Annotated in this window: 51 protein-coding genes and 1 tRNA gene (2 of these 52 only partly in view); 22 read left to right on the top strand and 30 right to left on the bottom strand. The window is 58.3% G+C overall.

The features are described from left to right. The 3 genes from Q1A07_RS05200 to Q1A07_RS05190 all read left to right on the top strand — a co-directional run. A protein-coding gene (locus tag Q1A07_RS05200; protein WP_299778423.1) for a LysE family translocator crosses the window boundary here: on the top strand, positions 1-505 show its 3' portion. It extends 122 nt beyond the left edge of the window; 505 of the gene's 627 nt are visible here — the last part of the coding sequence; the start codon falls outside the window, past its left edge; the stop codon is at positions 503-505. Between the two features lie 266 nt (positions 506-771). Further along, a complete protein-coding gene (locus tag Q1A07_RS05195) occupies positions 772-2,019 on the top strand; it encodes an efflux RND transporter periplasmic adaptor subunit (protein ID WP_299778422.1) in 1,248 nt (415 codons plus the stop codon). 4 nt (positions 2,020-2,023) lie between these two features. Continuing rightward, complete coding sequence (locus Q1A07_RS05190) at positions 2,024-5,086, top strand: efflux RND transporter permease subunit (RefSeq protein ID WP_299778421.1); 3,063 nt, start codon at positions 2,024-2,026, stop codon at positions 5,084-5,086. A 57-nt stretch (positions 5,087-5,143) separates the two neighbouring features. Here Q1A07_RS05190 and Q1A07_RS05185 read toward each other — a convergent pair whose 3' ends face one another. Next, positions 5,144-5,995, bottom strand: a complete 852-nt coding sequence (locus Q1A07_RS05185; protein WP_299778420.1) for a LytTR family DNA-binding domain-containing protein — start codon at positions 5,993-5,995, stop codon at positions 5,144-5,146. A 243-nt stretch (positions 5,996-6,238) separates the two neighbouring features. Between Q1A07_RS05185 and Q1A07_RS05180 the strand changes: the two genes are divergently transcribed. The 8 genes from Q1A07_RS05180 to Q1A07_RS05145 all read left to right on the top strand — a co-directional run bounded on the left by Q1A07_RS05180 (position 6,239) and on the right by Q1A07_RS05145 (position 13,164). Further along, on the top strand, positions 6,239-7,033 hold the full coding sequence (locus Q1A07_RS05180) for a MipA/OmpV family protein (RefSeq protein WP_299778419.1): 795 nt from the start codon (positions 6,239-6,241) through the stop codon (positions 7,031-7,033). 22 nt (positions 7,034-7,055) lie between these two features. After that, a complete protein-coding gene (locus Q1A07_RS05175) occupies positions 7,056-7,409 on the top strand; it encodes a hypothetical protein (protein WP_299778418.1) in 354 nt (117 codons plus the stop codon). Between the two features lie 118 nt (positions 7,410-7,527). Continuing rightward, a complete protein-coding gene (locus tag Q1A07_RS05170) occupies positions 7,528-9,198 on the top strand; it encodes a PQQ-dependent sugar dehydrogenase (protein ID WP_299778417.1) in 1,671 nt (556 codons plus the stop codon). A 256-nt stretch (positions 9,199-9,454) separates the two neighbouring features. Then, positions 9,455-10,051, top strand: a complete 597-nt coding sequence (locus Q1A07_RS05165) for a uracil-DNA glycosylase family protein (protein WP_299778416.1) — start codon at positions 9,455-9,457, stop codon at positions 10,049-10,051. 299 nt (positions 10,052-10,350) lie between these two features. After that, positions 10,351-11,145 carry an SseB family protein gene (locus Q1A07_RS05160; RefSeq protein ID WP_299778415.1) on the top strand — a complete coding sequence of 265 codons (795 nt, stop codon included), beginning with the start codon at positions 10,351-10,353 and terminating at the stop codon, positions 11,143-11,145. A gap of 159 nt (positions 11,146-11,304) precedes the next feature. Next, positions 11,305-11,829, top strand: coding sequence for a YHS domain-containing (seleno)protein (locus tag Q1A07_RS05155; protein WP_299778414.1), 525 nt, complete (start codon positions 11,305-11,307; stop codon positions 11,827-11,829). 2 nt (positions 11,830-11,831) lie between these two features. Then, a complete protein-coding gene (locus tag Q1A07_RS05150) occupies positions 11,832-12,326 on the top strand; it encodes a rhodanese-like domain-containing protein (RefSeq protein WP_299778413.1) in 495 nt (164 codons plus the stop codon). A gap of 1 nt (position 12,327) precedes the next feature. Continuing rightward, positions 12,328-13,164 carry a polyhydroxybutyrate depolymerase gene (locus tag Q1A07_RS05145; protein ID WP_299778412.1) on the top strand — a complete coding sequence of 279 codons (837 nt, stop codon included), beginning with the start codon at positions 12,328-12,330 and terminating at the stop codon, positions 13,162-13,164. A gap of 210 nt (positions 13,165-13,374) precedes the next feature. On the opposite strand, the gene mdoH is transcribed toward Q1A07_RS05145, so the two are convergent. The 8 genes from mdoH to Q1A07_RS05105 all read right to left on the bottom strand — a co-directional run bounded on the left by mdoH (position 13,375) and on the right by Q1A07_RS05105 (position 24,124). Beyond that, positions 13,375-15,237: a glucans biosynthesis glucosyltransferase MdoH gene (mdoH, locus tag Q1A07_RS05140; protein WP_299779178.1), complete on the bottom strand. Its 1,863-nt coding sequence runs from the start codon at positions 15,235-15,237 to the stop codon at positions 13,375-13,377. Between the two features lie 38 nt (positions 15,238-15,275). Beyond that, positions 15,276-16,799, bottom strand: coding sequence for a glucan biosynthesis protein (locus tag Q1A07_RS05135; protein WP_299778411.1), 1,524 nt, complete (start codon positions 16,797-16,799; stop codon positions 15,276-15,278). Further along, positions 16,799-18,040, bottom strand: coding sequence for an OpgC family protein (locus Q1A07_RS05130; protein ID WP_299778410.1), 1,242 nt, complete (start codon positions 18,038-18,040; stop codon positions 16,799-16,801). The genes Q1A07_RS05135 and Q1A07_RS05130 overlap by 1 nt, the downstream gene beginning before the upstream one ends. A 48-nt stretch (positions 18,041-18,088) precedes the next feature. Further along, positions 18,089-19,438, bottom strand: a complete 1,350-nt coding sequence (locus Q1A07_RS05125) for a tetratricopeptide repeat protein (RefSeq protein ID WP_299778409.1) — start codon at positions 19,436-19,438, stop codon at positions 18,089-18,091. Between the two features lie 174 nt (positions 19,439-19,612). After that, complete coding sequence (locus Q1A07_RS05120) at positions 19,613-20,818, bottom strand: CoA transferase (RefSeq protein ID WP_299778408.1); 1,206 nt, start codon at positions 20,816-20,818, stop codon at positions 19,613-19,615. Beyond that, positions 20,805-22,427, bottom strand: a complete 1,623-nt coding sequence (locus Q1A07_RS05115) for a thiamine pyrophosphate-binding protein (protein WP_299778407.1) — start codon at positions 22,425-22,427, stop codon at positions 20,805-20,807. Before Q1A07_RS05115 ends, Q1A07_RS05120 begins: the two co-directional genes overlap by 14 nt. Positions 22,428-22,540: 113 nt before the next feature. Next, positions 22,541-23,110 (bottom strand): GcrA family cell cycle regulator, encoded by a 570-nt coding sequence (locus tag Q1A07_RS05110; protein WP_299778405.1) that lies wholly within the window; start codon positions 23,108-23,110, stop codon positions 22,541-22,543. A gap of 126 nt (positions 23,111-23,236) precedes the next feature. After that, entirely contained in the window at positions 23,237-24,124 is an 888-nt protein-coding gene (locus Q1A07_RS05105; RefSeq protein ID WP_299778404.1) for a DMT family transporter, read from the bottom strand. 255 nt (positions 24,125-24,379) lie between these two features. On the opposite strand from Q1A07_RS05105, the gene Q1A07_RS05100 reads away from it, so the two are divergent. Both Q1A07_RS05100 and argF read left to right on the top strand, forming a co-directional pair. After that, positions 24,380-25,555, top strand: coding sequence for an aspartate aminotransferase family protein (locus tag Q1A07_RS05100; protein WP_299778403.1), 1,176 nt, complete (start codon positions 24,380-24,382; stop codon positions 25,553-25,555). Positions 25,556-25,628: 73 nt separating this feature from the next. Then, the gene (gene argF, locus Q1A07_RS05095; protein WP_299778401.1) at positions 25,629-26,555 is read left to right on the top strand and encodes an ornithine carbamoyltransferase; all 927 of its coding nucleotides are present in this window, start codon (positions 25,629-25,631) and stop codon (positions 26,553-26,555) included. Positions 26,556-26,562: 7 nt separating this feature from the next. Here the strand turns inward: argF and Q1A07_RS05090 are convergent, their stop codons facing one another. From Q1A07_RS05090 to hrpB, 3 genes are all read right to left on the bottom strand, one after another. Next, complete coding sequence (locus tag Q1A07_RS05090) at positions 26,563-27,021, bottom strand: NUDIX hydrolase (RefSeq protein WP_299778400.1); 459 nt, start codon at positions 27,019-27,021, stop codon at positions 26,563-26,565. Positions 27,022-27,191: 170 nt separating this feature from the next. Further along, entirely contained in the window at positions 27,192-27,740 is a 549-nt protein-coding gene (locus tag Q1A07_RS05085) for a sugar O-acetyltransferase (RefSeq protein WP_299778398.1), read from the bottom strand. Positions 27,741-27,744: 4 nt separating this feature from the next. Continuing rightward, entirely contained in the window at positions 27,745-30,183 is a 2,439-nt protein-coding gene (gene hrpB, locus Q1A07_RS05080; protein WP_299779176.1) for an ATP-dependent helicase HrpB, read from the bottom strand. 94 nt (positions 30,184-30,277) lie between these two features. Between hrpB and meaB the strand changes: the two genes are divergently transcribed. Both meaB and rpmB read left to right on the top strand, forming a co-directional pair. After that, positions 30,278-31,267, top strand: coding sequence for a methylmalonyl Co-A mutase-associated GTPase MeaB (meaB, locus tag Q1A07_RS05075; RefSeq protein ID WP_299778396.1), 990 nt, complete (start codon positions 30,278-30,280; stop codon positions 31,265-31,267). A 137-nt stretch (positions 31,268-31,404) separates the two neighbouring features. Further along, positions 31,405-31,704, top strand: coding sequence for a 50S ribosomal protein L28 (rpmB, locus tag Q1A07_RS05070; protein WP_195821689.1), 300 nt, complete (start codon positions 31,405-31,407; stop codon positions 31,702-31,704). A 59-nt stretch (positions 31,705-31,763) separates the two neighbouring features. Here rpmB and Q1A07_RS05065 read toward each other — a convergent pair whose 3' ends face one another. Further along, complete coding sequence (locus Q1A07_RS05065; protein WP_299778393.1) at positions 31,764-32,456, bottom strand: NAD-dependent deacylase; 693 nt, start codon at positions 32,454-32,456, stop codon at positions 31,764-31,766. 68 nt (positions 32,457-32,524) lie between these two features. After that, complete coding sequence (locus Q1A07_RS05060; protein ID WP_299778392.1) at positions 32,525-33,529, bottom strand: LysR family transcriptional regulator; 1,005 nt, start codon at positions 33,527-33,529, stop codon at positions 32,525-32,527. Between the two features lie 137 nt (positions 33,530-33,666). Between Q1A07_RS05060 and Q1A07_RS05055 the strand changes: the two genes are divergently transcribed. The 5 genes from Q1A07_RS05055 (at position 33,667) to yacG (ending at position 36,636) form a co-directional block, all read left to right on the top strand. Next, positions 33,667-34,542: a carbon-nitrogen hydrolase family protein gene (locus tag Q1A07_RS05055; RefSeq protein WP_299779174.1), complete on the top strand. Its 876-nt coding sequence runs from the start codon at positions 33,667-33,669 to the stop codon at positions 34,540-34,542. A 79-nt stretch (positions 34,543-34,621) separates the two neighbouring features. Then, positions 34,622-34,840 (top strand): translation initiation factor IF-1, encoded by a 219-nt coding sequence (gene infA / locus Q1A07_RS05050; RefSeq protein ID WP_005978431.1) that lies wholly within the window; start codon positions 34,622-34,624, stop codon positions 34,838-34,840. 4 nt (positions 34,841-34,844) lie between these two features. Continuing rightward, positions 34,845-35,420 carry a nucleoside triphosphate pyrophosphatase gene (locus Q1A07_RS05045; protein ID WP_299778390.1) on the top strand — a complete coding sequence of 192 codons (576 nt, stop codon included), beginning with the start codon at positions 34,845-34,847 and terminating at the stop codon, positions 35,418-35,420. Then, positions 35,417-36,439 carry a ribonuclease E/G gene (locus Q1A07_RS05040; RefSeq protein WP_299778389.1) on the top strand — a complete coding sequence of 341 codons (1,023 nt, stop codon included), beginning with the start codon at positions 35,417-35,419 and terminating at the stop codon, positions 36,437-36,439. Before Q1A07_RS05045 ends, Q1A07_RS05040 begins: the two co-directional genes overlap by 4 nt. Continuing rightward, a complete protein-coding gene (yacG, locus tag Q1A07_RS05035) occupies positions 36,436-36,636 on the top strand; it encodes a DNA gyrase inhibitor YacG (RefSeq protein ID WP_299778387.1) in 201 nt (66 codons plus the stop codon). Before Q1A07_RS05040 ends, yacG begins: the two co-directional genes overlap by 4 nt. A gap of 37 nt (positions 36,637-36,673) precedes the next feature. Here yacG and Q1A07_RS05030 read toward each other — a convergent pair whose 3' ends face one another. From Q1A07_RS05030 to Q1A07_RS05015, 4 genes are read right to left on the bottom strand one after another with little or no spacing between them, the layout of a single operon-like run. Then, on the bottom strand, positions 36,674-37,405 hold the full coding sequence (locus tag Q1A07_RS05030; protein ID WP_299778385.1) for a proteasome-type protease: 732 nt from the start codon (positions 37,403-37,405) through the stop codon (positions 36,674-36,676). 40 nt (positions 37,406-37,445) lie between these two features. After that, complete coding sequence (locus Q1A07_RS05025) at positions 37,446-38,243, bottom strand: transglutaminase family protein (RefSeq protein ID WP_299778383.1); 798 nt, start codon at positions 38,241-38,243, stop codon at positions 37,446-37,448. Positions 38,244-38,255: 12 nt separating this feature from the next. Further along, positions 38,256-39,197, bottom strand: a complete 942-nt coding sequence (locus tag Q1A07_RS05020) for an alpha-E domain-containing protein (RefSeq protein WP_299778382.1) — start codon at positions 39,195-39,197, stop codon at positions 38,256-38,258. 1 nt (position 39,198) lies between these two features. Further along, the gene (locus Q1A07_RS05015) at positions 39,199-40,626 is read right to left on the bottom strand and encodes a circularly permuted type 2 ATP-grasp protein (RefSeq protein ID WP_299778380.1); all 1,428 of its coding nucleotides are present in this window, start codon (positions 40,624-40,626) and stop codon (positions 39,199-39,201) included. A gap of 317 nt (positions 40,627-40,943) precedes the next feature. On the opposite strand from Q1A07_RS05015, the gene Q1A07_RS05010 reads away from it, so the two are divergent. Then, positions 40,944-41,018, top strand: a tRNA-Phe gene (locus Q1A07_RS05010). Positions 41,019-41,090: 72 nt separating this feature from the next. Here the strand turns inward: Q1A07_RS05010 and Q1A07_RS05005 are convergent. Next, the gene (locus Q1A07_RS05005; protein WP_299778378.1) at positions 41,091-46,319 is read right to left on the bottom strand and encodes an ATP-binding protein; all 5,229 of its coding nucleotides are present in this window, start codon (positions 46,317-46,319) and stop codon (positions 41,091-41,093) included. Positions 46,320-46,428: 109 nt separating this feature from the next. Further along, positions 46,429-46,629 carry a hypothetical protein gene (locus Q1A07_RS05000; RefSeq protein WP_299778376.1) on the bottom strand — a complete coding sequence of 67 codons (201 nt, stop codon included), beginning with the start codon at positions 46,627-46,629 and terminating at the stop codon, positions 46,429-46,431. A 983-nt stretch (positions 46,630-47,612) separates the two neighbouring features. On the opposite strand from Q1A07_RS05000, the gene Q1A07_RS04995 reads away from it, so the two are divergent. Beyond that, positions 47,613-47,843 carry a hypothetical protein gene (locus Q1A07_RS04995; protein ID WP_299778374.1) on the top strand — a complete coding sequence of 77 codons (231 nt, stop codon included), beginning with the start codon at positions 47,613-47,615 and terminating at the stop codon, positions 47,841-47,843. 301 nt (positions 47,844-48,144) lie between these two features. Here Q1A07_RS04995 and Q1A07_RS04990 read toward each other — a convergent pair whose 3' ends face one another. The 10 genes from Q1A07_RS04990 to Q1A07_RS04945 all read right to left on the bottom strand — a co-directional run. Beyond that, positions 48,145-48,441, bottom strand: a complete 297-nt coding sequence (locus Q1A07_RS04990) for a hypothetical protein (protein ID WP_299778372.1) — start codon at positions 48,439-48,441, stop codon at positions 48,145-48,147. 138 nt (positions 48,442-48,579) lie between these two features. Next, positions 48,580-50,352, bottom strand: coding sequence for a bifunctional DNA primase/polymerase (locus Q1A07_RS04985; protein WP_299778370.1), 1,773 nt, complete (start codon positions 50,350-50,352; stop codon positions 48,580-48,582). Between the two features lie 23 nt (positions 50,353-50,375). Further along, the gene (locus Q1A07_RS04980) at positions 50,376-50,600 is read right to left on the bottom strand and encodes an AlpA family transcriptional regulator (RefSeq protein WP_299778369.1); all 225 of its coding nucleotides are present in this window, start codon (positions 50,598-50,600) and stop codon (positions 50,376-50,378) included. 118 nt (positions 50,601-50,718) lie between these two features. Then, positions 50,719-51,309 (bottom strand): hypothetical protein, encoded by a 591-nt coding sequence (locus tag Q1A07_RS04975; RefSeq protein ID WP_299778367.1) that lies wholly within the window; start codon positions 51,307-51,309, stop codon positions 50,719-50,721. 25 nt (positions 51,310-51,334) lie between these two features. Next, positions 51,335-52,552 carry a site-specific integrase gene (locus tag Q1A07_RS04970; protein WP_299778365.1) on the bottom strand — a complete coding sequence of 406 codons (1,218 nt, stop codon included), beginning with the start codon at positions 52,550-52,552 and terminating at the stop codon, positions 51,335-51,337. 181 nt (positions 52,553-52,733) lie between these two features. Further along, positions 52,734-54,728: a chaperonin GroEL gene (locus Q1A07_RS04965; protein WP_299778363.1), complete on the bottom strand. Its 1,995-nt coding sequence runs from the start codon at positions 54,726-54,728 to the stop codon at positions 52,734-52,736. Beyond that, a complete protein-coding gene (locus Q1A07_RS04960) occupies positions 54,725-55,255 on the bottom strand; it encodes a hypothetical protein (protein ID WP_299778361.1) in 531 nt (176 codons plus the stop codon). Before Q1A07_RS04960 ends, Q1A07_RS04965 begins: the two co-directional genes overlap by 4 nt. Beyond that, on the bottom strand, positions 55,248-56,015 hold the full coding sequence (locus Q1A07_RS04955; protein ID WP_299778359.1) for a hypothetical protein: 768 nt from the start codon (positions 56,013-56,015) through the stop codon (positions 55,248-55,250). The genes Q1A07_RS04960 and Q1A07_RS04955 overlap by 8 nt, the downstream gene beginning before the upstream one ends. Positions 56,016-56,932: 917 nt before the next feature. Beyond that, a complete protein-coding gene (locus tag Q1A07_RS04950; RefSeq protein ID WP_299778357.1) occupies positions 56,933-57,082 on the bottom strand; it encodes a hypothetical protein in 150 nt (49 codons plus the stop codon). Between the two features lie 93 nt (positions 57,083-57,175). Then, on the bottom strand, positions 57,176-57,671 hold the 3' portion of the coding sequence (locus Q1A07_RS04945; RefSeq protein ID WP_299778355.1) for an alpha-ketoglutarate-dependent dioxygenase AlkB. Its footprint extends 101 nt past the window's final position; the window shows 496 of its 597 coding nt (coding positions 102-597); its start codon lies off the right edge, out of view; it ends in the stop codon at positions 57,176-57,178.

Raw genomic sequence — 57,671 nt, 5'->3', positions numbered from 1 at the left:
CGGGGTCACTGGGATCGCAGCGGCCAATGTTATTTATTTTGTGCTGTCTGCCACCGGGATCGCCGCACTCATCATCGCATCCAATCTTGTATTCTCAGTGATCAAATGGGTGGGTGTTGCTTACCTAGTTTGGCTCGGACTGATGGCATTGTTGAGCCCTTCCGGAGCCGTCAAGGTGAATCCCGATCAAAAACGCTCGGGACTAATCAGGCTGTTCACACAAGGGTTTGTTATCGAATTCGCCAATCCCAAGGCATTGCTCTATTTTGCTGCCATTCTACCCCAGTTTCTTAATACTTCTCTTCCTGTCCTGCCCCAACTTTTGGTCATGGGCATCACTACTTTAACGATGGACCTGATTTCCTACAGTACCTATGCATTCCTTGGAGATCGGCTGGCACGTGGCGGTTTGAAGGAGTGGATCGTCAGCCTCGTCAATAAGACCGCGGGCTGCGCATTGCTTTATGCCGGGTTCCGAATGGCAAGTGTCAGTTCCACGAAATAAATGCCGGTCAGGATCGTGCGGCAAGAAAGACAGTCAAACAGGTTGGGGTGAGGAAATGTATCTCGCACGCGGTGTTCCGGTCGCGTGCCATTTCGAGCGTGGTTCCCAACCCGCAATCCCGACTGCCAGACGCCGTATCTATGCTACACTTTGGATGCTGGATGAGCGGGGATTGGCGGCACTTGGCTTAAGATATTGATAGTAATTGTTTTTTGATCTAAGCCTTCTGCCATAAAATACAAAGAATATCAGACGGAGCCCAACAGATGCAGTGCAAGATATTTTTCCTATCTCTGGTCGCCGCCGGTTGCCTGCATGTCATAGATGTCAGCGCGCAAGATAGCCCGGTTCGACCCGCTAAAGTCACCACGGTGGTGGCAACGGACAGTATTATCCAGCGCTCTTATCCGGCAGTTGTGTTGCCATCACGGGAGGTCGAGTTATCCTTCAAGGTGTCCGGCCCCGTGATCGAGTTACCGGTCCGCGCGGCATCGCAAGTGCTTCAAGGGGATGTCATTGCGCGGATCGACCCGCGTGATTTCGAAAGCCAGATTGCGCAACTCGAAAGCAGAAGGGATGAGGCGATAGCCCAGCTGAGCGCTTTGCGCAGCGGTGCCCGGCCAGAAGAGGTTGCGGCTTTGGAAGCGGCGGTCGCCTCCGCCGAAGCCCAGGTCGAACAGGCACGTGACAACCTGACCCGTGTAGAAGAACTGGTGGAGCGCGGCGTATCAGCAGAAGCGCAATCAGAAACGGCCCGTGCAGACTTTCGCGTGGCCGAGGCCAACCTGCGGGCCCAACGTGAGCAACTCCGCATCGGCCAGGTCGGAGGCCGCGCAGAGGACATTTCAGCTGCCGAAGCCGCATTGCGTGGGGTCGAGGCACAGTTGCAGGCCGCGCGTGACGATCTTGCGGATGCCACGTTGATGGCCCCCTTCGACGGTATTATCGCGCGGCGTGACATCGATAACTTCACCAATGTGCAGGCAGGTCAGAGCATCGTGTTGTTGCAGGGTCTCAATGTCGTGCATCTCGCATTTGATATTCCTGCCCCTGATGTAACAGCACTGACCCTTAACGGTACCGACCAGATCAGCAACACAGCTTTTTTTGACGCGCTACCCGATCAGGAGTTTCCCACCGAGTTGGTCGAGTTTTCTGTCCAGGCGGATGCCGCCACGCAGACCTATCGCGGTCGAGTTGCGGTTGAGGTGCCCGAAGATGCCGTGATCTTGCCGGGCATGATTGCGCGCGTCATTTCTTCAACACCCGGCGCCGCAGCTGAGGTCCGTGCACCGCTGTCCGCCATTGCCGCAGGCCCTGACGGCGCCCCATTGGTTTGGTTGGTCGGCGACGACAACATGGTTGCAGCACAACCGGTCACGCTTGGCGAAGCAACCGGTGGCGAGGTGGCCATCACCGAAGGGCTTTCATCGGGTGACACCATTGTTGCCGCGGGGATCAGTCAGATCCTCGACGGCATGACGATCCGTCCGATCACGCGCGTCGGGAACTGAGACGATGGATCTTGCCCGTTTCGCGCTTGAGAAGCGTCTCATCTCGGCTGTGTCCACCGTTCTAATCTTGCTGGCGGGATATTTTGCCTACACTGCTCTGCCGCGGTTCGAAGATCCGGAATTCGTCATCCGGCAAGCTCAGATCATAACGCCCTATCCGGGTGCCTCCGCCGAAGAAGTGGCCGAGGAAGTGACCGAGGTGGTCGAGAACGCCTTGCAACAACTTCAGGGAATTGACGAGGTTCGCTCCGTGTCTTCCCCCGGTGTCAGTACGGTCACGGTTGAGTTTACCATCGCGTCGACACCTGACTATCCGGAGCTCTACCAGCGTTTTCAACAGATGCGCGCCAAGATACTGGATGCGCAGTCACTGCTGCCGCCCAACGCACTGGATAGCCAAGTCTATGACGACTTTGGCGATGTTTATGCGCTCTATTATGCGATTACAGGCGACGGGTTCGAGATCACCGAGCTCTATGAATACGCCAAGGACCTGCAACGCGAACTGGTGACCGTCGATGGGGTCTCCAAAGTCGTGCTCAACGGGGTTCGCGACGAGGTAATCTACGTCGAATACACCCCCGCGCGCCTGACGGAACTGGGCCTGGCACCACAACAAGTCCAGCAAATTCTGGAGGGCCAGAACCTTGTCACGCCCGCGGGGACAATCGTTGCAGGATCCGCCCGTTTGGCCGTGCGGCCCGAAGCGGCGTTCGACTCGATCAATGCCATTGGTGATCTGCTGATCTCCAATCCGCAAACGGGCGTTTCCTTCCGTCTTGGCGATATCGCAGAGATCCGTCGCGGGCTGACGGATCCGGCGACAACCCTGCTCTATCGTAACGGCCAGCAAGCCATTGGGATTGGGGTGTCCAATACGCTCGGTGGGAACGTGGTCAATATGGGGGCTGCGGTTCAGGAACGCATTGATGCGCTGGAGGCCGAGCGCCCCATTGGCATCAATGTCGAACCGATCTCGGACCAGGGCGTGAGCGTGCAGGCTTCGGTCAGTGATTTTGTTGTGAACGTGCTGCTGGCTTTGGCCATCGTTGTTGGCACACTGCTCGTCTTCATGGGGCTGCGCTCGGGCATCCTGATGGGAGGCATCCTGTTGGTGACGGTCGCCGGCACGCTTTTTGGCATGTATCTCTACGGGCTCGATATGCAGCGTATTTCGCTGGGGGCGCTGATCATTGCCCTGGGGATGCTGGTCGACAATGCCATCGTGGTTGTCGAGGGGACTCTCGTGCGGGTGCAGCGTGGCGAAGACGCCGCCGAGGCGTCGCGCGCTGTGGTACGGCAGACGATCTGGCCCCTGTTGGGCGGCACAATCGTGGGCATTCTGGCGTTTTCGCCGGTCGGGTTCTCGCCGGATAATACCGGTGAATACGCAGGCAGCCTGTTCTGGACAATCGCGATTGCGCTGCTCTTTTCCTGGTTGGTGGCGATCTGGCTTACGCCTTACTATTGTGCGCTGTTGCTAAAGAAAGGCGCGACTAAAGAGGACACTCAGGAGAACGGAATCCTTATCGCCTATCGCAAACTCCTGGCGCTGGCGATCCGGGTGCGCTGGTTCACGGTGGGTGGCGTGGTTCTTCTCTTTCTGTCCGCAATCGCACTTTTCAAATTTGTGCCGCCGGGGTTCTTTCCCTCCTCGACCCGCGACCAGTTTGTGATCAATTACTTTCTGCCACAGGGTACTGACATCACCGAGACACAAGCAGATGTTTTGGAGATCGCCGAGTTTGCGCGCCGCCTTGACGGGGTGACCGGCACCAACAGCATCGTTGGAGCCGGGCATCTGCGGTTCATGCTGATCTATGAAGGTGAGAACCAGAACGCGGCCTATGGGCAGATTCTGGTCGATGTCGAAGGGTACCCGGTCATCGACGATCTGCGGGTCCAACTGCAGACCCATATTGACGAGACTTACCCGGCCTCGAACGCCAAGGTCTGGAAGTTCGTTCTGGGTCCGGGAGGCGGTTCGAAGGTTGAGGCGCGGTTTACAGGACCAGATCCGGTGGTGCTCAGGGGGCTTGCAGGCGAGGCCAAAGCAATCATGGCCAAGGCGGGTGGTGTTGCGGTCAAGGATGATTGGCGCGAGCAGGTGCAGGTGGTTCAGCCCATTGTCGACACCGAGAATGCGCGAAGGCTCGGGTTGACCCAGGGCGAGATTTCCAATGCACTCTACAACCATCTGACCGGCGCGACATTGGGCCTTTACCGCGAAGGCGATGAGCTTCGCAACGTGATCATGCGACCGATGAAAGAGGCCCGAAACGATATCGGTGCACTGCGAGACATTCAGGTCTTCAGCGAGGTAATCGGTGGTTACGTCCCAATAAGCCAGGTGGTGGACCGGTTCGACATCGTCTTCGAGGCAGGAAACCTCAGAAGAATTGATCGCAAGCTGGCGATCATGGCTCAGGCTGACAACGCACCAGGTGTTCTTTCAGGTGAGCTATTCGATGCGGTGCGCGGCCCGGTCGAGGCCATCAACCTGCCACCCGGTTACACGCTGGAATGGAGAGGCGAGTACGGCAACAGTCAGGAGGCCAACGAAGGGCTGGCCTCGACGATGCCTCTTGGGTTCGGGGCGATGTTCCTCGTCGTGCTGTTCCTCTTCAACGCTTGGCGGCAAACGATTATCATCTGGCTGGCCGTGCCATTGGCTCTGATCGGCGTGATCTACGGCCTGGCAGGCTCCCAAACCCCGCTGGAATTCATGGCTATTCTCGGAGTGCTCTCGCTTACCGGTATGCTGATCAAGAACGCCATCGTGCTGATAGATGAAACGGATACGCAGATTGCCAGTGGCAAGGCCCGAATGTCCGCCGTTGTCGATGCGGCCGTCAGCCGGGTGCGCCCGGTGTCGCTTGGGGTTCTTACGACCGTGTTGGGGGTTGTGCCTCTGCTCTGGGATCCATTCTTCAAATCGCTCGCGGTGGTGATCATCTGTGGGCTCAGCTTTGCAACGATCTTGACCCTGATCGTGGTGCCAACGCTCTACGCAATCTTCTTTCGCGTGACGCAAACCGAAACCGAGGTACCGGAACGCGCCAGTTGAGCGGTGCGCTGGTGCTGCCTGGCGCCTGAAGGACGAAACTGAATGGCCTGGCGAGGCTTAGGCTCTTCGCTTCAGTTCACTGTAGCGTCGCCGACTGACAGGAATTTGCGTGTCATCCTTAAGGGTACACACGTACGCGCTTCCGGAGCGTTTGATGGTTTTCACATGTTTAAACCTCACCCAATGTGATCTGTGGCACTGCCCTCCCTGAAATCTGGCGAGGGCTGCCACGCAATCCGAAAATGCAAGCTTCAGCGTGGCAGTGCCATCGGAGGTGATCAGGCGGACATAATGATCTTGCGCCTCCACGCGAATGAGATCATCGCCCAAATTGTGCGGCGCTGCGGGAATCACACTGCGCAAAGTCGGTTCAGGGGCTTGTCTAAGGAGGCGATCTGCTTGGTGTTTTTGGACAATGTCAGCTGCCCGGTAGGCGAGCACAGCCATGAGTGCCGAGAGACCGAGGGAAGGGATTGCAATGTCACCCAGCTCCAAAATGTAGAGCTGTGTGATGTTGAGCGAGGCATCGTCATTCAGTGTTGGAACATCGAGAATGATATCAGCGACCATCGAGAAGGGCGCCAGGAGAAAAGGCAGCAAGATAACGGCTGCAACCAACGGCCACGGCATGCGCAGCCCCGCAATGACACCCAAAACCGTTGTGAGTATCAGTGCGCTAGCGGCAACAAAAAGGTGAAAAAACCAATGCAGGATCGCGACCCACACAGGGAGGGGGGCGGTGACCAATGGCTCAAAACTGGTGATGATGACGCCACCGACAACTGAAAACACCAGACAGTACCAGACCAGCTGGCGCCACGAGATGTCACGCAACCCAAAGACTGAGAGCAGGACGGATTGAAAGCGGTCGTTTCCTGTGCTGGACCTCTCGGTCGCAGTATCCGTCAAAATTTTCTCCTCCAGCACGACTCAATCAGTGGTGCTTTTACATGTGCGATCCTGTCTCGCGAATGAAAAATTCGCCAACGGTCGATATTTGACCACTGGCGAACAGACCTGTGCAATTCGCGAATTCCAGAGACGTGTTGATGAACCTTTCGTTTTCGAACCTGACCACATCGGTACCTGTCTGCGGCGTGCCGCGCTCAACAGGATTGTGCGGCAAAACAGGCAATGATCAAAGGACTTCCCATGTCGAGATATCGCGAGACCTTAACACTGGTTCCCCTTACCGTGTTTTCACTGACACTCCTCAATGCACAGATCGCAGGCGCCCAGGAGACGGGGCGTGACCTGACAGGCGCAATCGGGCTCGGCATCAGTTCCGGACCGGAATTCAATGGATCAGATGAGACCTCAGCCGGCGTTTTTCCGATCTTCGATTTGACCTGGCGCGACCGGTACTTCCTCAACCAACGGGGTTTGGGTGTTTACGCACTGCGGAACCATGGTCCGAATGATCTCTCCGTCGGCATCGCGATCGGGTATGACTTCAACGAGCGGCTGGTAGCAGATGACGCACGTCTGGCAGGGCTCAAGGATGTTGAGGCGGGTGCCCTGCTGACCGCCTTTGCCGAGTATGATGCGGGCATTGCCGATCTGGAATTCGAGGTCAGTCACGGGCTGAGCAGCGACGGGCACGAGGGAACCCGTGCCACGGCGGCTGCTGAATTTGGCATGCCGGTTGGAAAGCGGGTCTATCTGTCTGCCAAACCCTTCGTCACATGGGCGGATGGTTCTTACACAGACGCGTTTTACGGTGTATCTGCGGCAAACGCTGCAACCTCGTCGTTTTCTCGCTTTGAGGCGGGGTCAGGCTTTGAGCGTGTCGGGGTCGAGCTTCGCGCGTCGTATGATCTGACCGTTCGCACCGGTGTTTTCCTCGGGGTCGAGCATGCGCGCCTTCTCGGGGATGCTCAAGACAGCCCGATCTCATTTGATGACAGTCAAACAGAGATATCGACAGGGATCATTTTCCGCTTCTAGACGTTCAGAAATACCTTTTGGGGTGCCGGATCGTTTGTCCGCCCGGCCCCCTGCGGTTCTTGTTGCTGCACAGGAGGTAGCGAATGAAACAAAAGCTCCACATTGCGGTCTTGATGGCTCTGATATGCTGCGGATGGCCGTTGACTATTTGCGAAAATCCGAATTGGACCAAGGCCATATCGGTTGGGCGTGGCATCATGCCTCTCAAGAACTTCTAACTGCAATGGCCGCAGTGTTCCGCGACCACGATGCATGCACCGACCTTCACAAACACTTTGAACATCTGCAGAACCATTCGGCTTTGCGGCTTATAGAGATCACAACCCAATATCGTGCCGTCAGCGGTGCTGAAACACTGCCGGTTTCAAAGGGATAAACCGATTAGGACTGGATCATCGCCTCCTGGTTTCTGGTGTTTTCGTTTCAAAGAAGAAGAGTTTTTAGCTGACGTTTAGTGTTTTAGGCTTCATCAATGATTTAAGGGCATTAAAAAAATGCCGACGGTCCATTGGAGCAGTTGTAAAATGAATATTTTAGGCTTTTTCAAAAGCAGGCGCGGCTTGCGAAGCAACGCCCTGATCTTCATTGGTGTTGCCGCGACCGTCAGCGTGATCGGCATAACGGCTGCCAGATTTTGGGATCGCATCGATGTCCCGGCGATAGGAGACGATCAAAACGTCACCGACGCAACGCAGATTGAGACGATCTTCATGCCGATTGATCGCGAGATTATCCCGATTCCGTCAGAGGCCATTGGATCTGGAGGAGGGATGACCTCGTGGAGCGGCGTTCCGGTTGTCGTCACGGCGACAGGTGAATTCATCGCCGTCGAAAATGGCGAGGCGATAAAGCTTGCAATTTCTGCCCCTGAAAACGGGGTCGATGCCTATGCCGCTTATGTCAAAGAGACAAGTGACCGTGATCCCAGGGAGTATTGGTTTCGCTACAACGATGTTCTCTATTCCAGGGAGCGCGGCGAGCTTATCTTATCCTATTCTCTCTGGAACGATACGAATGCATGCGCCACCAATGCGATTGCGGTGGCCCCTGCGGAGGACCGGCCCGGTCCGATCACTGGTGACTGGGTGGTGAAATATGAAACTGCCCCATGCCTCCCGATTTCGGAGTTCGGAAGCCCGATCCACGGCCAGATGGCTGGGGGTCGCCTTGTGCAGAGGGACGACGGCAAGATCCTGTTGGCCAGCGGCGACTATGGCAAGGACGGTCTTCATGCGCCGCCCATGGCGGCGCAGGCGGATGATTACGACTATGGCAAGATCATCGAAATCGATCTCGACACCGGCGCCGCGCGCCATATCAGCAGCGGCCACTCCAATCCGCAGGGGATTGCACTGGACCGTGACGGAGAAATCTGGATTGCAGAGCATGGACGTCGTGGCGGCGACGAACTGAACCACATACAGGATGGCAAGAACTATGGCTGGCCACTGACATCTCTTGGCACGCGTTACAACAAACTCGCCATTCCGACAGTGATGGAAAACGGTCAGCATTCCGGAGCGTTTGAGGCACCGGTTTATGCATGGCTCCCCTCCGTCGCTCCTGGTGCGCTCATGTTGATCGACGGGTTCGATCCTCTTTGGGATGGCGATCTTCTTCTGGGCACTTTCAAAGATCAGGCCTTGTACCGGATCAGGGTGAGAAATGACCGCGTTTTGTTTGCAGAGAGAATTCCTGTTGGGCAGCGCGTGCGCCATCTCCAGATGTTGGAAGATGGTCGGATTGCAATTTTCACCGATGCAAAAACTGTTGAATTGCTGTCGGTTGGTGCCGCGGATCACGCGTTTGAGTATGCTTTGACCTTCGCGGATCAACTGGATGTGGATACAGCGACACGCGCGTCCTTTCTGGAGACGCTGGATGCTTGCTCTCAATGTCACTCCCTGGGGCAGGTTTCCAACAGTGCAGTTCCCGCCCTTGGCAGCGTATTCGGCAGCGCTTTCTCAGCCGAGATATCGGCACGCTACGAGGGTCCATTGAGTGCGGCCAATCAGGTCTGGAACGAAGAAACGCTGACGGCCTTCCTCGACAATCCAAATGAGTTTGCTCCCGGCACGTCCATGCCCGATCCGATGCTGGAGGAGGGCGAGGTTCTATCCAAACTGGTTCTCCTTCTCTATGCGCTGGCGCGAATTCCTCAATAGTCACTCTGGCCGTCTCAAGCTCACATAAAGAGCCGATGTGTGCAGGGAGCAGGTCACTGCTTACAAGCGCTTGCACTATACAGAGCATTTGATTTTCGACGGGTTTGAAGGTCATGGCATAACCATGTGCTCGAAATGCGCCGTGCCAAACTTGATTGCATAGACGTTTCGCTGACCTAAATTACTATTAGAGCAAAACAACAATGGGCGCCGACAAACGCCTTTCCGGTAACAATCTTCGGTCTAAAGGATGCAGATGCCCAAGGATTTACAGGCCCTCAAATCCGCAATGCTTGCGTGCACGCTTTGCAAGGATCTGCCGCTGGGGCCAAACCCTATCTTCCAATTGGACCGGCAAGCCAGAATTCTGATTGTCGGACAGGCGCCAGGCCGTATCACACATGCAAAAGGCCGACCCTTTGACGATCCCTCCGGCGACCGCCTCCGCAGTTGGCTCGCCGTCGACAAACCCACGTTCTACACCGATCCCAGGGTTGGAATTTTTCCGATGGGATTATGCTTTCCCGGCACGGGATCGGGCGGCGATCTGCCGCCGCCGAAAATCTGTGCCACGACCTGGCGGTCGTCCGTATTGCAAGCGCTGGAACAGGTTGAGTTGACACTGGTTCTGGGGGCCTACGCGATTGCATGGCACCTGCCAGACCTCGGGGGTAAATCGGTGACGGAAGCCGTCCGGCAATCTTCCAGGGGAGACGGGAACATGTTCGTGCTGCCGCACCCTAGCCCCCGAAACAATCGGTGGCTGAAACAAAATGCCTGGTTCGAAACGGAGGTGATCCCGCGCATCCAACAGAGTGTGAGGCGGATACTGGATACGCCTTCCGGGGTATAAGGAGGACGTAGGTGCATAAGATGAAGCATTGGCTTCGAGAGATCGTTTCCCAGAACGCTGTTCGGGAGCTGAGTACGTTACCGGCTGCGCATCTGACGGCCGCTGTGCAGATGGGGGTCGGGCAACCCGTGAAAATGGCGCCAGAATGCCTTCGTTGGCGGAGCGCCTGTCGGATCAGGCAAGGCGCGTTTTCGTGTTGACCGGCGTTGATTTGCGTCACATCAGCGGGATCATTGAAAATCTACCGTTCAAATGGTGTCCGCTGCGACGGCAGCGCTCACCTCTGGGGAAATACGTGCATGACTGAAGTAACTCCACTGGATCAGGCTCACGGCGCGATGGAAGCGGCCCCCGGTGACGATGCGGTCCGGCTGCGGTTCTATGAGCGTCTGGCCGAGTGCGAGCTCTTCTTGATGCTTGCCGAGGAGGCGAACGAGGGCGATCAGGTATCGCCTGAGCTCTTCGATTTGGGCGATGCCCGCTATGTGCTTGTCTTTGACCGGGAGGAGCGACTCGCCGCCTTTGCAGGCAAGCCGGTGCCTTATGTCGCGCTGTCAGGTCGGATGATCGCCGGGATGCTGGCAGGGCAGGGGATCGGGTTAGGCGTTAATCTGGAGGTGGCGCCTTCGTCGATCCTGCTACCGGATACGGCAATAGTCTGGTTGCATGACACGTTGAGCAATCAGCCCCGCGAGGTCGAAGCCGCCATTGTCCAGGTGCATGCGCCGAAAGGTCTGCCGGAGCATTTCATCACCGCGCTTGACGGCAAACTGGCGACGGCACTTGGGTTGGCACAAACGGCCTATCTCGTGGGGGTGACCAATGACACTGGCGCGCGCGGGCATCTGCTCGGATTTGTAGGAGCGGTGCCGGAAGCAGAGGGCGCATTGGCGCGTGCAGCCGGTGAGGCGCTCACGTTCTCCGGCATTGAGGCGGGTGCCATCGATATCGGATTTTTCCGTCACGCTGATCCGATGACCCCTCGGATGGACTCTGTCGGTTTGCGGTTTGATTTACCTCAGCTGCAGCACCCCGCGCCACAGCAACCCAGCATTCCGGGAGGAGACCCCGCCAAACCGCCTAAACTCCGCTAGTGTCGGTCCCTTCACGTTGTCCTCACGCGGAACACGGTGATTTTCACAAGGGCGAGAGGCGGCGCTACAGAGGGTGCAAAGCGGCGGGATCGCCGTCTAAATATCCCAAGAGCTCAAAACCCGCCCCTAATGATCCTCTTGAAGAACTGGAGTTTTCTGATGAACCGCTTCCCCCTCAAAATTGCAGGTGTCGCCATCGCGCTGACCATCGCGTCGTCGGCCTGGGCCGGTGATCAATACGTTGATCCGACCGGGTTTGCTGTGTCCGGATATGACGTCGTGGCCTATTTCGACCTCGAACAGAACCCGGTCGGCACGGCGCAGCCTGCGGCGGTGCCCGGTGACAAGGATATCACATCGACCTATAATGGCGCGACGTTCGCGTTCTCGTCCGAAGCCAACAAGGCCGCGTTCGAGGCCGATCCCGAAAAATATGTGCCGCAGTACGATGGCCATTGCGCCTATGGTGTGGCCAAGGGCGGCAAGGTGCCCGGCAACCCGAACCTATGGCGTATTCTGGATGGCAAACTCTACCTCAACATCACCCAAAATGTCGTGGGCTTCTGGGAAGAAGACATTCCCGGCAACATCCAGCTCTCTGAATCGAATTGGGTCGATATCGAAGCGGCACCAGCCTCTGACCGGGCGATCCCGCAGTTTGAAAGCGCTGCACCGGTTGAATGATCATGACTGAGAAGGACCTGCCTTCTCGTTCCCCGGAAGCCTCGCCGCGTCTGACGCGACGAGGCTTTTTGGCGCTGGGTACTGTTTCCGTGGTCACGGCGGGCGCCGTGGCGTCACGGTGGTTCAATATCTGGGCCGAGACGGGCGAGAACGCGCTGAGCGCGCCCGAAGCTCATCAAGCGGCCCTGTCCGGTGATATCCTCTTGGTTGACATCCGAAGGCCGGATGAATGGGCTCTGACAGGCGTCGGCGAAGGCGCGATAACGCTCGACATGCGGCGCGAAGATTTTACCGAAGCGCTTCTGGCCGCCGTGGGGAATGACGCCACACGCCCCGTCGCCCTGATTTGCGCACGCGGCGTGCGATCTCGTCATCAGAGCGCGAAACTGACCAAGGCCGGGTTCACACGCATTATCGACGTGCCCGAAGGCATGCTGGGCTCCGGTGCGGGGCCTGGCTGGATCAAACGCGAACTGCCCCTGCGCAAGGAGAGTTGAGATGAAACTGTTCCTCGCGCTGGCCGCCGCGGCCTGGTTGGGCGGGGCGGCACCGTCGCATGCCGCTTGTGGCGAAGACACGGGGGCCTGCTCGATTGAGATGGGGACCTATCACGCGCGCGTGCCGGAGGGCCCCGTCAAGGGCGCGATACTCTATCTGCATGGGTTCGGCGGGTCGGGGGAGGGCGCGCTGCGACCCAAGGACTGGGTGAACACGGCGCTCGACCGTGGCTATGTGCTGATCGCGCCGGATGGCTTGCCTTATGCGGAGGGGCGCGGGCGTGGCTGGTCGTTCATCCCGGGCCGCCCGAAATTGCGCGATGAGCCTGCGTTCCTGCAGGCCGTGCGGGATGATGCTGCCGCCCGTTTCGGTTTCGCGGCGGAACGCGTGATCCTGAGCGGTTTCTCCATTGGCGGCTCCATGACCTCATACATGGCCTGCGACGTGCCGGACAGCTTTTCAGCCTATGCGCCGGTGGCCGGTGGTTTCTGGCGCCCGCATCCGACCGACTGCGCGGGACCCGTGCGCCTGTTGCACACCCACGGGTGGACTGATGGCACCGTGCCGCTCGAGGGCCGTGTTCTGCGCGGTAGTGACGCGACGGACCCGGAGGCGCTGGTGCAGGGGGATATCTTCTACACGCTGCGCATGTGGCGCGAGGTAAACGCCTGCAACCAGTTGCGCGCGGACCGATATGTCACCAAGGGCGAATTTATGCGCCGGGCGTGGGATCGCTGTGCCGACGGCTCCGCATTGGAATTCGCGCTCTTTCCCGGTGGGCATGTCGTGCCGCAAGGCTGGGCAGGCATGATGTTGGACTGGTACGAGGGGCTTTGAGCACAGCGCTGCGCGGCAAGCCGCCTGGGTGTCCAGACCGATCAACCGGACACTCCGCACAGGTCGGAGGTGGGCCAGAAGGTCGCCTGTGACCGGGCCGCGATCCAGTGCCGCTCCAACTTCCGGGGGCACCGGCACCCCTTAAGAATGTGCGGATGCCTATCTATGGCGGGTACCAGACCCCCTAATTCCCAGAGTCAGGTGCCGGAGTTATTCAGCGGGAAGCTGGCCTGCGTCCAACAGATTGCGCAGCCGCGATCTCTCAAGGCGCGCGCGGCCGACAATGGCGGGTTCGCGAATGGTGTGCGGGCTTTGCATGCGCAGCCCGCCCGGCAGCGCGCGCGACAGTTGCACAGCGCTGAGCGCTGACAACGGCACGGCGAGGCAGAGACTGGCGACAATCGGAATGAGCCAGAGAGAGACAAGGCCAGAGGCCAGGCCGATCAGCAGCACAAAGCCCAGCAAGATCTCCGCCCAGTGGAACCGGATCAGGGTGCGCAGCGGGTAGGCATGGGCATGGCGCGACTGCGCGGCCCAGGCGTCGGATTGGCCAAGCATGGCGCGCAATACAGCGCGGGTCTGCTGGATCATCAGGATTGGCGCATAGGCAATCGACAAGATGATTTCGACCAGAAAGGCAGTCAGGAAAGCGCCGCGTCCCCCGTAGACCCGCGTGGCCTTGGGATGCAGGGCGATGATGCCGGCGCCCACAAGTTTGGGGGTCAGCAGCATGGCGTACATGATCACCAGGAAGACGGCGGAATCGATGTGGCTCATCTCTGGCGGCCAATCCGGGAAGAGCGGATTGGTCTCGTTGAAGTAGCGCACGACATTGGTGTCCGCGTCGACACCCAGCAGGGCCCAGATCACCAGCAAGACAAACCACGCAGGTGACAGCAAATAGCTTACTGCGCCGTGGAAGAGATGGAAGCGCGACACCGGGTGCAGACCCGCAGTGCCCAGCAGGCGCAGGTGCTGCAGGTTGCCGCGGCACCACCGCTGGTCCCGCAGCACGTAATCGATCAGCGTGCCGGGTGTCTCTTCGAAACTGCCAGAGACGCGCGGCAGAAACCGTACACGCCATCCGGCACGGCGCAGGAGCCCCGCCTCGACAAAGTCGTGGCTGAGGATCAGTTCCGCCTGGCCCTTGCGCCCCTGCAAATGGGGCAGCCCGGCAGATGCCGCAAAGGCGCGCGTGCGGATGATCGCGTTGTGGCCCCAGTAATTGCCCTCGCTACGCGCCCATTTCGCCAGCCCTTCGGCCAGCAACCAGCCATACGCAATGTTGGAGAATTGCTGCAACCGGGCGAAGATGGTTTCTGCTCCGATCAGCATCGGGAAGGTCTGAATCAGACCGGTCTCTGGGTCAACGCTAAGCTCGTCTGCAAGGCGGTCGATGGCGCGCCCGGTCATCAGGCTGTCGGCGTCCAGCACCACCATGGCTTCGTAGGCGGCGCCCCATCCGGTGATCCAGTCGACAAGGTTGCCAACCTTCTTATCCGTGTTCGCAGCCCGGCGGCGATAGTGAACAGCAAACCCTTCCGGCGCGGAGGCGGCCAGATCGGCAAAGGCGCGTTGCTCATCCTCGGCAATGGCCGGGTCGCGTGTGTCCGACAGCACGAACAGCGTATAGCTGTGCGCGCTCTGGCGTCGTGCAAGGTCGTCCAGCATCGCCGTTGCATTGCCAAAAACGTCGCTGGGCACTTCGTTATAGATGGGCACCAGCAAGGCGACATCCATCGGAACCACCTCTTTGGGGCTGCGGCCTTGGGCCGTTTCCCGGGCCAGCAGCCCGGCAATGGCCACGCCGACGGTGCTGACAGAGAGGGTGACCCAGACAAAGGTCACACCAATCAGGGCCAGCAGCGCCCATTCCAACCCTGTCATGCCGGTCTCAGATAGCCAGCCGTGCAAGGCAGACATCAGCATTGCCGTGCCGATCAGTGCTGGCAAAAACAGGGCGAGCCGCCAGCCAATCGTGCGCTCGGGCCCTTGTGTCGGCGCAATCCGAGGAGTGCCCGGAGAGGCGGACAGATCTTGGGCGCGCATTCGCAAAGGCGCACGAGGAGGCATTGTGGCTGCCATCCCACCCATCGTGTCCGTACCTTCGCTCATCCCGTTGTCCACCTGTAGAGCCAAACCTCACTGAGCGGCGTGCCATCGAGGCGCAGTTGCGCCCTGAATTCGATGTATCTGGCTTCACCCGCCTGAAAGGTGAACGCCAAACGGGGTCCATTGGTTTCAGGATTTCTTTGCACCAGCCCGTCGGACAGCGTGCCATCGCTGCCGCGCAGGATGATATCGAGCCGTGACAGATCGTCAGGCACCAGCGCACCATCTTCGAAATCGATGGTGACCACCTTGCCGCCTTCGGGGCGCCCGCCTATGGCCGTGCTGAGTACGCGCAGCGGCATGTCAGCCTTTGGGGCCGGATCGTCGCCCCAATCCATCAGGTAGCTCATCTGGTGACTTTGCCCGGCCAGAATGGGTTCTGACGGGCGCCAATAGGCGACGATATTGTCGTAAATCTCCAGATCTGCCGGGATCTCGACCAAGGTGACAGAGCCTTGCCCCCAATCCTCCTGCGGGGTGATCCACAGGGAGGGCCGCGAGTGATAAAGTGCTTCGAGATCCGCATAGTCACGGAACTCACGGGGGCGCTGCATCAGGCCAAAACCGCGCGGATTATTGTCGGAAAACGCGCTGATCTGCAGCGTTAGTGGGTTTGCAAGCGGCCGCCAGATCGTCTCACCCGCGCCATTGTGGATGAGCAGGCCATCACTGTCGTGCACCGCGGGGCGAAAGTCGTCGAACCGCTGGCGCATGGTCTCGTCGAAAAGGAACATGGAGGTCAGCGGAGCGATGCCCACATGGTCCATGTCCGTTCGCGCGAAAATCTCCGCCGATACCGCCATGCGCAGCGTGTCGCCGTGGGAGATATCAAAGTGGTAGGCACCGGTGCAGCTGGGACTGTCGAGCAGGGCGTGCAGCAAAACAGACCCGGACCCCGGTTGCGGTGTTTCCAGCCAGAAGGCGGTGAAGTCGGGGAATTCTTCGCCCATCGGATCGCCGGTTTTTATGGCAAGTCCGCGCGCGGACAAACCGTATGTCTCGCCTGTGCCGATCCCGCGGAAATAGCTGGCCCCCTGGAAGACGGCATATTCCTGGAAAATGCCCGCTTGCTCCAACTCCGCCCGCAGACGCAGGCCGGAATAGCCCAGCGTCGCGTCGATCTCGACATCGGGGAATTTGTCGGTGCTGTCGAAAACGCCCATATCAAAGGCGAGAGGCCGCGCGGTGCCATTCTCGACGACATTGATCTCCACCGCCTGTGGAAAATAGAGCCCGGGCGGAAAGACATCGACACGTTGCGGTCTGAGCGAGCCTTCCCAGAGCGCGTTGCGCCCGTCGAACCAGATCTTGCGATATTGGTCATAGGTCAGGTTCCGCCAGCTTTCGGGGATCAACGGGCGCGGCGTGTACTCTGCCTCTGCCAGCTCCACTGCGCGGGCGCGCACGGTGGATGCATCGAAGGGCTGCGCATCCCCCAGTTGCAATCCGGGCTCTTCGGCGAAGCTGGCCGATGGCACCGCAGCCAGTGCGGCAAGGGATTTCAGAACATCACGACGTAGCATCAGTGCACCGCCTTTTTGCGCCAGGGTTGGGATTTGTACCAGCCCGCGCCGTAGGCGGTCAGGACAAGCACACCCATGCCTGCGAAGTTGACAGCCACGACAGTCCATGTGTCGCGACCGATGTTATCCATGACAAATCCGCTGACCCGCGCAGTGAACATGCTCACGATGAAGACGGCGAGCGACTGCTGTCCGACCTTCAGGATGATCGCGAGCGTGCGCTGCCAGATGCGGGCCGCGATACCGTCGCCTTGTGTTAAAAGCCGCGCACCCTTGTCGCCTGCCGCCACCCAGCAGAGATACGCAAGCGCCAGGAAATGCACATACCGCAGCAGCCCGAAATCGGATTTGTCGATCAGCATCTTGTTGGCAATGCGCCAGTCGCGGGCCCAGTCAAAACCAAATTCACGCACGCCGATATTCGACAGCGGGATGTTCACCAAGACAAGAGCCAGTGCGATACCGATCAACAGTGGCGAAACAGGAGGTTTGGGCAACCAGCCGCGCATGAAGGCAAAGCCAGTAAAGAAAATGAGCTGCCAGCCAAAGGGGTTGAAGAACCACGTCCTGTCCGACCACGGCTCCGCCGGGAGGGCAAGGTTCAGGTGATCAACTCCGACCAAAGCCAGCAGCCGTTCCTGCGCAAAGAGCCAGACAAGCCCAACAAAGGCCGCCACCAGACCGAGATGCACCCGGGACAATGCCATAATCAGGGGCATCATCGCCAGCACGACCATATACATGGGCAGAATGTCGAAATAGTTCGGCACGTAAGTCAGGGTCAGCAACCCAACGAGTTGCGGTCCCGGTTCGGCAAAGAACTTCCACAGGTTCAGCGTGCCGATATAGACCTTGTCGTACGCCCCGGTCATGTCGATGGCGGCCAGCAGGGTCGCCACGGCGAAGAAGAGCCCGATGTGCGCCCAATAGACCTGCCAGACCCGAAAGCTGACCCGCGCCGTGCCGAGCCGCCAGCCGACGGTATCGTATGCGCGTCCAAAGGCGATGGCAGAGGCCATGCCCGAACAGAACACAAAGATCTCGGTCGCGTCTGAAAAGCCCCAGCGCGCGGGAATCCAGGACGTAAAGAAATTCCCCGGCGTATGAGCAAAGAGAATGATGAACATCGCAATGCCGCGAAAGAAATCCAGACGGACGTCACGCTGCTTTGCCACGGGGGCAGGTTTGGTGCGCGAAGGGGAGGCGCTTGGGGTCATATGGGCGGGGTCGGCAAGTGTCATGGCCGGTCTTTATGCTGTGTAAAAGGAATTGTCATCAGGGGCTTGCGATCATTGTGCGGGGATCCGCCGGGCCTCTTGAATGCTGGCCAGACGGGTGGTGGTGAAACGGTCCGGCCGTCCTGCGCGCCGCGCCAGACGGTCTGCAATCACGGCTTCGGTCTGCTCGTAACGACCCGCGCGCAGGCCAGCGTCAATGGTGATGCGTTCGAAAACGTCGCGCTGGGCGTGGCTGCCGCCGATAGTTTGCATCGTCGGGCGTGCGGCGGTCAGATCGGCGAAAGCCGCGTCATAGCGCCCTTCGGCAAAGGCATTCAGCCCGGCAAGGGCCGCCATCCCGGGATCGGCATAGCGCCTTGGCATCTCACCGGATTTCGCGGCATCCTGTGCAAACCGCCGGGTCATCGCAGCTTTCGCCTCCGGACGGTTCGCTCCAGTTAGTGCCAGCATGTAGTGCAAATCGGCAAAGACGACGCAGCCGTCTTCGGTACGGTTCTGCGCAAGATCGGCCAGTTCTTCCCAGCGGGGGCCGACATCCACGCCCTCCAGCTCGAGCCGGATCAATAGCGATGTGGCGTTCGAGATGTCACGGTAGTCATCCGTTTTGTCAGCGCGAATCTGGGCGTCGTAGAGGCCAAGTGCCACATCAAGCTGACCGCGGTCCATGTGCAACAACGCCTTGTGCCACCAGACGTGGTAGCGGAAATTGTTGCAATGATCCCAGGCACCGGTGTTGCCTTCAATCAAGGCGATCCCCAGGTCGGGCCGCGCCGTCATGTCATAGACGTGGGTGACCGCATGCAGCCCCCATGAATCGTCCGGCGCCAGTGCCAGCCCCTCGCGCCCTGCGGCTTCGGCCCGGTCGTAGGCCCCGGTTTCTTCCAATGCGAAGGCGTGGCACCCTAGGGCAAACCCGCGACAGGCATGATCGGGGCCATGCGCCTCCAGCACCCGTTCGATGGAGGCGCGCATGCCGGTGGCATCCCCGAGAATGAAGCGAATGGCGTGGCTGACCTTGGCTGTTAGCGTATCTTCGGGGTGCCGGGTCAAGACGCCTTCCATTGCGGCGACAGCCTTGGTGGGGTGCCCGTCGAGCCAGTGATCCAGGGCGCGTGTCCAGGCGGCCTCGCGAAAGCTTGGGGTTGTGTTCGCGCAGGCCAGATGGGCAGCTATTGCCGCCTCTTGCGCCGTTTTCGTTAACTCCGCACGTCCCAGCATCAGGGAGAACAATCCGCGTGCTGCGTGGCCCATGGCGAAATCCGGATGGCTCGTGAGCACGGCACCCAAATGGATTGGCGTTGCGGTACTATGGGCCAGAAACGCCCGTACCATGCCATTCCAGTGCTCCAGCGCCTTTTGCGTGGAAAGCGAAACGGGGCTGTTACAGATATCATACATCATCAGGATCGCGCCTTTATTCTCGGAACAGAACAATTCTTTACCTCAATAACGCCACGCGCGAAGGTTCCGGCCAGCCGGTACACGCCAACGTGAAGCCGCGTGTTAGATTTCCGCCAATGTTTCAGGAATAAGCCCGGAATACAGGCGAAATGAAGCCGATATCGCGGGTGTGTTTCAGTCCGCCTTGGGCTTGATTTCAAAGGCGCGAAGCACGGTCTGGGTGTCTTGCCCAAAGCGCGGCGGCGCGTGCCGGTACGTGACTGGTGTGCGGGAGAACTTCAGGGGATTGCCCAAAAGGGCAACGGCGTCACCCGCGGTGTCCGCGGCTTGGACCTGCACGACGGTATCGCGCGCCTTGGCCTGGTCGGAGTTCAGCGCTTCGGCCACGGTGTGGATGGGGCCTGCGGGCACCTTTACGGCGTGGCAGCGGGCCAGGACGTCTTTGCGCGGTAAATCGGCCAGCGCTGCCGTGATCTTTGCGGTCAACGCCACGCGGTTTTCGATCCGGGCAAGGTTCGTGGCATAGGCAGGGTCTTCTGCAAGGGCGGACATACCGAAGGCATCGCAGAACCGCGCAAACTGGGCATCGTTGCCGACGGCTAACAACACGTGCCCGTCAGCGCAGGGAAAGGCATCGTAGGGCACGATGTTCGGGTGCGCATTGCCGCGCCGCTCCGGCAGTTTACCGGAGGTCAGGAAATTGGTGCCTTCGTTGATCAGCCAGGCCATTTGCGCATCGACCAGCGCCAGATCAATGTGCTGACCCTCGCCGGTCCTGTCGCGGTGGCGTAGGGCGGCCAGAATGCCGATGGTCGCGTACATCCCGCACATCACGTCGGCAATGCCCACGCCCACTTTCATCGGCGGGCCGTCCGGGGCACCGGTCAGGGACATGATCCCGCCATAGCCTTGGGCCATAAGATCATATCCCGGCTGTGCGCTGTTGGGGCCGGTCTGGCCAAATCCGGAAATCGAGCAATAGACAAGGCCGGGATGGGCCTTCAGAAGGGTCGCGTGATCCAGCCCATATTTCTCCAGACCGCCGGGTTTGTAGTTTTCAACCACGATGTCCGCCCGCGCTGCCAGCTGGCGCACAGTGTGCTGGCCTTCATCGCTCGACAGATCGACGGAGATCGACAGCTTGTTGCGGTTGGCGGCCATGAAGTAAGCCGACAGATCGGTCGGGTTGCCCGCAGCGTCCTTGGCGTAGTTCGGGCCCCAACTGCGGGTGTCATCCCCGTTGCTCTTGGGGTTCTCGACCTTGATCACGGTCGCGCCGAGATCGCCCAGCATCTGTGTGGCGGTCGGCCCGGCGAGAATGCGGCTGAGGTCCAGCACGACCAGACCGTCGAGCGCCATGGGAGCGTCAGATACGGCCATCGTAGGCTCCACGGTCGATCACGGCAGCGATCACGGTGAAGGTGTCAGCTGTCATCGCGGTGTGTAGGGCTTCGGTCAGTTCGGCGCGGGTGGTCACGGTATGGCCCGCGCCGCCAAAGGCCAGACCCATGGCCGCGAAATCATGTTTGGCAAAATCGACACCGCGGTTTTTCATCTGGCGTGAGCGTTGTTTCAACTCGATCAGGGACAGCGAGGCGTCCACAAAAACCACGATGATCGGTTTCAGCCCCAGTTCGGCGGCGGTGGAAAGCTCGCCTGCCACCATCAGGAAACCGGCATCCCCGCAAAAGCCGACCACAGGCCTGTCAGGGTCCGCGAGCTTGGCGCCCATGGCCAGCGGAATGGCGCAGCCCATGGTGCAGAGGGCGGTGGATTGGGTCAGCCCGCGCGCCTCGTGGCATTCCCACATCTGGCTGAGCAGGATTCGGTGCGCGCCGCTGTCCACCGTCGCCAGTGTCTCGCGCGGCAGTACCTTGCGGCAGGTGTCCATGATGGCGGCGGGACCCCAGTCTTCATCCGTGGGAAAGGCTTGCGACAGCGCGGCTTTGATGGCGGCAATCTCGCCACCCTTCCATGTCGTCTGCGGCGTCACACCGTCTGACAACGCCTCAAGGCTGGCGGCGCAGTTGGCGATGAAATTGAGGCTCGATTGATGCATGTAGTGATGATTGGGTTCGGCGGTGATATCGATGATCCGCTGGTCAGTGGGGTCCCAGATGTCGCGCCAGCCCACCCGCATTTCGATCGGATCGTAGCCGACACAGAGGACCAGATCGGCGCTTTCGATGAACGGGAGCAGGTGGCGGTCCGCCAGCGGCGACAACCCGGCACCGCCAAGGGCCAGTGCGTGATCTTCTGCCAGCAACCCCTTGGCCTTGTAGGTGGTGATCACCGGCACGCCAAAGCGTTCAGCAAAGGCGGTGACCTCTGCGCCGGCGTTTTCGACCATCGCATCCAGCCCCAGGATCATGACGGGGCGTTCGGCGCTTTGCAGCCACGCGCGCGCAGTTTCCAGATCGTCGCCCGAGGGCGCAGTGGCAGAGGCCTTGGCGCGCGGGGGCGGGGCTTTTGCAGGAACCTGCGCATCCGCGACAGAGATCGGCACGTCGATATGAACCGGGCCGGGGCGGCCTTCGGTGGCCATGGCCACGGCCTTATCCGCGATCACATGGGCGGCACCGGGCACCAGCGAAAACGTGGCCTTGGTGATGGGGCGAAACACGGCCTGCTGATCGAGCACCTGGTGCGTGTAGGTCTGGGCTTCGTCCGCATCGACGGCCCCGGCCAGCACGATCATGGGCACACGGTCCTGATGCGCGTTGGCCACGGCGTTTACGCCGTTCAGGGCACCGGGGCCAACGGTGGCCACCAGAATGCCCGGCGCGCCCGTACGGTGATAGGCACCTTCGGCCATGAAGGCCGCCGCGTTTTCATGCTTGGCCAAGATAAAACGGATGCCCGCATCTTCAAGCGCATCAACCAGTGTCAGGACTTCGCCCCCTGGCATGCCAAACGCGTAGCGGCACCCTTCGGCATAAAGACGGCGCGCCAAGGCATCTGCCGCTCTGATCGTTGTTGATGTGGCCACGTGCCGCTCTCCCGCCTGTCACTTCACCGCATCGTCATAAACGATGCCGAGGCGAGCGCAATTCACCATTGTGTTCGAAGTGTTTCAAGACGCGCCGGTGCGGGCGGGACGGATCAACGGCGGCGATCACGCCGCGAAGACATGGGCTGAAAGGCAACGCCGACATGTGCTTCGCAATAGGGCTTGCCCTGCTGCACGGGCAGGCCGCAGAACCAGAAATCGTCCGTTGCCGGATCCCCCACGGGCCATTTGCATGTCCGTTCAGTCAGTTCCATCAAGGAGAGCTTCTTGGCCTTCTTCTCAATTTCGGACACCTTGGCCAGCGCTTCGGGACTGATTTCGTTCGCCGAGGGCTGCGGGGGCAGGGGCTGACCCGCCGGAATGATCTGCCTGCGTGCGGGCAGCGGCTTGGGGGCCGCGGGTTCGGCCTCTACCTTCGCGGCAGGCTCGGCGGCTTTGGGGACCGGTTTGGGTTTGGCTTCGGCCTTTGGGGCCGGTTTGGCCTTGGGTTCCTGCTTGGCCGTGGCGGACGCGGTGGCGCGGTTCGACAGACCCAGACGATGCACTTTGCCGATCACGGCATTGCGGGTCACGCCGCCAAGCTCTTTGGCGATCTGGCTTGCGGATTGACCCTCGCCCCACATCTTCTTGAGCATTTCCACGCGTTCGTCAGTCCACGACATCAGCCATTCCCTAATTTAAAAGCGGTCCTGCTGGCTGCGGACCGCTTTGTCAGTATCGATATCGCCCTATTTTAGTCACTCGGGACGGAGTTACAAGCGGTGAACGCGCGTCACTTGGGCCGCAATCTATGGCAATTGACGCAGCCGCGCCTCGCGCCATGCCAACAAGAGCCCGCCCGACAGAATGATGCCTGCGCCCGTTAGCGTGATCCAATCGGGGATCTGGGCAAAAAACGCAATGTCATAGAGCGTGGCAAAGATCAGCGTTCCATAGCTGAAAGGCGCCACGAAACTTGCATCGGCGCGGGCCATTGCATTGACGAAACAGGCCTGTGCCAAAGCCATGCAAATGCCCAAGGCGATCAGAACAGCCCATTGAGCCGCCGTCGGCATCTGCCAGACCGCCAAAACGGCAACCGAGGCGATGAGGACACCGAGGAAGTTGTTGATCAGCAGAACCTGGATCGGTGCTTCGCGCCCGGAAAGCTTTTTGATGAAGATGATCTCCACCCCCATGATCACTGCGGCCGAAAGCGCCAGAAGGCTCGCAACCTGAAAACTCTCAGGTGTCGGGCGCAGCAGAAGCATTGCCCCGGCCAACGCAATAGCAGCCGCGCTCCAGCGGATGCGCCCGACTTTTTCCCCCAGAAGCGGGATGGCCAGGATCATCCCGAAAACCGGGTTGAGAAACACGATGGCCGTGGCATCAGCCAGCGGGATGAAGGCGACGGAGGCGAACATCAGCGTGACGCCGCCCCACCCAAAGAACGTGCGGGCAAAATGCAGACCCCAATGAGGGCGCGTCAATTGAGGCCGCGTCGCCGCGACCGCCGACGCGATAGCGATGAACGCAAAGACAAAACGCCCATGGCTGATCTGGAACGGGTGCAGCGGCGGACCAAGGGTATCACCCCCAAGCGCCTTGGCAAAAAGGGTGGTAGCGGCAATGAAGGCCGTCGCCACGATCATCAGCAAGACGGCAAGCCCGGGATTATGCTTTTTCGGCAGGAACATTCTGGCTGCTATGCGCCCGAACCGCACGGGCATCAAGCATGAAAAGGGCTTTGCAAATCTGCCGGAATACGGTAGCCGTTTGCCATGATCACGTTAATGTTGAAAATGAACCGACGACGCGCAGCCGCATAATCCCGCTGCCATGATCTTGTGCGCCCGGCACATTCCTCCACTTCTCACTTAAAATGTTGACCTGTCTGTTTGGCTCATGCACGTGTTGTGTTCTTGCTACAGACCCCTGAAAAGGATGATCCGATGATCCCGACCCTTTTGCCCACCTATGCCCGTGCTCCGCTCAGCTTTGTCAAAGGCGATGGCAGCTGGTTGATCGAGGCGGATGGGCGACGTTTTCTGGATCTGGGTGCTGGCATTGCGGTCAACGCGCTGGGGCATGCACATCCCGCCCTCGTGGCCGCATTGACAGAACAGGCCGGGGCGCTTTGGCACACCTCCAACCTCTATCAGATCCCGAAACAGCAGGAACTGGCGGATAAACTGACCGCGCACAGCTTTGCCGACACGGTGTTTTTCACCAACTCCGGCACGGAAGCCTGCGAACTGGCCGTGAAGATGGCGCGCAAGTACTGGTACGAAAAAGATCAGCCCGACAAGACCGATATCATCGCCTTCGCCGGCTCATTCCACGGTCGGTCATCGGCAGGCATTGCCGCGGCAGGCTCTGAGAAGATGACCAAGGGTTTCGGTCCGCTGTTACCGGGGTTTGTGCATCTGGAGTTCGGCGATCACGATGCGCTGACGGAGGCGATCAGCGACACGACAGCAGCCATTCTGCTGGAGCCCGTTCAGGGCGAAGGTGGCATCCGCCCTGTGCCCGATCAATGCCTCAAGGGACTGCGCGATCTTTGTGATGAAAAGGGTATCCTGCTGATCCTGGATGAGGTGCAATGCGGTGTCGGCCGAACCGGCAAGCTCTTTGCGCATGAATGGTCCGGGATCACGCCGGATATCATGATGGTAGCCAAGGGCATTGGCGGCGGGTTTCCCCTCGGTGCGGTGCTGGCGACCGAAGAGGCGGCGCGCGGTATGACGTTGGGCACCCACGGCTCGACCTACGGCGGCAACCCTTTGGGTTGTGCAGTTGGGTCCGCGGTGATGGATCACGTGACGGACCCCGCGTTTCTGGACAGCGTGAACCGCAAGGCCGGGCTTTTGCGGCAAAAGCTGGAGGGCCTGACCGCGACACATCCCGATGTGTTCGAAAGCGTGCGTGGATCGGGCCTGATGCTGGGGCTCAAATGCAAGGCTGCGAATGTCGATGTGGTCAAGGCGGGCTACGATCAACTGGTGCTGACCGTTCCGGCGGCGGACAATGTGATCCGTCTTTTGCCACCGCTGACGATCGAAGACGAGGAGATCGCGCAGGCGATTGACCGTCTGGACGCCGCTGCAGTGGCGCTGTCAGCGGCCTAACGTTCCTTAAGGCCGGGACCTTGCGTCGGTCAGGGATCGGCACAATTTAAATTCAAAGACGAAACGACAAACTATGAACCATTTTCTCGATATTCACCTGACCGATCCATCGGATTTACGGCAGATCATCAACAGCGCGTCGACCATGAAGACAGCCCGCTCGGGCCGTTCACGCGGTGCGCTGGACGACGATCCGGCGCTCAAGGATCGCATGGTTGCGCTGATCTTCGAAAAACCGTCGACCCGGACGCGTGTCTCATTCGATGTTGGTGTGCGCCAGATGGGCGGGCAGACCATGGTGCTGTCCGGCTCGGACATGCAGCTGGGACACGGTGAGACCATCGCAGACACCGCGCGCGTGCTCAGCCGCTATGTGGATCTGATCATGATCCGGACCTTTGACGAGGCGGTGCTGACCGAGATGGCGGAGTTTGCCACCGTGCCGGTGATCAATGGTCTTACCAACCGGACGCACCCCTGCCAGATCATGGCGGATGTACTGACCTTTGAAGAGCATCGCGGCCCGATCAAGGGCAAGAAGGTGGTCTGGTCCGGCGATGGGAACAACGTCTGCGCGTCGTTCTTGCATGCGGCGGGGCAGTTCGGTTTCGATCTGACCTTCACCGGCCCGCCGACCCTGGACCCCGAGCAGGAGTTTGTCGATCTGGCAAGGGCCAAAGGGTCGAAAGTGGAGATCGAACGGGACCCCGACAAGGCTGTGGCGGGCGCGGATCTGGTGGTAACGGATACCTGGGTGTCGATGCACGATGCGCAGTCCGCGCGGGAACGTCGGCACAATCAGCTGCGCCCCTACCGCGTTGACGAAGCCTTGATGTCCAAGGCCAAGCCCGACGCACTGTTCATGCATTGCCTGCCTGCCCATCGCGATGACGAGGCGACGTCCGAGGTGATGGACGGGCCGCATTCGGTCATCTTTGATGAGGCCGAAAATCGTCTGCACGCACAGAAAGCCATTCTGCGCTGGTGTCTGGAGGTCTGATCAGGCCTCAGAGATCGCGTAAAATCGCTTTGAGTTCTGGTTCCTGCACGCGGGATGCCGCCTCGTCCTGGCTGAACCACCGGCGTTCGCGCTGATGATCCTCCGGGTAGCTGTCTGCCATGCTCTCCACTTCGGCGACGTACACCTGCGCCTGCACGGGGGTGACATCACCACCCGCGCGTTTTTTGTCATAGTCGTAGGTGCCAATCGGATCGGTCTGAATGTCCGCCGATGTGACACCTGCCTCTTCCCAGGCTTCCTGAAGTGCCGCTTCCGGATCTTCCAGACCTTTTATCGGCCACCCTTTCGGTACAATCCAGCGCCCGGTGCCCCGGCTGGTCACAAGCAGCACCTTTTTTCCGGCGCGCGTATGCCGGTAACACACGGCGGCGACCTGTCGCGCGCGCGTGGGTTTGAGGACCAAACGCAAGGCGTCCTCGAAATGGGATTTAACAAATGCAAACATCGTCGTTTTTTATAACCTGCCTTATTTCTAATCACTATACCGATTTTCGCTGAGATTTCAAATCACTGGATGTGTGGATAAGTTTCTCAGCCTGTTCCGGATCGAGAATAGGCAAAAAGTTCAAATTTTCTGTAAACATGATTACACAAGGAAATTTAATCCGGGGGTCGCTAGATGGGACGCGCCGGATTGCCAGCGACGCGCCCGTTTTCGGCGACATCCCGGGTCACAATCGACCCCGCACCAACGATTGCACCAGCTCCGATGGTAACCCCAGGCATCAGGATCGCGCCACCACCGATCCAGACATCCGCACCCAGCGTCACGGGCAGGGCGCGTTCGATCCCGGCGCGTCTCTTGGCAATATCGCGATGATGATCCGCACAGTAGATATGCACGTTGGGGCCCAGCATGCTGCGCGTCCCGATCGTTACGGGGGCACTGTCCAGTATCGTGACACCTGCGTTCAGAAAGACGTCGTCCTCCAGCGTGGTGTTGCAGCCATAGGCGGTGTGAAACGGGGCCTCGATCAGGCACTCGCGCCCGACGGATTTGAGAAGTGCCATAAGCTCCGGCGCCATGCCGCCGCGCTTTTCGGGCGGGCAGGTGTTATGCGCGTAAACCGCGCGCCGGGCGTTCATCCGCAATATATCCAGTTCCGGGGTCAGGGCATTGTACCAATCGCCGCTGATCATCTGTTCGTAAGAGGTCTGCGTCATGGGGTCACTTTCTCGGTTTGGCGCGCAGGGTCGGATCGGCCTGCGTCGGGTCCTCCGGCCAGGGGTGGCGCGGGTACCGCCCGCGCATGTCCTTGCGCACATCCGCGTAGGAAGACGCCCAGAAACCTGGCAGATCTTCGGTCACCTGTATCGGGCGCTGCGCCGGAGACAGCAACGTAAACTGCACGGGTGTACCGGCTACTTGCGGGTGTCGCGTGACACCAAAAACCTCCTGCAAGCGCAAAGAGATGCGTGGCCGCGCGTCATCATAGTCGATGGCGATCTTGCGGCCGAGCGGCGTGGTAAAATGGGACGGCACAGCGGCGTCCATGCGTTGCGTCTGATCCCAATCCAGCCGGGCCCGCAACGCGGGACAAAGGTCGAATGATTTCCAATCGGCGGCGGTGCGCGCGCCGTTCAGATGGGGCAGCAACCAGCTGTCCAACGTCTGAATGAGATGCTGCTCCGAGAAGTCCGGAAAGGTGTCATCTGCAGCTTGCATCAGACGCGCGCGGGCGATGAAACGTTGTGCCTTGTCGTCCGGGGTCAAACCGATCTGCCGCACACCCTCCAGCATCGCGCGCGCCACATCTTCGGCAGGCGCATCTTTCCAGGCACGGTCTTCCAATATCAGCGCTCCGAACTTTTCCTGCCGTCGTGCCAGCACGCGTCCGTCGCGTCGGGACCAAACGCAAGCGTCGTGCCAGCCGATTTGATTGGGGAAGGTGTCGCGTAACTCGGCCTGCGACAGGGGAATTGCCTGCCGGATGCGCGCCTCGCGCGGGTCGCCGTCCAGATCGGTGGCGACCAGTAATGATATGTTGGCCATCGGATCGCTCTCCGGCATCACCGCTCCTTTTCCACCGGACAGCAGAAATCGCGGCTGGTCCCCGGCGCGGCGTGCGCCAACCCGATCCGGATAGGCTAGGGCAGCAAGTACCCCCGGTGCATTTGGCCCTTTCGTTGAGGTCTTGGATTTGAGCCTTCTTGCTTCTTCCCGAACACGGGTGACGGTGGGGCGATGCGGCTCCCGATTGTGTTTTACATGGAAAGCGCCTAGGTTCTTAATGGCCTCGATGCGCAATGACAAATCCACGGGTGCGCCCCGCAGAATATCGCGTTCAGACAAGATTGCAGCCAAAAGTGGTGCATCACTCCCGCCCACTGCGACCATATGGGCAAGGCGTGGATGCAAGGGCAGGGCCGCCAACGCCTTGCCATGTGCCGTGATCTGAGCCTTTTCGTCCAGAGCGCCGAGCATTTTCAGCACCGTCTGCGCCTCTTCAAACCGCCCGGCGTGGGGGGGTGTGACGAACTGCATCTGTTCCGGCGTGCCGCCCCAGAGGGCCAGTTCAAGCGCAAGTCCGGTCAAATCACCCACGTCGATTTCAGCCGGAGGATGGGAGAGCAGGGCACCTTCTTCGCCCTTCGTCCAGAGCTTGTAGCAAACGCCGGGCGCGACACGTCCTGCGCGCCCCATCCGCTGTGTGGCCTCCGCCCGCGTCACCCGCGTTGTGATCAGCCGGGACATGCCGGACCCGGGGTCGAATTCCGCCCGCCGCGCGCGCCCTGCATCGACCACAATGCGAATGCCTTCGATGGTCAGGGAGGTTTCCGCAATGGAGGTGGCCAGAACCACTTTACGTCCCGACTGCGCTGGCGCGATGGCCTTGCGCTGCTCCTTGAAGGGCATGGCCCCGTAGAGCGGATGCAATGTCGTGTCCGGCGGCAAAGCCCCCTGCAACGCGGCCTGCGTGCGGCGTATCTCTGCTTCGCCGGGCAGGAACACCAGCGCGCTGCCGTCGTCTGTGTCCAAAGCCTGCAGCGTCAAATCGGCAACTGCCCGTTCCAGTCGTTGCGTTTTGGCCACGGGTTTCGTCAGCCAATGCGGGGTCACCTCGAAGGCCCGACCCTCCGATGTGAGGATCGGTGCATCCATCAAGCGGGCGATCGGTGCTGCATCCAGCGTCGCGGACATGGCCACAAGCAGCAGATCGTCGCGTAACGCGCCCGCCACATCCAGACAAAGCGCAAGCCCCAGATCCGCGTTGAGCGAGCGTTCGTGAAATTCGTCAAAGATGACCGCGCCCACACCCGGCAGATCGGGTTGTGACTGGATCATGCGGGTCAGGATGCCTTCGGTCACCACCTCGATCCGGGTGGCGCCCGACGTCTTGGCCTCGCCCCGGATGCGATATCCGACGGTGTCGCCTACGGCCTCGCCCAGCGTGTCGGCCATCCGTTCGGCTGCGGCGCGCGCCGCCAGCCTGCGCGGCTCCAGCATGATGATCTTGCCCGGGGCAATGTCAGCCTCCAGCATGGCCAGCGGCACTCTTGTTGTCTTACCCGCGCCGGGCGGGGCTTGCAGCACCAGCCGACCACATGCGCGCAGCTGCGCAATGGCATCCGTCAGAATGTTGTCGATGGGCAGGGAAAACCGCATGCCTCTGCTTAGCGAAAAGCCCCGGCGCAGCCAAGCTCTGGACATTTAGCAACGGCTGCCGGAAAACCATTTCAGAAAAGAGGGACAAGGGCCTATGGATATCGCCGATCTGGCAGAGCGTGTCGCACAAGGCGAGCGCCGGGCACTGGCCCGCGCCATCACGTTGGTGGAAAGCGCCCGCACCGATCACCGCCAGCAGGCGGCGGCTCTGCTGGATGCCCTGCCAAAGGACAGGCAGGCGCTGCGCATCGGTCTCTCGGGCACGCCGGGCGTGGGCAAATCCACCTTCATCGAGAGCTTTGGCATGATGTTGGTGGATCAGGGATTGAAGGTTGCCGTATTGGCGGTGGACCCGTCTTCGACGCGGTCCGGTGGCTCCATTCTTGGGGACAAGACCCGGATGGACAGGCTGTCGCGGGTGCCCAATGCCTTTATCCGCCCGTCTCCCAGCCAGACCCATCTGGGCGGGGTCGCGCGCCGGTCCCGCGAGGCTGTCGCCCTATGCGAAGCGGCGGGGTTCGACGTTGTGTTGATCGAGACCGTGGGCGTCGGCCAGTCAGAAACGGTTGTGGCGCAGATGGCGGATATCTTCCTGCTGCTGCTGGCCCCTGCAGGCGGCGATGAACTGCAGGGCGTCAAGCGCGGGATCATGGAGATTGCCGATATCATCCTGATCAACAAGGCGGACGGTGATCTGAAACCTGCCGCGACCCGGACCTGTGCCGACTACGCAGGGGCCTTGCGTTTGCTACGTAAGCGTCCACAGGACCCCACCGATTTTCCCAAGGCGATGATGGTCTCGGCGTTGCAGGAACAGGGAATAAAGGATGTCTGGACCGATCTGACCGGCTTGCGCGACTGGCGCCAGAGCAATGGGTTCTGGGAGGCGACGCGGGCGGATCAGGCGCGATATTGGTTCGAACAGGACGTCAGGAACGCGCTTTTGTCTCAGCTGGAGACGGCGCCTGCCAAGGCACGCCTGGCCATACTGAGCCAAGATGTGGAGAGTGGTGCAAAAACCCCCGCAGCAGCGGCAGAAGAGTTTCTGGCGGATCTACGCAAAGCCGATGCATCAAATCAGTGAATTCCGCGCCCCTTCGGGTTGACCGGAGGGATGATTCCCACTAAAGCCAGCAAACGAATTTCCGGGGCGTGGCCTGAGGCTGCCCCCTTTTGTCGTTTACCGGACCGCCGGGACGGCTCAGATAAAAGGATAAACCCATGTCGCGCGTTTGCGAATTGACCGGAAAAGGCCCGATGACTGGCAACAATGTCAGCCACGCCAACAACAAAACCCGCCGGCGTTTTCTGCCGAACCTGAACGATGTATCCCTGCAGTCCGAAGCACTGGGCCGCGCGTTCAAGTTCCGTATTTCCGCCGCAGCCCTGCGCACGGTTGATCACCGCGGTGGGCTGGACAAGTTCCTGGCGAAAGCCAAGGACAGCGAGCTGTCGCCCAACGCGCTGAAAGTGAAGAAGGCAATCGCCAAGTCGTCCGATACGGCAGAAGCGCTGAGCTGACCACAGCCGGTTTTTGAATGTAATGAAACCCTGCCCGGATCGGGCGGGGTGTTGTCGTTTCAGCCCTTCAACAGCTCCGAGACCCAGAGCGGCAGGGTCTGGCTGGCCGGTCCGATGCGGATATCGTCGAATTGGCTGCCGACCAGCGAGGGTTCGAGGTTGAATTCAACGGTATGTGCGCCTGCCCTGCGGGCCTCGGCTACAAAACCTGCAGCGGGATAGACGTTGCCCGAGGTGCCGATGCTGGCAAAGACATCCGCGCCTGCCAGATGATCGAAAATCTCATCCATGTCGTAGGGCATTTCGCCAAACCAGACGATATCGGGGCGGGCTGCTGGCGCCTGACACGAGGGGCAGGTGTCGCCCGGTGCCATGGCCAGCGGCGCCGGCCAGCGATGATCGCAGGCGGCGCAGAGCGCGCTTTTGAGCGCACCGTGCATGTGCATCACTTTCCTGCTGCCTGCTTTTTCGTGCAGGTCATCCACATTCTGCGTGATCACGACAACTTCACCGCTGAAGGCCTCCTCCAACTCGGCCAGCGCGATGTGACCTGCGTTGGGTGCGGCCTCCGCTGCCTGCGCGCGCCGCGCATTATAGAAATCAACCACAAGCTTTGGATCACGGGCGAAGCCTTCTGGCGTGGCCACATCTTCGATCCGATGCTGTGCCCAAAGTCCACCTTCGGCCCGAAAGGTACCCAGACCGCTCTCCGCGGAAATTCCGGCACCGGTAAGGATCACGATTTTCTGCACGGGCCTGCCTCCTGATATCTTGACCCATAGATGCCGCGCCCGTGTACTAGTGTCAAAGCGCGCAGGCGTCAGGCTTCCAGAACCTGCAAGTGACCGGACAGGAAAGACAGCTCGGAAAGGGCGGGGTCAATCATATGGGTCTTGATCAGCCGCCGCATCGTCTGCGCCACGTTCAATGGCACATCGTCGGCCCAGTCTTCGCTTGCAAAGAGTGATATCTGCCGGGAAAACGGCGGCCCGGGCAGGGGATAGGCGACCAGATCGCTGTGAAACCGATGTGCACGCATGTACCCCAGAGGCGTTGTGATCGTCCAGCCGATGCCGCGCGCAACCATGGCCATCAGCGCCAGATGGCTGCCGATCTCGAAGCGTTCGGGGTGATCGCCCACATGTCCCGCAAGATGCGCTTCGATCTGGTGGCGGATCAGCTGATCCGCGTCGTAGCGCAGGAAGGGCAAGCCATCCGGCGCAGGCAACGCATTTTCAGCCACCTGGGTGCCCTTGGGCGCCACCAGCATGAAGGGATCGCGCGCCAACGGATGTTCAATGACACCCTCCAATGGTCGGCCCGTACTGGCTGAAATTGCCAGATGCAGGCGCTTTTCCACCATCGCCAGTGCCAGATCATTGCTGGAGGCGGTAATCATCTTGAACTGGCAGCCCGTGAGACTGTCGGCGAGGATCGTTGCCAGCCGCGGCGTCAGGCTGTCGTCGAAATCATCGATGATGCCGATGCTGAGGGCGCGGAGATGAGCGAGGTCCATCACGGTCAACTCACTTTGCGCCAACCGCAGTTCGGCCAGTGCCGCCTCGGCCCGGTGCAGGAAGAGCGTGCCGGCGGGGGTCAGGCGCATCGGTCTACGTCCGTGATCGATGAGGTCCGTGCTGAGGGCCGCCTCAAGGTTGCGCAATTGTTGGCTGACGGCAGGTTGACTGAGACCCGTGCGCGCGGCGGCCTGCGCGACCGAACCGGTACTGGCCAGGGCCTCGAAAACCTCCAGCCCGCGCAATGTGATCCCCTTCATCATGTTGAACACCCTTCGCGCAGTTTCGGGTTTCTTGAGGGTATTCATGTCATGCGTCAAGAAATATTGAGAACTCACATGCTCTATATGTCGAATTTCCAAAGATATCGGCGCAGGCATGGGCTCTTGCAGCGGGGCGGGATTTGCCGGAGGGTAGGGTGCCAACACCACAGGGACTTTCCGACGTGATCATCGCCACAGCCGCCTACCCGCTCGATTTTCTGACATCCTGGGCGCAATATGAGGACAAGATTTCCGCATGGGTGTCCGAGGCGGCGCAGGCGGGCGCAACGCTGGCCGTTTTCCCCGAATATGGCGCGATGGAATTGGCCACGCTTGGCGGAGAAGCCGCCGCAGGTGATCTGGAGCGATCACTCTACGCCGTCTCCGACCGGCTCCCGGATGCGGACGCCCTGCACAGCAGGCTTGCTGCAACGCATAACATCCACATTCTGGCGGCATCGGGACCGGCGGCCACTGCAACACGCCCGGTTAACCGCGCGCGTCTCTTTGCACCCGGTGGTCAGATCGGTGTGCAGGACAAACAGATCATGACGCGGTTCGAGCGCGATATCTGGGGCGTGATCGGCGGCGGACCGCTGCAAATCTTTGATACGGCCATCGGCAAAATCGGCATACTGATCTGTTACGACAGTGAATTTCCTTTGTTAGGCCGGGCATTGGCGGACTGTGACATCATCCTTGTGCCGTCCTGCACCGAGGCATTGTCCGGGTACTGGCGTGTGCGCATCGGGGCGATGGCCCGCGCACTGGAGAGCCAATGCGTCAGCGTCATGGCCTCGCTGGTGGGAGAGGCACCGTGGTCGGACGCCGTGGATATCTCGACCGGGACAGGGGGTGTCTTTGGCCCGCCGGATACCGGGTTTCCGGCCACTGGGGTCCTGGCCGAGGGCGAATTGGGCGTTCCGGGCTGGACCTACGCAGAGGTGGATTTGCAAGCCATTGCGCATGTGCGCGCGGATGGCGTGGTGCTCGGGCGGGCCCATTGGGCTGAGCAGATTGGCCGGGACGCTGCGGCGCCAATTATGACCTTGCGCTGAATCCCCCTTGAAAACAGCTTCGAATGCGCGCATTTAAGCGGCGTCCACAAATGGGTGGGCGTGCAATGAAGGAGAAACCATGGCCAAGGAAGATACGCTCGAATTTCCCGGTGTCGTGAAGGAACTCCTGCCAAATGCGACATTTCGGGTCGAGCTTGAAAACGGCCATGAGATCATCGCACATACGGCAGGCAAGATGCGCAAGAACCGCATCCGCGTTCTGGCTGGCGACAAGGTGCAGGTCGAGATGACCCCCTACGATCTGACGAAGGGTCGGATCAACTACCGCTTTAAGTAACCCCTTGTTTATTCTGGGGTCTGGAAGTCCGCGCCGCAAGGAATTGCTGGCGCAAATCGGCGTTGTGCCGGATCATGTTCGCGCGCCGGATATTGACGAGGACCCGTTGAAGGGTGAGTTGCCGCGCCCCTATTGCCGCCGCATCACCCGCGCAAAGGTGGCGGCGGTGACGGCTGACGATGGTGATATCGTACTCTGCGCAGATACCACGGTGGCCCTGGGGCGTCGCATTCTAGGCAAACCGGCCGATGCAGCAGAGGCCGCCGCTTTCCTGCGCCTGTTGTCGGGCCGCAGGCATCGGGTGATCACGGCAGTGGCGGTGCGACGGGGTGAGAATATCTGGGAAAAGGATGTGGTCAGCACGGTGCGTATGAAATCTCTCTCCGATGAAGAGCTGGACGCTTACCTCGCAACGCAGGACTGGCGCGGCAAGGCAGGGGGCTATGGCATTCAGGGGCCCGCCGGGGCGTTGATCCCATGGATCAGTGGCTCTTTCACCGGCATCGTTGGATTGCCCTTGGCGGAAACGGCGAACCTGCTCAGGGCCGCCGGACATCCTGTGTTGCAGGCTCCCTCATGAAGGGCCGGAGTATCATTCTCGATCACATGGGCGACCGCGAGGCCGCCGCCATGATGGTTGATGGTCAGCTTGAAGACATCCTGATTGATACCGATGCGCCGCGTCCCGGGACCGTGTACCGCGCGATTGCCGATCGGCCCGTAAAAGGGCAGGGCGGCATGTTCCTGAAAACACCCGACGGGTCTGCCTTTCTGCGGCAGATCAAAGGGTTGGCGCCGGGGCAGCCCATTCTGGTGCAGGTCACGGGCTATGCCGAACCGGGCAAGGCCTTGCCGGTCACCCAGAAACTGCTCTTCAAAAGCCGCTACGCGATTGTCACGCCCGGCGCGCCGGGGATTAATATCAGCCGCCAGATCAAGGATGAGGCAGAACGCGACCGGCTTCTGGAGATTGCGCATGACGTCCTGTCGGATCAGCCCACGGGCCTGATCCTGCGGTCCTCCTGTGGCGGCGCGCCTGTCGACGCGATTGCGGAAGACATCGCGCAAATGGCGGAGCTTGCTGCACGTATCCTGGCGGATGAAAGCCGGGAGATGGAGGTGCTCGCCGAAGGCGATGGCCCGCATCTTCTGGCCTGGCGCGATTGGGTGGCCCCCGCTGACGTGGTCACCGATGCAGGCGGGTTCGAGGCTCACGGCGTGCTGGACGCGCTGGAAACGGTGCGCGGCCCGGAGGTTTCTCTGGGTGCTGGCGCGCGCCTCTATGTTGAGCCGACCCGTGCCCTGGTGGCAGTGGACGTCAACACGGGTTCAGATGCGTCGCTGGCCGCCGGGATCAAGGCGAACATGGCCTGCGCCAAGGCATTGCCGCGTGCGCTGCGCCTGCGCGGGCTGGGCGGCCAGATCGTGCTGGATCTCGCTCCGATGCCCAAGAAGGACCGCCGCAGTTTCGAAACCGTGTTGCGTCAAAGCTTTAGGGCAGATGATATCGAGACGGCCCTTGTCGGCTGGACACCGCTGGGCCATTTTGAACTCCAGCGCAAACGCGCGCGCCTGCCATTGAGTGAGGTCCTGACATGAATTGCCCGATCTGCGGGAATTCAACGGTGCCAGCCGTGCGCCCGTTCTGCTCCAAACGCTGCGCGGACCGTGATCTGGCGCGCTGGTTCAACGGCAGCTATGCGGTGCCATCCACCGATCCCGAGGATATCGACACCCTCGAGGACGCGCTGGAAGAGGCCGAACGCGAAGAGCAAAGACAGGAAAAACCGCACTAGCTCCCGGCAGGTAGGGTGGGCTTCAGGCCACCCTTGTTCAAAGATCGAAGGTGGGCAACTGATCGAAGGCGGTGCGCAAGGCATCGCCCCACCCGGATGAAATGCTTTGATACACCGCGTCATCCTGCTCGATCCGGCGATCCAGCACCGGCGCGTAGGCATCATCCTCGTAGACCATCAGATCGAATGGAGGGGCGACGGAGAGATTGGAGCGCACCGTGGAATCGAAGGAGACCAGTAGCAGCTTCACGGCATCTTCGAAACGCATGTGCGGCTCGTAGGCCCGCACCAGAATGGGGCGACCATACTTTGTCTCGCCGATCTGAAAAAACGGTGTCTCCGAGGTTACCTCGATGAAGTTCCCCTCCGGATAAATCATGAACATGGTGGGCGGGCTGCCCTTGATCTGGCCGCCCACGATAACGGTGGCCTGAAATGCCGCGTCCCCGGTCTGACCTACAGGCGCGCTCTGGGCGATGACCTCTTTCAGCGTCGATCCGACCATGCGCGCCACCTGAAACATGGACGGGGCATGCAGAATCGACGGATCACGGTCACCCACCGCCTTGACCCGTTCTTCGATCAGGCTGACCAGCGCCTGCGTGGTGGCCAGATTGCCGGCTGTCATCAGCGTGATCAACCGCTCGCCCGGCACGCCCCAATGAAACATCTTCCGCGTCTTGGAGAAGTTGTCGACGCCCGCGTTCGTGCGGGTGTCGGACATGAACACAAGGCCCCGATCAAGGCGCAGGCCCACGCAATAGGTCATGAAGATATCCAGTCGTCAGGCAGTCTTTCAGAGCAGAGGCTTACTGCTGTATCTGCAGCGATACAATCATCGATTCATTCGCAGCCCCTAAGCGAAGCCCGGAAATCGGGGCGGCGTGGCTGTAGTCTAACCCCGCGGCCAGCCGGACATAGCGCGCATCGGGGCTGATCCCGTTCGAGATGTCAAAGCCCACCCAGCCGAGACCATCCACATGCGCTTCGGCCCAGGCGTGGCTTGCATCCTGATCTACCCGGTCGTCCATCATCAGATAACCCGAAACATAGCGGGCAGGCACCCCGGCGGCGCGCGCGGCGGCGACGAAAATCTGGGCGTGGTCCTGGCACACGCCGCTGCCCCCCATCACTGCCTCTTCGGCAGAGGTGGCCGCATAGGTCTCGCCAATCCGGTAAGGCACGGCCATCAGGATCGATGAAGAGAGAGCATGCAGGGCCGACAGCGGGTCTGGCGCTGCTGCCAATTGCCCCGCAAGGGCCCTGATACCGGGGCCAGCCTCGGTCAGCGGCGTAAACTGCTTGAAATACCACAGGGGCGCCGGTCCGTAGACCTTGCCCAAGACGCCTGCGGTGTCCGTCGTTTCCACCTCACCTGCGGCCGTGATCGCAACCTCTTGTGCGCCTTGATCGACACTGACCAAATGCACCTGTGCCCCATTGTGATCCCGGTATTCCGTCTCGATCTTGCCGCCCTCGACCCTCAGATCCCAGGTGTGCACCTCCTGTTGCGCCGTGGTCGGTGGCGTCAATCGCACCTGCTGCAGTGCGTAGTCCACCGGGCTGTCATAGCTGTAGCGCGTCGTGTGGTTGATCGTCAGTCGCACCTGATCCCTTTCCTATCCGATGAAGCGGAAGTCTTTTTCAATCTGTGTCCCCAGCGCGTTGTTGTCGCGGATGAACTCCGTGATCATCTCATGCAGCCCGTGGTCAAAAACCGTGTTGATATCCAGCGTCTTCAACTGCCGTCCCAGCTTGTCCGCCAGATCGTGGCAGGGATGGCGTGTCTGATATTCCTGCTCCAGATAGCGCAGGTTCTCCGTTGTCTGTTTCACACAGAAGGCCAGCGAGCGGGGCAGGCGTTTGTCAAAAATCAGGAAGTCCGCGATGGCCGTCGCCGTCATGTCCTGCTCGTCCAGCCAGCGAAAACAGCGATGTGCCGAGACCGACCGCAGGATCATTTCCCACTGCACATTGTCCAGCGACGACCCGACGGCCGAGGCCGAGGGTAGCAGCGTGTAATACTTCACATCGATGATCCGCGCCGTGTTGTCCGCCCGTTCAATGAAGGTGCCGATGCGTGCAAAATCATAGATATCATTTCGCAGCATCGTGCCGTGAAGGGCCCCGCGCACCAATGCGCTCTGCTTACGGATCAGCGCAAGTGCTGCGGGCAGATCGACCGTTGTTACCGGTTTGGCCAGCAGATCGCGCAGGGTCATCCAATTGTCGTTCACCGCCTCCCACACTTCGGTCGTCAGTGCGGTGCGCACCAGTCGCGCATTGTCGCGGGCGGATTTGGTGCCGGCAATCACGCTGGAGGGGTTGTCGGTGTCCCGCAGCAGCCAGTCCATGACCAGCGTGTCACTGTAACTGTCGTATTTATTCTCATACCCGAGACCGGTGCCGGAGGTGATAACAACGGATTTCCACTCCGATTCAGCATCGGACGACCGGGTGAGCGCCATGCGGAACCCTGCTTCGAGAAGACGGGCGGTATTTTCGCTCCGCTCCAGGAACCGGAACATCCAATAGAGGCCGCCTGCTGTTTTTCCAAGCATATCAGTCCTCCAGCACCCAGGTGTCTTTTGTTCCGCCACCCTGGCTGGAGTTCACGACCAGCGACCCTTCGGTCAGCGCCACCCGGGTCAGCCCGCCTGGCGTGATATTGACGCCCTGCGGGGAGACGAGCACAAAGGGGCGCAAATCCACATGGCGCGGCGCAAGCCCCTGATCGACGAAAATGGGAACGGTTGAGAGCGACAAGGTCGGCTGCGCAATGTAGTTGCCCGGTCTCGCCTCGAGCTTTTTGCGGAAGGCGGCAATTTCCTTTTTACTCGCCGCGGGGCCAACCAGCATCCCGTAGCCGCCGGAGCCATGCACCTCCTTCACCACCAGCTCGGCGAGGTTGTCCAGCACATAACGCAGCGCCTCGGGCTCTGCACAGCGATGGGTCTCCACGTTTTTCAAAATTGCCTTCTCGCCGGTATAAAACTCGACGATCTCCGGCATATACGAATAAATGGCCTTGTCATCCGCGATCCCCGCACCGGGTGCATTGGCAATCGTGATGCCACCCGCACGGTAGACATCCATGATGCCGGGAACGCCCAGCATGCTTTCGGGATTGAAACTCAGGGGGTCCAAAAAATCGTCGTCGATGCGCCGGTAAAGCACGTCGATCACGCGGTAGCCTTTGGTGGTGCGCATGGCGATCCGCCCGTCGACCACCCGCAGATCATGCCCTTCGACCAGTTCAGCGCCCATCTGATCGGCCAGAAAGGAGTGCTCGAAATACGCAGAGTTGTGAATGCCGGGGGTCAGCACCGCCACCGTCGGTTTGCCGGAACAGGCCTGCGGCGCGCATGCCGACAGCGACCGGCGCAGGTTCTTGGGATAATCGCTCACCGGTTGGACGCGGATTTGCGAAAAAAGCTCCGGGAACATCTGCAGCATCGTTTCCCGGTTCTCCAGCATGTAGGAGACGCCGGAAGGCGTGCGGGCATTGTCCTCCAACACGAAGAAATCGCCTTCGCCGGTGCGCACGATATCGGTGCCGACGATATGAGTGTAGACCTTGCCGGGCGGGGTGAAGCCCATCATTTGCGGCACGAACGCCTCGTTGTGTGCGATGAGCGCCTTCGGTACGCGCCCGGCCCGCAGGATTTCCTGCCGGTTGTAGATATCCCAGATGAAGGCATTGATCGCGCGCACCCGCTGATCAATGCCTTTAGACAGCTTCGCCCACTCCCTGTGCGAAAGGATGCGCGGCACCAGATCGAAGGGGATCAGACGCTCCTGCGCCTCTGATTGTCCATAGACGTTGAAAGTGATCCCGGTCCTGCGAAAGAAGGCTTCGGCTTCTTCCGCCTTGGATTCCAGACGTGCCGGATCCTGAGACTTGAACCAGGCGTCGTAGGCTGCGTAGGGATGGGTCACTGATCCGTCGGTGCGGACCATCTCGTCGAAGTTCTTTGCTGTCTTTGTCATCCGGTCATGATACCGGTCCGACGCGAAGGCACAACCAATCGGTGGCAAGGGATTAATAACCTTGGAGAAATGTAGAGGTGCGCCTGTTTTTTAAACGATTTTCTTTTCCAGATTGACCACCGTTCATCTGCTAGCACGGATGAAGTAGCGGGTAGTTCTTGTGAACCTTACTGGTAAACGTACTATCCAGATAGGTCCGCAGACAGAAGCCGTCGGCATTGGCGATGGCATTAGCCGAGCATTTGGCAAAAAGGCACTGGACACCCTTGAAGCAAACTCCTAGAACCCGCTCACCCAGCCAAGTTTTGGCAACCCGTGCCCGGGTAGCTCAGGGGTAGAGCAGTGGATTGAAAATCCTCGTGTCGGTGGTTCGATTCCGCCCCCGGGCACCATTTTTACAAATAATACCAATAAGTTGCCCTAAATTCCTGAGCATGGGCAAAAGGAAAAATTCTCCTTGGGTATCATTTGGGTATCAATTTCGGCATTTCATTCCCGAGGCCAGTAGAATGAATGCTTGGTGGTTCTCGTCTGCGCGGAAGATCGAAGAGAGAGCTAATTTGAAGCGCAGCGGCACGACGATCCCCAAGCTCGACCAAGTGATCGAGAAGCTCTAAGAATTGAACGTGGACATCGGGCTCCAAAGGTGTGTCTCGTTCAGTAAACGACTGAAGTAGACCGGCGAGCTGCGCAGTTCTTCCCCCAGACCAGAAGCCTCTAGACTGCCAAACGGCGGGCACGATGCCTCCCAACCTCGAAGCAAGGAATTCGCTGCTTCGATGATCGAAGGACCTTTCAACATGGAGTAAGAATGCTTGCATGACTTGAGGTAAATGGCCAAATCGTTGAAGCATCCAATCGATCAGTGGGTCAAGTAGACCTGCATCAGACCAATCATTGTTGGCGAAACGTGCCGCACCCATCGCCGGTCGATCCCAGTTTGCGCCCATTGCTGTACGAACAAGCTTGTGAAGCTGACTGGGAAGACCATAGTCATCTCGCCACTCAGGACGTTTCCAATCAGGATGATCTGCAACCGCTTCGAAGATATCAATGAACACCGATAATGTATCTGACGACACTTCCCGAGCATCGATGAGTCGCATGCAGGAGTACGCATCGGCGAATGTCGAGAGGACTTCGCTCTTTGGCTCAGTGGGTAATTGAGACAGAATGGGGATGATTTCACTGCGCAATTTTTCGGGCGGCAAATCTTCGAACAACCTCGCCAAGGTCCAGATACATCTCAAAAACTCTCGCCATAGTCTTGAGCCAGAACGGCGTTCGGACTCGTCGGCAATGCCGATCGCCGTAGCGAGCTTCCCTACGAAGCTACGCACAAGTGAAAACAGATCGTTTCGAAAACCCTCATCGTCAGCAAGCCTGTCTTTCGGAATGATGGACAACATTGATGCGAAATCTTTAACACGCCATTGATCTAAGTGGCTCGACTCGATACCGGAATACGTCTTCGAAAGAGTGTTCTCTCTGTTGGCAGCCTTTGCTCGAATAGTCGCAGTGAACAGCCGCTGTTTTTCAGAGGCAAGACGCTTCTCTCTCCCCTTGCGTCTTCGGTGCCAATCTGGCGATCCTCGATCCAATTCGAGGGTCGTCAACTTGAACGCGAGCGCGGTACATTTGTCAGCGAAGCTTTTTTGTCCTCGCCAACAAGACGCGGCGCTTGTCAGGGCGGCCAATTGAACTCCCTTGTAGGGGTGAAAGCACAAACGCACCAATTCTGCCTGTGCTGTCTTTTCTGCTCGTCCGCTATTCTTGATAATTGCAGCCAATCCCTTTGCCGCAAAAACTTCGGGCCTTTCGTTGGCAGGAGCATCAGCGTGAAAAAACTCATCGTTTGCCGGAACAGTATTTGCGGCGCGAAACGCAACGCTTTCGGCCCATTTCACTTGATCATGTGGAAGATCGGGCTGCAAACTCAGGATCGCTGCTGACACGGCTGCTACCCCGCCAGCGCGGCGGCTGCCGGGGTCTCCGGCATCGAAACCAGATTTGAACAGGTCCTCGTTATCGACCTCGCGTGCGAGCACTATGATCTCATCTCGCGCCTGATCATCAATTTTGCCGCTCTCAAACCAAGACTCACATTGTTTCAGCAGTTGGAAGCCTTCATTCCAATGGGCTAGCCGCTCACCTGCTTCTTCCGCTTGTTGCACTCGTTCGTCAGAGGGCTGGAATGCGACGCCGACTCTCCCATCATCGGTCGCCACCCGCGCATAGTTCGAAAGATCAGCCATCGCTGCCCATTCCTGAGCTCGATTCCGATAGTGCGCGACCAACTTGTCATCCTTTTCTTGACCTTCATGGGTGAAGGGCAAGTCATTTGGAAAGCCAGAGAGCTGTTCAATCACTTTTTCACGTTGGTCGTTCGCTGTGAGATTGAATGCTGTCGCGAGCCACCTGATGTTCTTTTTTCGGGAAGGCCGTGAGTTAAGGCGTTTCAACGCTTCGAGATGAGTCGTCTCGTTTGACCAGCCGAAACTAGCTCCTATTTCGTTTGAGTGATGGCCTTGGACGTCGTGTTGCCAGCGGTACTCATCCATGACCCAGATGTGCTGACAGCCGACAAGAGCAGCTGCGGCAGGTGAAAGTGAATCTTTGTCCAACACAACACCCAAAGCAATGCCAAGCGTGGCTACGCTTTCGTGTCCTGAAACAAGATCTCTGACGATCTCGTCAACTTCACGTCCAGATTCGAGTTCGGAAAATGCCCAATCTTCCAGCGCCATAAGAGCCGACCCGAGGGTGTCGCAGGAAAATAGACCTCTATACCAACCGTAAATCCTTTGGCCGCCCCAAAATGTTTGAGTCCCCCAAGGAAATTCAATGCTAAATGGAATGGGAATAGCGCGATCTTGGAAGTCATATTGTGGTAGTTGTCTCCATGCGATCACAGTCCGTCTCAGAAGCTCACGGATCAAGCGTAGTCCTTCTTGAGGTGCATGCTCGAAAAGGGCTGCAAACGGTTGTTGGAGCGGTGAGGCTGGATGACATTGCTGAGAGTAGCTGCTAATGCCCGGAGAGTCCCAATCGCTCATGTGGGGCGACCAACCAACTATCTGCCCCGGTGATCTCTCCGCCGACTCTGACGGTAGTGGCTCAATAAAAGCATGGAATGAAAAATCCGCCAGAGCATCAGGAACTACACTGGAGAGGCGCGCACTCCATGCAAAAACACTTAACTGAATCTTGTCGTCAATTCGTTCGGACGTCCATGCTTGAAGCCTTTCACGTAAAAGGTCAGTATTTGTAAGCGAGGACCTTATGAAGGTCTGACGAAGTTTGTCTCCGAAACCGTCCTTATGAAATCCCAACGGAGTGGCCTCTTTGCCTCTGTCCCAATAATCGTGCGCATCCCATTCAGCTAGGATTTGATCGAGTCGTTCTGCAAATCGGTTTTTGATTTTGTCTGGGTAATCCTGAAACAGGTTGAGCCATACGTCGAATGTGTCGACTATGTCCTCGATTGTTGCCTCATTCCAATCAAGCGAAAGCAACCAGATCAGCAATCGCCTCCAATTCCGAACAGGCCGGGGCCATGACAAGAAGTCAGCTATTCTGAATTTTTCGAATTTAGTTTTCTCGCTGAGTCCGAACGCGCCATGGACGACCAGAAGGTTTTCGATAGTCTTGTGTGCTCGGAAAGAAGAAAGGAGCCGGATGAGCCTTTGGTCTTCGCTCAAAAAAACCGAAATCGCATCTTTGCGATCAAAGAACGCTGGCGAGGCGAATGGGGCAAGGAGCCAAACCCTGCTCCAATGACGCCATGCTTCCTGCTGCTCCAGTGCCAATTGCGTTTCAGTCCAGGTGTCTTCGGACTCGAATTCAAACTGTGATAGTAGCTCTACCACCCGGATTAGTCCGGGCCTGTCGCCAGCAGCCGAGAGTGTGCCCGGCCAATCTGGACCATTTTGGCGACACAATCCGAACATTGCCCATTCAAGAAATATGTCGTGGGTAAAGGAATATCGTCCGCTACCCGCAACCTCAGCTATCGCTCGTTCTTTTGTTAGCGCCGTTAGAGCTTGAGCGGAAATACCTTCTATTGCGCCGCTTCTATTGGTTGCTTGAGCGCATCTCGCGGCTAGCTCACCCATCGATTGGCGGCGTTCAATCGAAGAGGCTTTATCATGTAGACCCTGCGGTCCTTCTAGCCAAACCTGCGCTAGTGAAATCTCGGAAAACTTGCCCGGTGCTCCATCAGTGCTCACTGAACGTTGTGCCAACACCTGAGCAAAGAAAGGGCGCCTTGCAAATTCCTTTTCTTGACCCTCGGCGAACAGGACTTCGTGCATCGCAGGAAACCGCTCAGCAAGGATGCCAGCCTCATTATCATCAAATCCATCGATCTCGACGATGTGTGCTTGGCCCTCCTCAATAAGTTGGGGAGGTAGCCATATCCTCAAGTCTTCGAGGTGTGACGAACGGGTAGATGCCACAACGCGCCAGTCCGCAAGCCTTGGATCATCAAGAAGAATAGTTACGATGTCCAAGATTGTCTGACGGGTCTCGTTTTCTAGGCGATCTATCCCGTCGATGAAGAGAGTTGGTTTTCCAAGTGTGGCTAGTTCAAAAAGGAGGTCAGCAAGTCGTTCCGTTTCTAGGCGCAAGTGCGTGGCCAGTGAGGGCCAGCCGGGGCCGACGAGACGCTTGTCGGTCAGAACAAGAGCGAAACCGTGCCGGGCGTGCTCTTCGGCCAGCGCGCGTAACACCGCCGACTTTCCCGAACCGGCCTCGCCCGCTAATTGGATAAATCGCTTGCCATCATCAATGTCGTTGACCTTGTCGAGAATACTATTTCGCGGGATAATCAGCCCTGAGATATCCATTCGGATACCTTGAAGAGCGTGCCTTGTTTCTTCTGCAACCTTAACAAGATCGCTGCGCATGCTTGGAAGAGAAGAAAGATCAAACACTCCCGAAAGCTGTTCAACCAACGTTGCCCTTGAAAAGCTGCCTGCTGCGCCCGACGCGTGTCGTGATATCTGGGAAAGTCGTACCCAAAGCTCTTCGGCACGATGACGCTCTCCAGTTGGTAGCGCATTCCGCAGACGTTCAATTGCCTCGAATGAACCTGACGCTCCTTCTGACAACGTGTCAAAGACGAGGATGACAAAATGCCTTAGAAACTGCCACGAATTTTCCTCACCTTGCGCCTCTGCTGGTAGCAGAGCTCGAACATCGCTCACGAACCTTCTTTGTGCGTCGCTTGCAAAATTCTCGGTATTGAGCCGTCTAAAAAAGTCGTCTGCCGACTTGGATGTACGAGCCCATTCAAGCGTAGAACGGGCTGCCCGGAGTGTGGACAGCGCGATATTAGCAGCAGCTAAGCCAACACGGTCCCTACCTATTCTGAAGCCATCTTTCTTGAATTCTCGCCAGCTAGCCGAAATGACATCTCGAAAGTCGGCATTAGTATCGGCAGAACTCAGCGTTGGGCTTTGCTTCACTTGCAGAGCCAATTTAGAAGGTTGGCCGTATCGATCCGAAGCCTCCACGACTATATCGTCTAGTGGTTCACCAAGCGCCGCGCGTTGGAGAAAGACGCCGTCAGTAATCGCTTCAGAGATTCCCCGCGCGCCGCCTTCAACAAGGAGGCTGGTCAAATATGACGCCACTACTGAATCTTCAAAGGTGTAGCCGACACCACCTGTTGCCTCGGGGCTCGCGGGCATTCTTTTTGTCCACCATTCTGCTCATTGCTCAAATAGTAGATTATTGAGAATTTGGCTCGCCTTCAACGTGCTTCACGACGCCGAGGTAGATCCTGTTAACTTGTCTACCCTACTTGCGAAGAGCTCTCAGGGCCTCCTTCTCGGCTGTTGACCCCTTGACCCATTGCCACGGGGTACGTGGCTTCCGAGTCTTCGCCAGTTCTGGATTTGCCTTGGCGTCTCCGGCGGCGGCACGCAGCCGTTCGCGGGCTTCACGGGGGTCGAGTTTCAGTTCTTCGCACAGGTCTTTGAGCGTCACGATATCAGCCATGTCGGTCTCCTTCGGTTCTGATGAAGATCGATAAGACGCTGGCCGCCAGCGTGTCAGGGATAACCCCAGCGCACCTTTAGCTTTTCTAGAATTGCTGCTACCACTGATCTTGACGCAGGAGACGCACCTGCGTTGGGGCTTAGAAACCCCTCGGTGACTTAGACCGCTTCGGCGGTTGAATACCTTTGACCCTATGGTCGGGGTGCCTGTGTTATACAACAGGCCCCGGCTAAAGGCACAGGGACCGTGTCACCGCGGTTTTCTAACACCCCGATCACCAGTCAACCGCGAGGGCGCTCGCAGATCGGGGCGTTATGGGGCTTCACCTCACCGAACCAATTGAATGGGCCGATAGATCGGCATTGCCGCAGCAGGCAGGCATTTGTGTAATCTCGCGTGGAGAACCAACCAACACCGTCTACATAGGCAGGACATGGGCGGCGAAAGGGATCAGGAACCGGATACGCCAATTCCACAGATCGGCGTCGACCGGCAAGAAAGGTCATGCAGGGGGCGTCACCTTTCACGGTGTTTTCAACGGTGACACATCAGGCCTGTGGGTCTCGGTGCACCTACCTGATGGGATCGATGCAACTGACCACATTCTTCATCCATACATAGCTTACGCCGAACGGCGGCTGATTTGGGAGCATGTGGAGGTGCATGGGGCATTGCCGGTGTGCAACTCGGAATGACCTGCAACAAATCTCTAGCAGGTAGAGCTATACGCCCGCGCGGCGGCGTTGCAATGAGCCAGTACTGCCAATTCGGGCATTTTTCGATCACACCCTGCGAATACCCGCCAAACGCGCTGTGTGGCTCACTGAGGCAATGTCCCGGCCCGTCCGCCGGGTGTTTGACAGGAAGACCTGTCATCAGCACTCACGCGGCCTCTACACAGCCCCGCAGGGTTTAACCTGACCAGACTCCGCAACTGTCTTATCGAAATTTCATCAACCAATCTTACAAGGAGAAAATTGAAAATGGTCATCAGCGCGAAGTGGAGTTTCAACGGCGAGACCAAGATAATACTCGGGAACTGGCATAGGCTTTGGTGCCTGCTTTTCGGGCCGCTTTACTATTTGTTTAAGGGCATGTGGCTCTGGGCGCTGGTGTCACTGCTAACGGTCAACGGTCTTTGGATCGGGTTCCCGCTCTACAACCGATCCATCGTGTTGCGCCACTTTCACCGCAAAGGCTGGGTGCAAGAATGACCAACCACCTCGATTGCTACCCGTATGAAACCCAGCGGACAGAAACGACACCAAGCAGCAATCCGGGCTGCTTGAAAAGGTTCACAAATTCAGCTTCGGCTCGCACCCGATAGACTGATACGTAGTCACCGTGTCGCCCGGGACAGGCCCGCCGGACGCCCAATCGGGCGCTGGCGTAGGGGAGATTGGGGGAGGCATTTTTTCAACGGCGCTTGCCTCGCGGGCAGACAAGTGGTCATGCATACTTCCGAGATTTTCAGCCTCTAGCCGCTGCCTTGCACCACCCCCACTAGCCGCTGGGTCAGTTCACCTTGTTGCGTGGGATGACTTTCACGGGCAGTTTCCCTTTTTTCCGCATCTCCCGAAAATGTTCGATGTGCCGCTGGATAGTCATCGCGTGCTTGAAGGCGAGGTCGGTCGGCGTATAGGTCTCGAAACCGTGGATCGATGCGTAGACCCCGGTGACTTCGAGGAGAGCCTCGACGACATCGGTATTGGTGAGGACGACTTCTTCGCTCCCATCGACTTTGCCGCAGTCCAGTATCGCATTGTTGATTTGGGACTTTAGGCGGTTTTGCATTTTGGCGTGATTGCTCATGTAATTTCTCCATTTATTTACGGCTAGCCTCGGCGCAGACTTGCAACTGGCATCGAACTGAACCGACTTTCGGATGATCACTTGCTCAAAAATCACATACGTGTGCGAATTCTGAGCAAGTGACGGTGAGGGCATGGTTCAGGGCAGCGCCCAGACGGAGGATTTACCCTCCTTAGACTTCACCACGCCGAGTGCTTCGCCCGCGCGCCGGAGGGTCGGGAGTGATACCCCTTCCTCCTTGGCCCAGCCGTCCAGCACCTTCTTCTTGACCGGACCTTTGCGCAGTACGTTTTCCAGCCACGCGGAAGCCGTGTCGCGTTCCCGTGGCGGTCGGCCTCGTTCGGCCTCGGGAGGTGCGAGTAGTTCGCCTACCGTCAATTCAGGCTCGCAGGCGTGCCATTTCACACGGGGGTGCGAGCGTGGGTCAGTGCTCTGCATCTCGAAAACAATTGTCGGGCCCGGCTCGGCATAGTTAGATTTCGCATGGGCCACCGCGCGCAGGCGCGGGTCGTCAGGATGCGGCGCAAGGATCAGGCCCGAGCGCACACGCGCTGATATTGAAATCGATCCGATACCTTGGTGCATGGCATGGTCAGCCCGCGCCTTTCGAAGGTGCCGCACGATCAGAATCGCTGTGTCAAACTCGCGCGCCAACTGGTCAATTTGCACCATGAAATGCATGGTCTCGGTTGCCTTATTCCCGTCCGCACCTTCCTTCATGAAGGCGATGATCGGATCGATCACGACAAGGGCGGGCGTGTTTGCCGACAGTTCTTGCCGGAGCAATGCCAAACCGCGCTCGTCCAAGGAAAACGGCTCCTGCTGAAAGCGGACTTTCGAGACGTCGGCCCCGGCCTGCATAAGGCGGGGTTTCAGCACGCGCGAAGGGTCGTCCTCGGAAGACATGAACAGGACCGAACCTTTTTCGATGTCATCCACGAACGGCGGGGGCTTGCCGGTTGTCACGGCGGCAGCGATGGCACAGGTAAAGGTAGATTTCCCTTGCCCCATGTTCCCGTCGAGAACGGTCAAGGCACCTTTTACGATATAAGGATACATCGAGAATTGCGGCGTGGACTCTTCGACGTCTCCGAGCCAGCCAAAAGCCTCTTCATGTCCGGCTTCGTATTTGCCGACACTGGAGGCAATTCGCTCGACCTCATCGGTGTCGAGGGGTGGACTACACGCCGCTGCGTTGATCGCCTTCAACGCACCTGCGATGGCCGTTTCGGCCAAGCCGCGAAACCTAAGCGATCCTGCAATCTTGGTCAGCTCATTGTTGCGGCCTCCGGCCCTAAAGGCCCCGACCGCGTCGAAGTTCGCTATGCGGCTTTTGTCGCGCTTCAGCGCTCCTACGAAGCCAGCAGGCAACACCGCCAAGCGGTCCTCTCCGCGTTGCACGCGATACCGGCGACCACACTTGTGCATGCTAGGAGGGCCTACGAGGTATCCGCTGGCATTGTCCTTGATGTCTATGCCAGTAAGCGGCGCTTTCCTCTTGGGTAGGGACTCCGAGGCGCGGAAATAGTAGTGTGTTCCGCGACCGGTGCGAACTGACAGGGTGGGCGGCAGGTTCAGTGCCATGTAGGTTTCGGCACCTTCCGGGCCATCAACATCTAGCACAACCAGCCCCGGCGGAAGGATCACGCCGAAGTTGGCGAGAGGGTACTTCTTGAACGCGCGGCGGATTTTTGTGGCGTTGCTTGTGGCGCTGTGATGCCCCTTCGGAAACAAGTCCGCGATAGGGTGCTTGCCCGGACTCTTGCAATCGGCCCTGCCACACGTGCATTGGCCGTCATCATCAATGCCATGCAAGGCGATGATTTTGCCGCCATGCCGCGCCCAAGCGAGCGCGGCTTTGATAATCGAAGATGACAGCATGTCACCCTCGAAACGAAACACTTTGCGCATCCCGGTTCTCCTTTTCTGGGTGATCAGTATTCGGCGTAGTGAGTGCGAGCGCGCTCGGCGTCCCGCTCAGCTAGCCAGTCCTCGATTTCTGACAGAAGCCACGCAACTGTGGTGCCGCCAGGCCTCACACGCCGTGGAAAGCGCCCACGGAGTTCCCAGCGTAGCAAGGTTGTATTGCTGACGCGGATACCCAAGCGTCTTAGATCTTCGCGCGATGCCAGCCTTGGCGTATTCAATTCGTCCGTCATGGAATTTCCCTTTCGTCAGTTTGACTAAGGAGCCGGCTCCATGTGTGGACAACATATGACAGATCGAAACGCAGTGACATCAAAGGCGTAGCCAAGGCTGCGCGTTCGTTGCGTAGGTTTATTGGCTGCTGCGCAGTTTCGCGACCTCATCCAGGACGTTCCCTGAGAACTTGAAACTCTCGCCAAATATCTCTTTCGCGCAGGTTCTCAAAAACGCTTGGTATACGCTGCTTGGGATCGGAGTTCGATCATAGCCGCTCCGCGAGTGTTGAGCGTTCGGAAAATACCGTTCAAACACGTCGGCAATCGCGTTTGCGAAGTCGATCTTGAACTCTTGTGAAATCGCCGAGCCTTTTCGTTTTGGATCATCCAAGACCTCGAACAGATCGCGGGTGCGGTTGCTGAGTTTGGTCAATTCTTCAATGAGCGCATGTCGGTTCGGCGGAGGCGACGGCAATTTGTCGGGCCATTCAGAAAGAAGGGTAAGGTTTTCTTCGGAAAGTGCCTCGATCAATTTTTCGGCGGGATGCAAAATTGAACTCGTGATCTTTCGTTTTCTGGCGTCCGGCGTCTGCGACCCTGGCGCACCATGAATGCCGAGAGGGCTGGACATAGCCGCAATCCAAAAGACTTCGGCAATGGTGCGAAGCTCATCTGCTAGGTTTGTTCTGTCGATTTCATCATCCGCCCCACCAATGCGACACAGCACGTTGACTGTTTTTTGCGGAAAGAACTCAGGCGCTTATGGGAGTGGTCGATCCAGCCACCCCAAGTCGCGGTATTTCAGGTAGTACGGCTGATTTGGTGACTCTTTCGACATGCCCGTTCCAAAGCGCAAGCGCCTCGCGCTTTTCGTTCGCATATGAATTGACATTGTAGATTGCCGCCACACCTGAGACCACACCCGTCTTGTGGTTCAGCAATGCCTCAGTGACTGGCTGTGGAACGCCCAGCATCGCCATGTTCGTGGACATCGTGCGGCGCAGATCATGTGGGGTCCAGTGTTCGGTTTCGGCAGGCAAGGCTTTGACGAGACGTTTCTTCAATCGGCCAAACCCAGAGATCGGTGAGGTACCTTTTGTTGTGAACACATAGTCTGACCCGAGGAACCTCGGCACCCTGCGCAGCACGTCCAGCATAGCGTCGGTGATCGGGACGGTGTGCTGTCTGCCGTTTTTGGCGCGCGTCGAAGGCAGGGTCCACAGACATTTTTCGAGGTCGAGTTCCGACCATCGCATCCCGGCGACCTCGGCGCGTCTCTGGCCGCTCAGGATCAAAAGCTTCATGCAGTCCCCGAACGGATAGCCTTCGGCGTCACAGGTCGCCCACAGCGCACCAAGCTCATCGTCGGTCAGCACGCGCTCGCGTGACTTTTCCTTTGATGGCGGTTTCATCCCAGCGATGGGGTTGGCAACGATCATGCCGCGCTCGAAGCACCAGCCCATGAGGTGTTTGAGGTGGGCAAGCGCCCGGTTCGCACTCGTCGGCGCGGATTTGCGGATCAAGTCGCAGGCTTTCACGACGTCAGCACGCTTGATCTCGTCGATCCGTTCACCATGTAATGCGGTAAACTTCTCCAACAAGGCTTTCTTGCGTTTCCAGTCGCGGTTGTGAACCTTGGCGTGTTTCTCGATGTAATCGGGAATCACGTCGCCCAGTGTCGGTTTCGCATCGCACTCTATGCCGGTGTTCTGTTCAAACCTGCCCGTTTCGAGCTCATAGTGGATTTGCCGCGCTCGATCCCGCGCGTCAGTCATGGAAAACGGCCCGAATTGACCGATCGTCAATCGCTTCATTTTCCCATTTATACGTTTGTGAAAACTAAAGGTTTTGGTGCCGGATTTGTTCACACGAAGGACCAAGCCGGGAACTACTGTGTCACGATAGTCGACGCGCTTGGATGGGTCGGGCTTTCGTGTTTCGATGAACTTTGTAGTGAGTGCCTGTATCATGGAACAATGATAAGAGACCCGTAAACGCCGCGTCAGGGACAATCCTAGATGAATTGGAAGGGTCTTACTGGCTGGGTGTCAAGATAAACACCCGAAAGCAGCGGCAGAGGCTAAGGGGAAGTCAAGAACCCAAAGAGAGATCTGATGGCGTGGCGTTCACAGTTGGCGCGCAGCTTGGACGCTACATCGCGCTTCCAAAGCCTCCTCGATCACGTTCGCCACTTGAATCACCGCGTCTTTCCCCTTCATCTTGCGATTCAGAGATCATTGCCTCCGTTGTTATCAAAAGCCCCGCAACTGATGCGGCATCTTCAAGCGCAGTTCGTACCACCTTAGCCGGATCAATAATTCCCCGCTTGAACAAATCACCAAACTGGCCAATTGCAGCATCGAAGCCAAAACTGAGATCGTCAGATTGTTTGATCACATCAACAACAAAGGCATCCTCATAGCCCGCGTTTTCTGCAATCTGCCGTAAGGGTGCTTCAATTGCACGACGTACAATGTCTATTCCAGCTCTCTGATCTGCATTCGCACCTCTAACTCTATCCAAGCCTTTCGCGGCGTGAATCAGAGCAACGCCCCCACCGACAACCACGCCCTCCAGGATAGCTGCTCTTGTTGCATTCAACGCATCGTCAACGCGATCCTTTCGTTCCTTGACCTCTACTTCAGTTGCACCGCCGACCCTTATGACAGCTACTCCCCCCGCCAACTTGGCTACGCGCTCCTGCAGTTTTTCACGATCATAATCGGAGGAGGTCCCCTTTGTGCGGCGGTAACTTGATTTGCGCCTCTCCAAATTTTGCCTGTCAGATGCTAAAAAATGGAGTACCTCATTGCGTGCTTTCCAAATAAAATCTTGCAAGCCATCCAACTCTTCGACCGAGAAACCCGCCATTTGCCCGCGCGCCAAATACCCATTTGGGACCATATCAATGTCACCGGATGACCAATGATCTACCATCTCTTTAAGGAAAAACTGACGCTCTGGCGTATCGGCTAGGGCTTGCGCGAACAGGAGTTCAGGAAAATTTTTCCTGTTTTCAGGGATTGCCTGCCAAATCTCTTCGGCTGTCAAGCGTGTGGTGGTTTCCTCCTGAACGGTGCCGCCTTCAATTTCTGTTCTAATTTGGGTCACACGCCTTTCAATTTCAGCCCTGTCGCCTGCGCCATCAATGATCGTCGTCTCGTCTTTAGTTACCTCAACTTTCATCGCTGAGCCGAGCATATCTATGGTCACATGCTCGAGACTCATTCCGAGGTCTTCTGAGACAACTCGCCCCCCGGTCAGTATTGCGATGTCATGTAACATGGCTTTGCGGCGGTCTCCGAAACCCGGTGCCTTTACAGCGGCGATCTTCAAGCCACCGCGTAGCTTGTTCACAACGAGTGTGGCGAGCGCTTCACCTTCCACGTCTTCGGCGATGATCAACAGCGGCTTTTGCGAATGGATCACGGACTCGAGCAATGGGACCATCGGTTGCAGCGACGAGAGTTTCTTCTCGTGCAGCAGGATCATGCAGTCTTCGAGCTCGGTGGTCATCTTGTCGGCGTTGGTCACGAAGTACGGGCTCAGGTAGCCACGGTCGAACTGCATGCCTTCGACAACGGAGGTCTCGGTTTCGAGGCCTCTGCTCTCTTCGACAGTGATCACGCCCTCATTGCCAACTTTCTGCATCGCGTCGGCGATCTGGCGGCCGATTTCCGCTTCGCCGTTGGCCGAGATGGTTCCGACCTGAGCAACTTCGTCGCTGTCGGAGACAGGGCGCGAAGCCGCTTTGATCGCTTCCACGACAGAGGCCGTCGCGAGGTCGATACCGCGCTTGAGGTCCATCGGGTTCATGCCAGCTGCAACCGATTTCATCCCTTCCTTGACGATGGCCTGGGCCAGGACAGTGGCGGATGTCGTGCCATCGCCTGCTTCATCATTGGTGCGGCTGGCCACTTCCTTAACCATCTGAGCGCCCATGTTCTCGAACTTGTCTTCCAGTTCGATTTCCTTAGCAACCGATACGCCGTCCTTGGTGATGCGCGGGGCACCGAACGACTTGTCCAGAACCACGTTGCGGCCCTTGGGACCGAGCGTGACTTTCACTGCATCAGCAAGAATATTGACACCTCGCATGATGCGCATGCGGGCATCGGCATCAAAGACGATTTCTTTCCGGCTCATGTGCTTTGTCCCTCCAAAGCTATGAGCTGCTCAAGGCTAGCAGAACGAAAATGAAGGCGCTTCAAAAAGACCTTCAAGCTCTCGTGATTTCCAAAAACATCAAAGCCTCCTATCCCAGGTTGGTTTTCAAGCATAAGAGCTAGCGCAGAATAAACCTCGTAACATGCGGAATAATCTCTACCGTTCAGAAATACGCCAATCATTGCGCCGTCCTTCTTCGACAGAGGGCTGTTCATCACCAATTTCTTCGCTGCCATCAAAATGCTTTGGATAAAATCTGCTGAAATTCTATCGTCAGGTGCAACGCTATCACCACGAAAGATTAAACCCACAACTTCGGAAAATGGCTCATCAAAAACCCCGCTCATTGTGGCGGTGGCTACCCGAAGTTTTATCAGGCGATCTGGAGGTGGCATTCGATTTTTTATGGGCTCTGGAACAATATCTGTGGAAATTTCACTTCTTTCCCCAGCGCCAGTTTTTGTGTTGCCGGGCACAACAAGTATCGCAAAGAAATCTCTATCCATCTTTCAGCCTCGGCAGTAGTTTCCGTATATCTGTCTGAAGTGCTCCTGTCGGCTTCTTAAGTGATTGATCAATCTCAGCACAAAGTTCCTTGAGGTTGTTTAGGTGAGCCGTTATCGCATTGGAAACCCTGCTATCACTAAGAACTTTCGAAAGCTCCTCCTGCAATTTCGCACAATGACCTTGGGTCCCGGTTCGCTCAATCTGCCCTTGATTCGTATTGTGCGACAACGCCTCCATGCTTCTAGTTAAGAGATTCATTTCGCGCCGAACTACTGTTAAATCAGGAGAGAATGCGAACCATCCCTGAACAATTAGAAGCAGTGTCGCAAGACCGGCTTGCGTTGCCAGAATGGATGCCCACGTGAGAATTTCATACCCATCGACTATCGCCCAAAGAAGCAATTGCAAAAGAACCGAGGTGGCGGAATACACAATGAAAGCCGCTGCATAGCCTAGCGTATCTTCAAGATAACAAACCCTAATTTTCTTGTAGATAAGTAAGAAATTGAATGTCGCTACGAAGATCACCCAGTAACAAGGAATGCTTTCCAAGTTCTGCAAAGAGCTCTGGTAGGATGGGAATCGCGAGAAGCCTTGAACGCCGATGACCGCAAAAAGAGTCACAAGCAGTAGATCAACTTTTCTAAAGTCTCCTGACAGTCGAAACGCCAGCGAGTTTAGGCATAGTCTGTTCAAAAAATCTTGCAATGCAGTCACCTCAAATTTGCCAATTTGAAGGTGCGACCAGAAGCGGAACACGTCAACGCAGTATTTTTTGTTTGAGCAAGTTATCGAACACCACGCGATCAGTTGGCTTGAGTGCTGCGTTGACCTAAACGAGATTCTAGCATCGCTATCCGCACACGAACTTGTCGATTCTTCCGTCAGTTTGATGTTGTGCTTGCCTGCCTTGCGGCTGCGCTGGGGTATCGCTCGGGTAGCAGGAGCGGTGAGCTTGAATGTTCTGCCGTGAGATAGATCGAGACGATCTACCGAGCGCAATGCTCAAGGTTTTCAACCGGCTACGTTACGGTTTGTGCCATCCTGAAACAGTATGCGTGGATCACAAGACTAATTGAAAATCCTCGTGTCGGTGGTTCGATTCCGCCCCCGGGCACCACTTTTGCAAATGAATACAAGTAGATAGATGATTGGTCCGATGTTCGGAGCCCGATGTCATTCGCCATGGGTATCACTGGGGTATCTTTTCAGAATTCCGGCCCCAAAAGACGGTTTCTGCCTAAATCTGCTATATCTGGGTCGACCAATTCTCGCTTCTCGCACGCACTGGCCAGTACATGCCGGAAACATTTTACGCACCCGTGCAGAGGTGTCCCTGTTGTCCTTGACGTCCGTAGCGCCGAGAGCATCATGTTGAGGAGTTCTCGGCGATACGGGAATATGTCGTCCCGATCCACAAGTCCTTCAACGAGGCCTAGCACATAACGCAACCCTTCTGGTTGGCTAACGCGATCTCCGATGTCGATGAGTTCTCCGAACTTCGCCCTTCCAGCGCGTTTGCCTTCATGGTGAGATTTGACAGAGTTTGAGAAATCAGCCCGAAGGCCAACTACGCAAAGCTTTGTAAAGTCTAGAACCGCTGCAAGCCTGTCCGCATCGCTCGATTTCTCAATCAATTTCGCATGTTTGGCGAGCGGTTTACACGAAGGATCACATCATCGATAGCGTGAGAACCGATGAGCTTTGGCGCCTGTGGTCGACACACGCACATGCAGGCCGTTTACCTTCTGATCGCGCACCTCGTACCGTTTTGTGGTTGCCGGAGGCATCACGTCGAGCGATTTGGTTGTCAGTATCTGTTTCATGCAGACATCGTAAGACACCCAGAATCCCCGTGTCAGGGTATGGTTTGGAAAACTATGCAGCGTCCGGCGATAGTTTGACTGGACACAAAAAGATTAAACGAAACGCATTTCTCTAAACGTCAGCGACAGACGCCGGGATCGGGGGTGTTTCTGCCCATTCACAATATCGCTTTTGCGTGCAGGAATGGCGTGGGTCCAGACATGACGCGCCTCACCTGAAAGCACCAACAGGCTCCCAGGCTCGAGTGCCAAATTGACCTGCTGGCTGATCTTCCGGTTTTCCAGCCGCATGACGCATGACGAGAGTAAACTCAACGACGCAATCACGTCCCCGAAACATGGTCTGCAATCCACATGCGCAGATATTCCCTGACCCGGCATGTATTCGTTCACTATCACCTGATCTGGGACGGAGCCGAAATGACCAGCGTGAGCTAGTCGCTCTGCCAGATTCTGTAAGAACGGGGGAAGCGGACCGAGATAGTCTTCTTCCCGAGCTTGTCTTGCCTTGTAGTCATAGCGATAGCCGTAGTGTTGAACACGCCGTTTCAGATCGCTGCGCCAAGGCTGCGCATCGATTTTGTGCATC

This window comes from uncultured Roseobacter sp. (assembly GCF_947492555.1).
Taxonomy (GTDB): Bacteria; Pseudomonadota; Alphaproteobacteria; order Rhodobacterales; family Rhodobacteraceae; genus Roseobacter.
The sequence above is the reverse complement of the archived record's forward strand: the minus strand, read 5'-3'. Positions and strand labels throughout refer to the sequence as shown.

Excerpts from the sequence above, each read along its gene's own strand:
- Q1A07_RS04970 (WP_299778365.1), bottom strand. The coding sequence starts at position 52,552 with ATGATACAGGCACTCACTACAAAGTTCATCGAAACACGAAAGCCCGAC.
- Q1A07_RS05165 (WP_299778416.1), top strand. The coding sequence starts at position 9,455 with ATGCCCAAGGATTTACAGGCCCTCAAATCCGCAATGCTTGCGTGCACG.
- Q1A07_RS05120 (WP_299778408.1), bottom strand. The coding sequence starts at position 20,818 with ATGGCCGTATCTGACGCTCCCATGGCGCTCGACGGTCTGGTCGTGCTG.
- Q1A07_RS05150 (WP_299778413.1), top strand. The coding sequence starts at position 11,832 with ATGACTGAGAAGGACCTGCCTTCTCGTTCCCCGGAAGCCTCGCCGCGT.
- Q1A07_RS05180 (WP_299778419.1), top strand. The coding sequence starts at position 6,239 with ATGTCGAGATATCGCGAGACCTTAACACTGGTTCCCCTTACCGTGTTT.
- Q1A07_RS05015 (WP_299778380.1), bottom strand. The coding sequence starts at position 40,626 with ATGACAAAGACAGCAAAGAACTTCGACGAGATGGTCCGCACCGACGGA.
- rpmB (WP_195821689.1), top strand. The coding sequence starts at position 31,405 with ATGTCGCGCGTTTGCGAATTGACCGGAAAAGGCCCGATGACTGGCAAC.
- argF (WP_299778401.1), top strand. The coding sequence starts at position 25,629 with ATGAACCATTTTCTCGATATTCACCTGACCGATCCATCGGATTTACGG.
- Q1A07_RS05085 (WP_299778398.1), bottom strand. The coding sequence starts at position 27,740 with ATGACGCAGACCTCTTACGAACAGATGATCAGCGGCGATTGGTACAAT.
- Q1A07_RS05040 (WP_299778389.1), top strand. The coding sequence starts at position 35,417 with ATGAAGGGCCGGAGTATCATTCTCGATCACATGGGCGACCGCGAGGCC.
- Q1A07_RS05090 (WP_299778400.1), bottom strand. The coding sequence starts at position 27,021 with ATGTTTGCATTTGTTAAATCCCATTTCGAGGACGCCTTGCGTTTGGTC.
- Q1A07_RS04960 (WP_299778361.1), bottom strand. The coding sequence starts at position 55,255 with ATGGATAGAGATTTCTTTGCGATACTTGTTGTGCCCGGCAACACAAAA.
- yacG (WP_299778387.1), top strand. The coding sequence starts at position 36,436 with ATGAATTGCCCGATCTGCGGGAATTCAACGGTGCCAGCCGTGCGCCCG.
- Q1A07_RS05030 (WP_299778385.1), bottom strand. The coding sequence starts at position 37,405 with ATGACCTATTGCGTGGGCCTGCGCCTTGATCGGGGCCTTGTGTTCATG.
- Q1A07_RS04985 (WP_299778370.1), bottom strand. The coding sequence starts at position 50,352 with ATGCGCAAAGTGTTTCGTTTCGAGGGTGACATGCTGTCATCTTCGATT.
- Q1A07_RS05105 (WP_299778404.1), bottom strand. The coding sequence starts at position 24,124 with ATGTTCCTGCCGAAAAAGCATAATCCCGGGCTTGCCGTCTTGCTGATG.
- Q1A07_RS05195 (WP_299778422.1), top strand. The coding sequence starts at position 772 with ATGCAGTGCAAGATATTTTTCCTATCTCTGGTCGCCGCCGGTTGCCTG.
- meaB (WP_299778396.1), top strand. The coding sequence starts at position 30,278 with ATGGATATCGCCGATCTGGCAGAGCGTGTCGCACAAGGCGAGCGCCGG.
- Q1A07_RS05005 (WP_299778378.1), bottom strand. The coding sequence starts at position 46,319 with ATGCCCGCGAGCCCCGAGGCAACAGGTGGTGTCGGCTACACCTTTGAA.
- Q1A07_RS05110 (WP_299778405.1), bottom strand. The coding sequence starts at position 23,110 with ATGTCGTGGACTGACGAACGCGTGGAAATGCTCAAGAAGATGTGGGGC.
- Q1A07_RS05155 (WP_299778414.1), top strand. The coding sequence starts at position 11,305 with ATGAACCGCTTCCCCCTCAAAATTGCAGGTGTCGCCATCGCGCTGACC.
- Q1A07_RS05060 (WP_299778392.1), bottom strand. The coding sequence starts at position 33,529 with ATGAATACCCTCAAGAAACCCGAAACTGCGCGAAGGGTGTTCAACATG.
- Q1A07_RS04965 (WP_299778363.1), bottom strand. The coding sequence starts at position 54,728 with ATGAGCCGGAAAGAAATCGTCTTTGATGCCGATGCCCGCATGCGCATC.
- mdoH (WP_299779178.1), bottom strand. The coding sequence starts at position 15,237 with ATGCCTCCTCGTGCGCCTTTGCGAATGCGCGCCCAAGATCTGTCCGCC.
- Q1A07_RS05135 (WP_299778411.1), bottom strand. The coding sequence starts at position 16,799 with ATGCTACGTCGTGATGTTCTGAAATCCCTTGCCGCACTGGCTGCGGTG.
- Q1A07_RS05170 (WP_299778417.1), top strand. The coding sequence starts at position 7,528 with ATGCCGACGGTCCATTGGAGCAGTTGTAAAATGAATATTTTAGGCTTT.
- Q1A07_RS05130 (WP_299778410.1), bottom strand. The coding sequence starts at position 18,040 with ATGACACTTGCCGACCCCGCCCATATGACCCCAAGCGCCTCCCCTTCG.
- Q1A07_RS05160 (WP_299778415.1), top strand. The coding sequence starts at position 10,351 with ATGACTGAAGTAACTCCACTGGATCAGGCTCACGGCGCGATGGAAGCG.
- Q1A07_RS05145 (WP_299778412.1), top strand. The coding sequence starts at position 12,328 with ATGAAACTGTTCCTCGCGCTGGCCGCCGCGGCCTGGTTGGGCGGGGCG.
- hrpB (WP_299779176.1), bottom strand. The coding sequence starts at position 30,183 with ATGCGGTTTTCCCTGCCCATCGACAACATTCTGACGGATGCCATTGCG.
- Q1A07_RS04980 (WP_299778369.1), bottom strand. The coding sequence starts at position 50,600 with ATGACGGACGAATTGAATACGCCAAGGCTGGCATCGCGCGAAGATCTA.
- Q1A07_RS04990 (WP_299778372.1), bottom strand. The coding sequence starts at position 48,441 with ATGAGCAATCACGCCAAAATGCAAAACCGCCTAAAGTCCCAAATCAAC.
- infA (WP_005978431.1), top strand. The coding sequence starts at position 34,622 with ATGGCCAAGGAAGATACGCTCGAATTTCCCGGTGTCGTGAAGGAACTC.
- Q1A07_RS05000 (WP_299778376.1), bottom strand. The coding sequence starts at position 46,629 with ATGGCTGATATCGTGACGCTCAAAGACCTGTGCGAAGAACTGAAACTC.
- Q1A07_RS04950 (WP_299778357.1), bottom strand. The coding sequence starts at position 57,082 with ATGAAACAGATACTGACAACCAAATCGCTCGACGTGATGCCTCCGGCA.
- Q1A07_RS05125 (WP_299778409.1), bottom strand. The coding sequence starts at position 19,438 with ATGATGTATGATATCTGTAACAGCCCCGTTTCGCTTTCCACGCAAAAG.
- Q1A07_RS05020 (WP_299778382.1), bottom strand. The coding sequence starts at position 39,197 with ATGCTTGGAAAAACAGCAGGCGGCCTCTATTGGATGTTCCGGTTCCTG.
- Q1A07_RS04995 (WP_299778374.1), top strand. The coding sequence starts at position 47,613 with ATGGTCATCAGCGCGAAGTGGAGTTTCAACGGCGAGACCAAGATAATA.
- Q1A07_RS05100 (WP_299778403.1), top strand. The coding sequence starts at position 24,380 with ATGATCCCGACCCTTTTGCCCACCTATGCCCGTGCTCCGCTCAGCTTT.
- Q1A07_RS05190 (WP_299778421.1), top strand. The coding sequence starts at position 2,024 with ATGGATCTTGCCCGTTTCGCGCTTGAGAAGCGTCTCATCTCGGCTGTG.